Annotated in this window: 44 protein-coding genes and 3 pseudogenes (2 of these 47 running past the window's edge); 17 read left to right on the forward strand and 30 right to left on the reverse strand. The window is 55.0% G+C overall.

Annotated features, from left to right (window positions below; translation table 11 throughout):
- On the forward strand, positions 1–97 hold the 3' end of the coding sequence (locus G6L97_RS15190; RefSeq protein ID WP_013761452.1) for a sn-glycerol-3-phosphate import ATP-binding protein UgpC. 965 nt of this gene lie to the left of the window's left edge; 97 of the gene's 1,062 nt are visible here — the last part of the coding sequence; the start codon falls outside the window, past its left edge; the stop codon is at positions 95–97.
- Positions 98–145: 48 nt separating this feature from the next.
- Here G6L97_RS15190 and G6L97_RS15195 read toward each other — a convergent pair whose 3' ends face one another.
- From G6L97_RS15195 to G6L97_RS15240, 10 genes are all read right to left on the reverse strand, one after another.
- On the reverse strand, positions 146–589 hold the full coding sequence (locus tag G6L97_RS15195) for a glyoxalase superfamily protein (protein ID WP_174003227.1): 444 nt from the start codon (positions 587–589) through the stop codon (positions 146–148).
- A 212-nt stretch (positions 590–801) separates the two neighbouring features.
- Entirely contained in the window at positions 802–1,500 is a 699-nt protein-coding gene (locus G6L97_RS15200; RefSeq protein ID WP_174003229.1) for an OmpW/AlkL family protein, read from the reverse strand.
- Between the two features lie 282 nt (positions 1,501–1,782).
- Positions 1,783–3,078 carry an MFS transporter gene (locus G6L97_RS15205; protein WP_013761455.1) on the reverse strand — a complete coding sequence of 432 codons (1,296 nt, stop codon included), beginning with the start codon at positions 3,076–3,078 and terminating at the stop codon, positions 1,783–1,785.
- A gap of 92 nt (positions 3,079–3,170) precedes the next feature.
- Positions 3,171–3,572, reverse strand: a complete 402-nt coding sequence (locus G6L97_RS15210; RefSeq protein ID WP_003510658.1) for a MarR family winged helix-turn-helix transcriptional regulator — start codon at positions 3,570–3,572, stop codon at positions 3,171–3,173.
- 762 nt (positions 3,573–4,334) lie between these two features.
- Positions 4,335–4,886 (reverse strand): TIR domain-containing protein, encoded by a 552-nt coding sequence (locus G6L97_RS15215; protein ID WP_174003232.1) that lies wholly within the window; start codon positions 4,884–4,886, stop codon positions 4,335–4,337.
- 57 nt (positions 4,887–4,943) lie between these two features.
- Positions 4,944–5,777, reverse strand: coding sequence for a macro domain-containing protein (locus G6L97_RS15220; protein WP_174003235.1), 834 nt, complete (start codon positions 5,775–5,777; stop codon positions 4,944–4,946).
- Between the two features lie 242 nt (positions 5,778–6,019).
- On the reverse strand, positions 6,020–6,682 hold the full coding sequence (locus G6L97_RS15225) for a hypothetical protein (RefSeq protein ID WP_174003237.1): 663 nt from the start codon (positions 6,680–6,682) through the stop codon (positions 6,020–6,022).
- Positions 6,679–7,635, reverse strand: coding sequence for a hypothetical protein (locus tag G6L97_RS15230; protein WP_174003240.1), 957 nt, complete (start codon positions 7,633–7,635; stop codon positions 6,679–6,681). Before G6L97_RS15230 ends, G6L97_RS15225 begins: the two co-directional genes overlap by 4 nt.
- Positions 7,636–7,640: 5 nt before the next feature.
- Positions 7,641–8,015: a hypothetical protein gene (locus G6L97_RS15235; RefSeq protein WP_174003243.1), complete on the reverse strand. Its 375-nt coding sequence runs from the start codon at positions 8,013–8,015 to the stop codon at positions 7,641–7,643.
- A gap of 800 nt (positions 8,016–8,815) precedes the next feature.
- Positions 8,816–9,562, reverse strand: a complete 747-nt coding sequence (locus G6L97_RS15240; RefSeq protein ID WP_174003245.1) for a hypothetical protein — start codon at positions 9,560–9,562, stop codon at positions 8,816–8,818.
- A 303-nt stretch (positions 9,563–9,865) separates the two neighbouring features.
- On the opposite strand from G6L97_RS15240, the pseudogene istA reads away from it, so the two are divergent.
- Positions 9,866–10,480 (forward strand): annotated as a pseudogene (istA, locus tag G6L97_RS15245) (IS21 family transposase); the annotation flags it as partial.
- 227 nt (positions 10,481–10,707) lie between these two features.
- Here the strand turns inward: istA and G6L97_RS15250 are convergent.
- A complete protein-coding gene (locus tag G6L97_RS15250; protein WP_174003248.1) occupies positions 10,708–11,712 on the reverse strand; it encodes an IS110 family RNA-guided transposase in 1,005 nt (334 codons plus the stop codon).
- Between the two features lie 59 nt (positions 11,713–11,771).
- Here G6L97_RS15250 and G6L97_RS15255 point away from each other — a divergent pair.
- Positions 11,772–12,302 (forward strand): annotated as a pseudogene (locus G6L97_RS15255) (Mu transposase domain-containing protein); the annotation flags it as partial.
- A gap of 235 nt (positions 12,303–12,537) precedes the next feature.
- On the opposite strand, the gene G6L97_RS28300 reads toward G6L97_RS15255, so the two are convergent.
- Entirely contained in the window at positions 12,538–12,924 is a 387-nt protein-coding gene (locus G6L97_RS28300; RefSeq protein ID WP_323131701.1) for a hypothetical protein, read from the reverse strand.
- A gap of 65 nt (positions 12,925–12,989) precedes the next feature.
- Entirely contained in the window at positions 12,990–13,103 is a 114-nt protein-coding gene (locus G6L97_RS28240; RefSeq protein WP_407655363.1) for a hypothetical protein, read from the reverse strand.
- Positions 13,104–13,602: 499 nt separating this feature from the next.
- Here G6L97_RS28240 and G6L97_RS15270 point away from each other — a divergent pair, with 499 nt between their 5' ends.
- The 3 genes from G6L97_RS15270 (at position 13,603) to G6L97_RS28305 (ending at position 16,815) form a co-directional block, all read left to right on the forward strand.
- Positions 13,603–14,685 (forward strand): alpha/beta hydrolase family protein, encoded by a 1,083-nt coding sequence (locus G6L97_RS15270; RefSeq protein WP_174003250.1) that lies wholly within the window; start codon positions 13,603–13,605, stop codon positions 14,683–14,685.
- A 517-nt stretch (positions 14,686–15,202) separates the two neighbouring features.
- Positions 15,203–16,263, forward strand: a protein-coding gene (locus G6L97_RS15275) for an IS630 family transposase (RefSeq protein ID WP_174003253.1) whose coding sequence is annotated in 2 segments (ribosomal slippage) — positions 15,203–15,695 and positions 15,695–16,263 — 1,062 coding nt in all. Because the reading frame shifts where the segments join, the coding sequence is not laid out codon by codon here.
- Between the two features lie 288 nt (positions 16,264–16,551).
- A complete protein-coding gene (locus G6L97_RS28305) occupies positions 16,552–16,815 on the forward strand; it encodes a sunset domain-containing protein (protein WP_236773632.1) in 264 nt (87 codons plus the stop codon).
- An 83-nt stretch (positions 16,816–16,898) separates the two neighbouring features.
- Here G6L97_RS28305 and G6L97_RS15285 read toward each other — a convergent pair whose 3' ends face one another.
- Complete coding sequence (locus G6L97_RS15285) at positions 16,899–17,882, reverse strand: DUF805 domain-containing protein (protein ID WP_174003256.1); 984 nt, start codon at positions 17,880–17,882, stop codon at positions 16,899–16,901.
- A gap of 248 nt (positions 17,883–18,130) precedes the next feature.
- On the opposite strand from G6L97_RS15285, the pseudogene G6L97_RS15290 reads away from it, so the two are divergent.
- Positions 18,131–18,396: pseudogene (locus G6L97_RS15290) on the forward strand (transposase domain-containing protein); the annotation flags it as partial.
- A gap of 457 nt (positions 18,397–18,853) precedes the next feature.
- Here the strand turns inward: G6L97_RS15290 and G6L97_RS15295 are convergent.
- On the reverse strand, positions 18,854–20,479 hold the full coding sequence (locus G6L97_RS15295) for a dihydroxyacetone kinase subunit DhaK (protein WP_174003259.1): 1,626 nt from the start codon (positions 20,477–20,479) through the stop codon (positions 18,854–18,856).
- 497 nt (positions 20,480–20,976) lie between these two features.
- Here G6L97_RS15295 and G6L97_RS15300 point away from each other — a divergent pair, with 497 nt between their 5' ends.
- Positions 20,977–21,552 carry a PIN domain-containing protein gene (locus G6L97_RS15300; protein ID WP_174003262.1) on the forward strand — a complete coding sequence of 192 codons (576 nt, stop codon included), beginning with the start codon at positions 20,977–20,979 and terminating at the stop codon, positions 21,550–21,552.
- On the opposite strand, the gene G6L97_RS15305 is transcribed toward G6L97_RS15300, so the two are convergent.
- The 8 genes from G6L97_RS15305 to G6L97_RS15340 all read right to left on the reverse strand — a co-directional run bounded on the left by G6L97_RS15305 (position 21,511) and on the right by G6L97_RS15340 (position 35,939).
- Positions 21,511–23,472, reverse strand: a complete 1,962-nt coding sequence (locus tag G6L97_RS15305) for an AAA family ATPase (RefSeq protein ID WP_174003264.1) — start codon at positions 23,470–23,472, stop codon at positions 21,511–21,513. The genes G6L97_RS15300 and G6L97_RS15305 overlap by 42 nt on opposite strands.
- A gap of 44 nt (positions 23,473–23,516) precedes the next feature.
- A complete protein-coding gene (locus G6L97_RS15310) occupies positions 23,517–23,957 on the reverse strand; it encodes a hypothetical protein (protein WP_236773633.1) in 441 nt (146 codons plus the stop codon).
- A 1,300-nt stretch (positions 23,958–25,257) separates the two neighbouring features.
- The gene (locus G6L97_RS15315) at positions 25,258–25,611 is read right to left on the reverse strand and encodes a hypothetical protein (protein ID WP_174003268.1); all 354 of its coding nucleotides are present in this window, start codon (positions 25,609–25,611) and stop codon (positions 25,258–25,260) included.
- 651 nt (positions 25,612–26,262) lie between these two features.
- Positions 26,263–26,484 carry a hypothetical protein gene (locus G6L97_RS15320; protein WP_174003274.1) on the reverse strand — a complete coding sequence of 74 codons (222 nt, stop codon included), beginning with the start codon at positions 26,482–26,484 and terminating at the stop codon, positions 26,263–26,265.
- Positions 26,485–26,764: 280 nt separating this feature from the next.
- Positions 26,765–27,073: a hypothetical protein gene (locus G6L97_RS15325; RefSeq protein WP_174003277.1), complete on the reverse strand. Its 309-nt coding sequence runs from the start codon at positions 27,071–27,073 to the stop codon at positions 26,765–26,767.
- Complete coding sequence (locus G6L97_RS15330) at positions 27,055–33,384, reverse strand: two-partner secretion domain-containing protein (protein ID WP_174003280.1); 6,330 nt, start codon at positions 33,382–33,384, stop codon at positions 27,055–27,057. Before G6L97_RS15330 ends, G6L97_RS15325 begins: the two co-directional genes overlap by 19 nt.
- A 51-nt stretch (positions 33,385–33,435) precedes the next feature.
- Positions 33,436–35,151 carry a ShlB/FhaC/HecB family hemolysin secretion/activation protein gene (locus G6L97_RS15335; RefSeq protein ID WP_174003283.1) on the reverse strand — a complete coding sequence of 572 codons (1,716 nt, stop codon included), beginning with the start codon at positions 35,149–35,151 and terminating at the stop codon, positions 33,436–33,438.
- Between the two features lie 59 nt (positions 35,152–35,210).
- Positions 35,211–35,939, reverse strand: coding sequence for an invasion associated locus B family protein (locus G6L97_RS15340; RefSeq protein WP_272438491.1), 729 nt, complete (start codon positions 35,937–35,939; stop codon positions 35,211–35,213).
- Between the two features lie 358 nt (positions 35,940–36,297).
- Between G6L97_RS15340 and G6L97_RS28245 the strand changes: the two genes are divergently transcribed.
- Positions 36,298–36,675 carry an AAA family ATPase gene (locus G6L97_RS28245; RefSeq protein ID WP_407655360.1) on the forward strand — a complete coding sequence of 126 codons (378 nt, stop codon included), beginning with the start codon at positions 36,298–36,300 and terminating at the stop codon, positions 36,673–36,675.
- A 76-nt stretch (positions 36,676–36,751) separates the two neighbouring features.
- Here G6L97_RS28245 and G6L97_RS15350 read toward each other — a convergent pair whose 3' ends face one another.
- Both G6L97_RS15350 and G6L97_RS15355 read right to left on the reverse strand, forming a co-directional pair.
- A complete protein-coding gene (locus tag G6L97_RS15350) occupies positions 36,752–37,654 on the reverse strand; it encodes a restriction endonuclease (protein WP_174003288.1) in 903 nt (300 codons plus the stop codon).
- A 362-nt stretch (positions 37,655–38,016) separates the two neighbouring features.
- Positions 38,017–38,598 carry a GNAT family N-acetyltransferase gene (locus G6L97_RS15355; RefSeq protein WP_174003291.1) on the reverse strand — a complete coding sequence of 194 codons (582 nt, stop codon included), beginning with the start codon at positions 38,596–38,598 and terminating at the stop codon, positions 38,017–38,019.
- Positions 38,599–38,792: 194 nt separating this feature from the next.
- Here G6L97_RS15355 and G6L97_RS15360 point away from each other — a divergent pair, with 194 nt between their 5' ends.
- From G6L97_RS15360 to G6L97_RS15370, 3 genes are all read left to right on the forward strand, one after another.
- Positions 38,793–39,026 (forward strand): hypothetical protein, encoded by a 234-nt coding sequence (locus G6L97_RS15360; RefSeq protein WP_174003294.1) that lies wholly within the window; start codon positions 38,793–38,795, stop codon positions 39,024–39,026.
- Between the two features lie 173 nt (positions 39,027–39,199).
- Entirely contained in the window at positions 39,200–40,936 is a 1,737-nt protein-coding gene (locus tag G6L97_RS15365) for a COG3904 family protein (RefSeq protein ID WP_174003296.1), read from the forward strand.
- 485 nt (positions 40,937–41,421) lie between these two features.
- Entirely contained in the window at positions 41,422–41,955 is a 534-nt protein-coding gene (locus G6L97_RS15370) for an SH3 domain-containing protein (RefSeq protein WP_236773638.1), read from the forward strand.
- 67 nt (positions 41,956–42,022) lie between these two features.
- Here the strand turns inward: G6L97_RS15370 and G6L97_RS15375 are convergent, their stop codons facing one another.
- On the reverse strand, positions 42,023–42,253 hold the full coding sequence (locus tag G6L97_RS15375; protein ID WP_174003302.1) for a hypothetical protein: 231 nt from the start codon (positions 42,251–42,253) through the stop codon (positions 42,023–42,025).
- A 69-nt stretch (positions 42,254–42,322) separates the two neighbouring features.
- Complete coding sequence (locus tag G6L97_RS15380; protein WP_174003305.1) at positions 42,323–42,775, reverse strand: hypothetical protein; 453 nt, start codon at positions 42,773–42,775, stop codon at positions 42,323–42,325.
- Between the two features lie 1,313 nt (positions 42,776–44,088).
- On the opposite strand from G6L97_RS15380, the gene G6L97_RS15385 reads away from it, so the two are divergent.
- From G6L97_RS15385 to G6L97_RS15405, 5 genes are all read left to right on the forward strand, one after another.
- Complete coding sequence (locus G6L97_RS15385; RefSeq protein WP_174003308.1) at positions 44,089–44,931, forward strand: hypothetical protein; 843 nt, start codon at positions 44,089–44,091, stop codon at positions 44,929–44,931.
- Positions 44,932–47,208 carry a DDE-type integrase/transposase/recombinase gene (locus G6L97_RS15390; protein ID WP_174003310.1) on the forward strand — a complete coding sequence of 759 codons (2,277 nt, stop codon included), beginning with the start codon at positions 44,932–44,934 and terminating at the stop codon, positions 47,206–47,208. It begins immediately after the preceding gene.
- A 4-nt stretch (positions 47,209–47,212) separates the two neighbouring features.
- Positions 47,213–48,241, forward strand: a complete 1,029-nt coding sequence (locus tag G6L97_RS15395; RefSeq protein ID WP_174003313.1) for a TniB family NTP-binding protein — start codon at positions 47,213–47,215, stop codon at positions 48,239–48,241.
- A gap of 46 nt (positions 48,242–48,287) precedes the next feature.
- On the forward strand, positions 48,288–50,102 hold the full coding sequence (locus G6L97_RS15400; RefSeq protein WP_174003316.1) for a TniQ family protein: 1,815 nt from the start codon (positions 48,288–48,290) through the stop codon (positions 50,100–50,102).
- A 162-nt stretch (positions 50,103–50,264) separates the two neighbouring features.
- Complete coding sequence (locus tag G6L97_RS15405; RefSeq protein ID WP_082185841.1) at positions 50,265–50,990, forward strand: phosphoribosyltransferase; 726 nt, start codon at positions 50,265–50,267, stop codon at positions 50,988–50,990.
- A gap of 363 nt (positions 50,991–51,353) precedes the next feature.
- Here the strand turns inward: G6L97_RS15405 and G6L97_RS15410 are convergent, their stop codons facing one another.
- The 3 genes from G6L97_RS15410 to G6L97_RS15420 all read right to left on the reverse strand — a co-directional run.
- Positions 51,354–51,761, reverse strand: a complete 408-nt coding sequence (locus G6L97_RS15410) for a hypothetical protein (protein WP_082185840.1) — start codon at positions 51,759–51,761, stop codon at positions 51,354–51,356.
- A gap of 79 nt (positions 51,762–51,840) precedes the next feature.
- Positions 51,841–54,702: a type I restriction enzyme HsdR N-terminal domain-containing protein gene (locus G6L97_RS15415; RefSeq protein ID WP_174003319.1), complete on the reverse strand. Its 2,862-nt coding sequence runs from the start codon at positions 54,700–54,702 to the stop codon at positions 51,841–51,843.
- A 122-nt stretch (positions 54,703–54,824) separates the two neighbouring features.
- Positions 54,825–57,671, reverse strand: the 3' portion of a protein-coding gene (locus G6L97_RS15420; protein WP_174003321.1) for a DUF4011 domain-containing protein. 2,619 nt of this gene lie beyond the right edge of the window; the window shows 2,847 of its 5,466 coding nt (coding positions 2,620–5,466); its start codon lies beyond the right edge, outside the window; the stop codon is at positions 54,825–54,827.

Below are 57,671 nucleotides of genomic sequence, written 5' to 3' on the forward strand. Positions count from 1 at the left end.
TCCCGGCCGCTCGCAGCTTGGTATCGGCGAGAACCTGCGGATTGCCGCCCAGACGAAGGACTTCCATCTGTTCGATGCGGCGGGGAAGCGGATTTAGGGTCTTACGAAAGACAAGGAGACACCCGCCTCTCGGCGGGTGCTCGGACTACCAGACCAGCTCGACCTGTGGCCTACCGTTGGAGGTTTTCTCCACGGTACGTCCGGACGTATCGATATTGCAGTGGATACGCTGCCTGAAAGCCGAGAAGCTTTCGAAGGTCACCACATCCACGGGATCGTCGAGATGCAGGGTCAGCCGGTAGCGTTCCGGGTCGCCGCCGAGCGCTTGCACGCCCAGAACGGAGGCTACGAAGGGCTGGCCTAGATAGAGGCCTTCCACCCGCGAACCAAGAAGATAGGGATTGAATGCGGGACGGTTTCCCGCCGTGGCATGCAGGGTGTTCCAGTCGCGGAAGCCATATTGCGCGGCGATGAGTTCCAGCGCCTTTGAATGGGTGATTGCCTGCCCCTCCCCTTCAAGGGCGGCGCGCAGCCGTTTTGCCTGCTCTTTCAGTCCCTCAAGCGCGGGAAGCGGTTTGGACACGTTCATAACGGTTCTCCAACATGCGCATGCCGTATTTTTCCGAAGGGGTCCGCGTTGCCATCGACGACATGCAAAACATGGGGATGACCGTTATTCCAAAAAGAGCTTCACCAAGGGCGTAAACGCCTGCGGACGGCCGGGGCTCTTCTGCCCGTGGCCGTCCATATAGCTCAGAAAGCGCCGCCCGTCAAAGGCAGCGACGGCGCGAGGCCAAGGGGTCAGAAGCGATAGGTGATACCCGCACCGATCAACCAGGGATCGAGTTTCGCTTTGCCGCTGATTGGCGCACCGCCAAGTTCTGCGGTCCAGTCGGTCTTCAGGAAAATCTTCTTCACGTCGAAGTTCACGCCCCAATGTTCGTCCAGCATATAGTCGAAACCCACCTGCACGGCCGCGCCGAACTTGTTCTTGACATCAAGATTGCTGAAGCCGGGTTTTTCGGACTGGTTGTAGAACATCGAATAGTTCACGCCCGCGCCGATATAGGGCTTGAAGGCGCCGAAATCAGTAAAGTGATATTGCAGGGTCAGCGTCGGCGGCAGCAACCATGTCTTGCCCACCGGCGTGCCGGCCAGCACACCCTCGCCGTTGATCTTGGCGTATGTGGTACCGAGGATGAGTTCGGCAGCGATATTCGGGGTGAAGAAATAGCTGATGTCGAGTTCAGGAATAACCGTATCCGAATAGGAGAGACCCGCACCAGGCACACCGTCAACGCTGCCGCTGTCATGGGTGATGACCCCGAGACCACGCACACGCAGCATCCATGGGCTCGCCGCCGCAATCGCCTCTTCAGCGGTGGGGGCTGGTGCCGGCGTGGCCAGATCTGCCGCCATCGCGTTGGCCGACATCAGCATCGCCGCGACGCTCACCGTAAAACTGGCAAGCAAGGCGGTTTTTTTCTTCCTGTTCGTCATTCCATCTCTCCTATCGCGCGCCGCAGCCGGGCAAGCCCGGGAAACCGGCTGATGGCGGCGGGCCTTCGCGAATCCTCGCTTGCCGCAGCCGCTACGGCCACTATCGCCAAGGGAGAGGTGAGCGGATTGAGATGGATCAAACCGAAAGGCGAACGATAAGCCCGGGCAGCTACCCGGTGCTTGGTGTGACAAATACGCAACGGATAGTCATGACAACGGTCAAAATAGCAGGCCCGGCAGGCGGAAGTCGGCCTGCTTTCACAAGCCTTCTCCTTTGCAATCTCAGGCGGCCTGCGGTGCCAAAGTCGCGGAACCCGGCTTTTTGAGAAGCAGTACCGAGACAGCGGCGATCATGCACATCACGCCGGCAATCTGTAGTGCGGGCATGTATGTGTCGAAGTCGCTCTTGAAGAAACCTGCGCCAAAGGCAGCGGTGGCGGCCCCCAACTGATGCCCCGCAAACACCCAGCCGAAAACCAGGCCCGCTTTTTCGCGGCCGAAACTCTCAGCGGCAAGCTTCACCGTTGGCGGCACGGTTGCCACCCAGTCCAGCCCGTAAAACACGGCGAAGACCGAAAGCTCCACGAAGCTGAAGCCCGAGAAGGAGAGATAGATCAGGGACAGCCCGCGCAGACCGTAAAACCAGAAGAGCAGGAAGCGGTTGTCGAAACGGTCAGAAAGCCAGCCGGCGAAGATGGTGCCGAAGAAATCGAAAATGCCGATCACAGCCAGTGTGCCGGCCGCCGTGACCGCCGCCATGCCGAAATCACCGCAGATGGAAATCCAGTGTGTCTGGATAAGGCCGTTGGTGGAAAGTCCACAGACGAAGAACGTGCCGAAAAGCACCCAGAAAACCGGGTTTCCAGACACACTCTTCAACGTCAGTATCGGGGATGCCAGTGTTGCAAGAAACTTGTGGTCCTGCTTCGGCGGTTTTACCACCACCGTCTCGCCATAGGCTGGCAGGCCGACATCGGCGGGATGGTCACGCATCAAGAGCAGCACGAGAATCATGGCGATAGCAATCACCGCAACGGATAGCGTCAGCGCGGTGCGCCAGCCATAAGCCTCCGTCAGCGCCGCGAGCAAAGGCAGAAAAACCAGCTGGCCGGTGGCGTTACTGGCCGTCATCAGGCCGATCACCAGTCCCCGGCGCTTCGAAAACCAGCGCGACGCCACGGTCGCGCCCAGCACCAGTGCCGTCATGCCGGTGCCAACACCGATCACCACGCCCCATAACAGCAACAGCTGCCACACCTCAGTCATGAAGAACGAGGCGACGATGCCGCCCATGATCAGCGCAAGGGCCGTCGACACGACCTGGCGAATACCGAAATGGTTCATGAAGGCAGCGGCAAAAGGCCCGAGCAGGCCGAAGAGCACCAGCCTGACCGCCATGGCAGATGAAATATCGGCAATATCCCAGCCGAACTCCTGATGCAGCGGCTGGATCATCACCCCGGCCGATCCCATCGCGCCGGCGGTTGCCAGCATCGTCAAAAAGGTGGTTGCGGCAACAAGCCAGCCATAATGTATGTTTCTGTCGGCCATCCAGCTGGCAAGGCGTGTGGAGAGCATGTTCAAAATCCCTTTCCAGCGGCCAGCGGCCGAAATTTTACGGGTATATACCCTATATTGCGGGCAGATACCCGTTTTATCATCAAAAAAAATTACAGGGCTGCGAGTAGTTCCTGCAATTGAGCGGTTTTTTCCGGGCCAAGCCGGGCCTCGATTTCGTCCTGTACTCCGTCCCAGAGGGGCGCGCCTGTTTTCAGTATCTCCTGCCCCTGCTCCGTCACGGTCAGCATCGCTTCGCGCTGATCCTCGCCATGGCCGATGGCCACCAGCCCCATGCGGGCTAGCACCTTGGTATTGCGGCCAACGGTCGAGCGGTCCAGTTCCACCCGCGCGGCGAGATCGGTGAGCGACACCGGCGCCATGCGGTTGATGTTCCGCAACAGGCTGAACTGGCCGATATTAACGCCAAGCGGCGCCAGCGCCTCGTCGTAATAGGACGAGACCTTACGGGATGCTTTGCGCAGCAGGATGCAGTGACAACTATCGTTTGGCATTTGTCTCGGGTATATACCCGCAAATTCTACTGCGCAAGAGATGTTCGGAAATTATTGTACGGAGTCACAGAATCTGACCCGGAGTCACCAAAATGACATCAGCAAGTTATAAATTTTAGAAATGTATGTTGATAATCTCTGACCAAAAATCGCATCCTGGCATAAATCACGAACATTTTCTTTATTATTTCGGTGATTAAATCTCGAAATGAAAGATACGAAACTTGATTCCAATTCACAGTCCATTCGAAATTCAATCCATTACACAATACAACTTAAAATTTTCGAGAACTATTTTTCCGTATATTTTTAAATTATTGAAACCTGCCGCTATTTACGTTTTGATGCGATCTATTTTTTACAAACCAAATGCCGCCGAGACGATCTTTTGAGCGGGAATTTGGCACCCTCAGAACATCGACCGCAGAGACTCAACTGCAAGCCCTTACAGCCGGAAAAGGTGCTCGATCCTCAGTGAAAGCGAATTCGTATGGCGTCCTGCTGCCAAATTATTGGACCCAATGTGCATGTGCTCCTCGGATTGTGTCCGAGCTGACAGTAGCGTAGCCAACCAACTCGTCTAACGTCCGCCAAACGTTGCTCGGGTACCCTTAAACGATCGAAGCGGTCATCGTTGCCTCTGAATGGCAACTTTCAGTGCCATTGGTAAGGGCTTTTGTAGGTTTCGCGGTTCCGCTCCTCAGGAAGGAATTTGATGAGCGACCCCAGATTTGCTCAACTAAATTGGGATCGTCTAACTGACTAACGCAAGTAGCCCCAATTCACATGGGCTTGCCTCGTATAATTCACCAGAGGTCCCCAAAGCTTCTCGCCGTTCACCGTAAACCGCCTCATGGCATCGAACATCGCATCCTTTTTGAATGGTACGTGAATGGCTTGAGCCGAGCCGTTATTAATCCGTGCCTCAAGAGACGCTGGCCATAATCCCGACAGAGCGGCAGGGTCGAGAATAGAATTATATCCCGTGTACGCAACAATCAGCGGTAGCTCGTAATAGTCCACAGCCATCTCAATTTCCCAGGAGAGCAAACTCCCAGTCCTTCGCGTGTCGCGCGATATGATAACGACCATGTTCTTCGAGCCGGACAAGCGCTGTCGTATGCTTGCTTGAAGCGTACTCAATTTGCTCGAATCTCGGACGGAGTTTGCTTTGTCGTGGCTGTTCACGAATTTGAAATCGATATGTCCTGCGCTATTCCAGCCTTGTACGGTCGCATAGTATCGGAAATCGGATTTTGTTGGGTCTGCTTGCCCCAAACCATCGAAAGCAAAGTACGTACCTGTCCTATTCAAGATTTACAACCTCCTCATCCGATGGTTAATCAACTTACATCGATCATTTGACACATATTACACGCCATTGTTAAGGAGCTTCATGTCCAGAAGATTGATTTGATCGATCTTATCCTTGTGTATTATTATCGATAAATTCGCTGGATACTTGAATTTCATTTCACTAATGCGAAATGTCCATAGCATTATTTTAAGTAAATCTTCGTCACTAATGTTTTTGTGACCCTTGATACGAGTAATACCTGACCCAAATATCGGGGTGGAGACGCTCTGTTGAGCGTAGACTTTATTCACTTGATCCCAAAACCGGACGAGAAACTCCAAGTATTCCGGCATAGTTAGTACGGCACGATTACTTTCATCAAACTTTGACATTGCTGTCAGTAGATAATCGTCGTAAACATATATTGTACCTAAACGATACTTTATGTTTTTTCCCTGCCGCATTTTTTCTGTTGGCCCCAGGACCTCATCTTCCTCGAACACGAAGCTTGCAATTTTCTGATCCAATTCCTCCACCGGAATTTTCAGGTGGGATTTCACAAAGAGACCGTTCAATGATTTCTCGCTGATGATCCTATTATCCACCTGCGTGTCGAAATACTCGTTGAATGCTATCGCTTTGAGACCGGGCTGCAGAAAGATATCCCCGACCTTAATGGCAACACTTGTGCCATCAATTTTGATCTCGACGTGATTGAGTTGATTAGACCAAATCCAGACACTGACGTAAGCCGCGAGCAGTAAGAACGCGAACGCCGCGAGCGAGAGTGCTTTATATTCGTCAGGTAAATCCACGAAAAGAAGCAATGTCGACAGGGAGGCGCTGACAACAGACGTAATCTGAAGAAAAATCTTAAATAGTCGTTTGTCGAAAAAACCGACTTTCATCAACCTTGCCCCAACGTTTAAACCGAATCGAATAAAAAAGCTTACCGCACAGCACTAACTCAATGGTTGCAATCTTTTTTTTGTCAACCCTTGCGAATTTTCGCCTGCAAGAAGGAGCGAGCAAACAACGGCGATTTCTGAACACTTAGTTTATGGAGATACCTGCCCCAACGATCTGACGCCGGTTGCGTCAAGCAACCCGCCAAGCACTTCTGTATGAGAACGCAGTCATGTTACGGGCATCAGCAAGCCTCCAGAAGCCGCGCCACGCAATTCTTCGAAAATCTCCACAAGGTGAGGACCGGTTGCCACGAAACCACCAGCACGAAGAGGGTCGTGAAGGAAATCAGGACACGAAGCAGAAATTCGTGTGCCTGGCGGACACATGTCGTCTTCCAATTGACCATATGCCGGTTTAGTCTCGTAACGATGAAAAGTTCGGCTATCAACCGCGCACTCTGGCCTTTCCCGGACCAAATTCTCGCGTACTCGACCGCGTCTATCCTGTGATGCACCGAAACACGAAAGGTCCTAAACGCCCACCACGCCGCGCCGATGAGATAGGCGGTTGTGGCAAAGAACAGCAAGAGCGTCACGAACTGAAGTGGGAGAGGGAGTTTGACGAACGTCTCACCGTAGAAGGCCGTGCAGATCGGTAGCGCGATAGGTACAACTGCCGCGACGGCGGCAAGATAGATGGAGGCCTTGCTTTCGGCCCCGGCCCGACGCTCCTTTTCAGCAGCCGCCAAGCCTCTTGCTTCTTCAAGTGCCAGCTCGCTGTCCTGGCTCCAGTCCGCAGCGCGTATGGCCGCGACGTCTTGGTCGTCTTCCTTGTTCCGCGTCTCGATCTGCACCGCGGTGAGCCGCGGTACACGCGGCCATAGGAGATCGGCGAAATCCGTCATTTTTTGGCGATTCGTTCAAGTTCATCGACGATAGCTGCCGATATCGGAAGGCCGGTTCGGTTTTCGATCCAGGCCCATTGGCCGTTCGGGTTGCACTCCAGAAACCAGTATTCGCCGTTGACGTCGCGGATCAGGTCAATAGCACCGAACCGAAGGTTCAGTTCCTCGACCAGCGTGACGCATTTGTCCTTTATCGGCGCGGGTAGTGTGATGGCTTCGTGTAACAGTTCGGGATTGGAGCCACGCCGCCAATCGACGCGCGAGACCTCCGTCGCCTGCGAGTGGATCGCGACCGCGAAGACATGGCTTCCCACAACGGTGACACGTATGTCGGCGTCTTTGATTATCTCGCGTTGATAGATGGCGGGACATAGAGAAATCGCCGGCGCGTCTTCAGGCAGAATTCCCGCCAAAGCGGAAGTGAAGACTATGCTGCCTGGACCTTCCTCGGAAACAATCGACGTCTTCAGGGGTTTGCCGACCACCGGCCCGGATTTCATGAGGCGATCGACCTCTACGAAATCATTGGTAATAACCCCCTCGGGTATCCTGAAGCCAATCCTGACCGCCGCGATAAGCTGACGAGGTTTGTCCTCGGCGAGCATGATGTAGGCTGGATGGGAAAACCACCTCTGTCCGACGAAGACATAGATGGATTTCAAAAGGCCGTTCCACTCTCCCGCCACATATTCCCAGTCATGCGGTGTGACATCCGCACGTGGTTTGGATGGTTCTTCCGGTCGCCGGAAATAAGCCGCGAGGACATTCTCGAGCCGTTGTGTCCGTTCCCCAAGTCGAAGCGTGAAAGAGCCTTCGAGAGGATTTATGGTAACGTGGGCTTCGGCAATACTCTCGGTATTGAGACGCAGATACGGCAGCTCGCGGCGCTTGAGCTCGCGGACGATGTAGTCAGTCGTGAGGTCGCGTCGGTTCGTTACGATGAGAAACGTCATCGAGCTTAGACCAAGAGTTTTTCGGAGGCTCTCGTGTCGTCGCTTTCCATCTGCGCGTGGGTCTTCGTGGCGAGCTCGAGGGTCATCGCCGGAGAGGCTGCGCGATCATCGGATTCCTGCACGCCGTCACTCTTGGTCGCCAGTTCGAGCATGGAGAGTCGCTTTTCGTCGTCAGCTTCTTGTTGGGTCATAGTTTTCGTCAGGACTTCAACTTGCGATCCAGCAAGGTCGATCAGCGGTCTGCTGCCGCTTGGGGTTGCTACTACCCACATGTCGTCACTCTCGGAATAGGAGCCTTCAATCTCCATCTCACCGGTCCGTTCGATCGCGAAACGGTGAAGAAATGGCTTAATACCAACAACGAGCGTATTTCCATCCATGGCGTGTCATCCTCGGGAGTTCACATTGACATTCGTAAGAAAATAGCGGCGCAAACAACTTTTTGTTGCTTGAATATTTGGCGGTGATCAGAAGTAAAATCAACTGTTTCCTATCTACCCGAGGGCGTTTGCGGCCGTTAATCAACACGGTTTTCACGTGTTTCGATTAGACTCAAAGAGGCGAGCCTTGCCCGGCCGAAATTGAGATTCCCGGATGCCACGTATTCCCCCATTGAACTGACTAGCGGCAACATGTTGGTAACGATTGAGCGGTAACAGGACCCTGTAATTCTTTCGCTACAAAAATATGGCTCAGGCTTCGCCTATGAAAGAAATGAGTGACGTTCCACGTCGCGCGGCCCACGAAGGCGGACACGGTCTCGTCGCCTGCATGTTCGGCCTCCCAGTGACGCGCATTAGCGTGCAAATGGGTCATAATATCTCCGCGGCCATGAGCTGCGACTTAGCGGGTGCGAGCCGAGCCGAGAAGCTATGGGTTTACCTAGCGGGATGGGCGGGAAACGCTTACAGGGTTTCTCAACCAACGCGGTCCGAGTCTTTCGATGTTGAAAACTACGTCAAACACCTACGGCGATCAAAACGCGGGGCCGGATCAGCATTCGGTGTCCTCGTATTCAGCCAGAGTGACATGGCACTTGCGATGTGGGCCAATCCCATCAAAGCACTGTTTCCACGTTCAACTCTGATTGAGATCGGTAGGTTCATCCACGAACACCGCGTCGAATTTTTCCTTATAATGGACGCGCTTGAAACGCAGTACAGCATCGACGGGACATCCGTCAGGAGAATGTGCCATGGTGAGCCAATGACTGACACTGATCGGACGCGCAGTCGCAACGCTGATCTCGATTACTGGTCATACTAAACGAGACAAGGAGGCGAGCCAGTCCAGGGATACTGTCGGTGGGCGGGCCCGGAAAGATCATCACTCGAACCAGATGGTGTGTGGTCGACCAGAGTGTTACCAAGGTCTCGGTGTCGAACCTTGAGACGTCAATGCTTCCGATTTCAGGGAACGATATGAACTCGCACTGGGGTTTATACTGTGCAAAACCATTAAGGGCCACGTACAGACCTCGCGTACCGACAAACCATACGCTTCGGCCGTGGTTCCTAAAAACATGCGGTGAGATCGACGCAAACCCGCGGCGCGCGCTTATTCTGAGTTCCCGGTAAGACTTAAAAAAAAGACTCAGCATCCAGCAGGACGCGATCCCGGAAGCTGCAAAGGCGGCATATCCTGCAATGCGCTCGCGGAACAACAGGACAGACAAAAAAGCGATGCAGGCCGGGATGACGGTTAGTAATAAAGAACCAACCAGACGAGCCAGGGCGGACCGAATCTCAGATATCCAAATCGCTTTCTGCGTGGCACAAAGGTGTTTCAGCTCGGCTTGCCCAGGAGATATCTCGAATTCAATGGTGTCGAGCTGTGCCATCACAAGGCTTTGAAGTTCACTCCGCGTGGAACTTAGGGCTTGCGCAAACTCCTTTATCAGGAGTTGTTCAGCAAAAATGAAACGCATATCGTCTTCCGCTACTCATCGATAATTGATGATGGCGGCTGCCGGACGGGCCGGTCAAGCGCGCAAACGTTGCACTGAACACTCCCCCCGTATACCTCCTTGAGGGCATCCCGGTTCAGCCCGTACCTTTCTCAATGGTATCCGCCCAAAGTGGACGAAGAGGTTATCGGACGCGGGGAACTGCCGGATTTTGTTGGTTTCCGCGCAGAAGTGAGCCGGTTAGGCGCATAATTTCCATTGAGAATTGAGCCATGTGAACCTTCCCCCAACGCGGTGAGCGACGGGGGCAACGGAGTGATCCACATGGGACTTTTAAACATCATCCGCCGGATGGCACTGCGTGAGAAGCAGTCGATCCGGGAGATCAGCCGGCGCACCGGGCTGTCACGCAACACGATCGCGAAGTATTTGAGCGCTGGTACGATCGAGCCGACGTTCACGGTACCGGAACGGCCGAGCAAGCTTGATCCTTTTGCCGATAAACTCGCCGGCTGGCTGAAGACCGAGGCCGGACGATCGCGCAAACAGCGCCGAACGCTGAAGCAGCTTCATGCCGATCTGGTGGTTCTCGGCTTTACCGGCTCCTATGGTCGGGTTGCCGCCTTCGCCCGTGATTGGCGGGCTGATCGGCAACGTGAGCAGCAGACGACAGGCCGCGGCATATTCGTTCCGCTGTCTTTCCGCCCAGGCGAAGCATTCCAGTTCGATTGGAGTGAGGACCATGCCGTGATCGGCGGCGAGCGCACGAAGTTGCAGGTCGCACATATCAAGCTATCGCACAGTCGGGCTTTTCTGGTCAGGGCATACATGCTGCAAACGCACGAGATGCTCTTCGACGCCCACTGGCATGGCTTCCGTGTGTTCGGCGGCGTGCCCGCTCGCGGCATCTACGATAATCTATGGACGCCTCCCGGGCGAGATGAACATTTGGCGGCACTCGGCATTGGATGCGTGAATCTATCCGGCCTATCGCTGGAGCGATCACGCTCCTGGCCTTGATTGGAGTCCGCTACCTCTGTCCTCATAACATGATCGACCTTTGTGGCCTTGTCGTAGATCAGGATCGGAAGCTGCGGTCCGTGCCGTTCTGCCATCAGTTCATACTCGCATTCATCATTGCCTTATAGGCAACGATTGGCAAATGACTATTGTGCGGCATAGCGCTCCTGTCGCGTGAGCAAGGCCCATGCTACCCGCGCGGTCTTGTTGGCGAGCGCCACGATCGCTTTATTAAATCCCCGTCGAGCGACGAGTTCTTTCAGCCATTGAGATCGGCGATCGTCGTGACTAGCAAGTCGGCTGATAACTGCCCGGGCACCATGGATCATCTGGCGACGTAGATAGTGGTTCGCTCGGCGACCAATTCCGCCAAGCCGTGGTTTGCCGCCAGTCGAGTATTGTCGCGGGACCAGCCCGATCCAAGCCGCCAGCTCTCGCCCGGATTTGAAGTAACGTCCGTCCTCAACGCTAGCAACGAGTGCCGTTGCGATGATCGGACCGACGCCAGGCAGTTCGGACAGACGGCGGCAATCTTGTCGCTCGCGGCAAATCTCGCTAATCTTCCTGTCGAGCTTGGCAACTCGGTCATTCACATCGGTGAGTTGGTCGAGGAGTTCTAGGAAGAGCTCGCGCCCGAGATCAGAGAGAGCCGCATCCTTGACAGCCGAGGGTGCCTGGGATGCAAAGCGCCATGGTCCTTGCGGCAAAACGATTCCGTATTCTGCCAGAAGGCCGCGTGCATGATTGATCAGCGATGTGCGCTGAACGATCAGACGCTCTCTAATTCTATGCAGCGACTGGAGGTCCTGCTGTGCGGTCGACTTGACGGGTACGAAACGCATGGTTGGACGTGTCGCCGCTTCATAAATCGCCGCTGCGTCGACCGCATCATTCTTGGAGCCGCGTACAAATGGCTTCACAAAGCGTGGATTGATGAGGAGGACTTCTCGTCCTGCTTCCCTGAACTGCCTTCCCCAGTGATGAGCGCTGGCGCAGACTTCCATTGCTATTGCCTTCGGAGAAATCGATTTTACAGCCTCGGCCAACTTCGACCGGCTGACCTTTCGCGAAAGAATGGCCCCATCTGCAGCGATGCTGTGCAGATGAAATGACAACTTTCCGAGATCGATTGCGAGCAATTCATATGTCATGACTTCCTCCTTTGGTTGGCCCTTTATTCTGACAGTTCGGAGGGAGGCGTCCATCCCATAACATGAAGACAGCGGTCGATCGCGTTGGCCGCGGCAAGGAGCGACAGGTCAACATCCGGTTCCTTTCAATGACGAACCACTACGTCTTTGCACCTGAGTTCTGCAATCCTGCTGCAGGCTGGGAGAAAGGGCAGGTCGAGAAGAACGTTCAGGATGCTCGTCCTCGCCTATGGCAGCAGATGCCGGACTTCCCGGATTTGCAGTCTTTGAACGTCTGGCTGGAACAACATTGCCAAGACCTATGGCGGGACACAGCGCACGGGAGCCTGCCCGGCACGATCGCGGATGTTTGGGCTGATGAGCGGGCAGCATTGATGGCGTTGCCGACTGCATTTGACGGTTTCGTCGAGCAGAGCAAGCGAGTCTCGCCGACATGCCTGATCACCTTCGAGCGTAATCGTTACAGTGTGCCAGCATCGTTCGCGAACCGGCCCGTCAGCCTGCGGATTTATCCTGAGCGGCTGGTCGTTGCAGCCGAGGGCAATATCCTCTGCGAACATCCGCGGATCATAGAACGCAGTCACGACAAGTCGAGCAGACTCTCCTTCTCGAGTATATGTTCGTGGCCGCCAGCGACGTGCTTGATATTATCGATCGCTTCGATTTTCCGAACCGGACGTCGATCGCGATGTTGGAGATGCAAGATGCGGAAGGCGACATTACTTCCGCACTTGGGCTAGAGGAGCCCACGGAGTCTCAAGGAGACCTGCAGGATGACGGCGGACAGCGGTGACCCTTCTGCCCACTATCTGAAATCGTCGGTCGCTACGCCGCCGAGCCAGTAACTTCATCCTGCCCTCTGTGTCTTGCACGCATCAGCATGCCATAGAGGTCCTGCGGAACATCGGGATCGACCAGCAGATCAAGCATTTCAAATCGCTGGGTACCTTTGATAGCTTTCGTAGCCAGCGCAATGCTGAGAAATCCTCGGTAGCGACGCCTACGCCGTCGAAGAGCGTAATCCGCCTCGCGGACGTCCTGCCTTTTTTCACCCCGGATAGGACAGGGCAAAGTGAAAGACGACCCGCTCTTCGTGAAGCTTGGAAAGCTGCGAAACCATAAGGGTTCGATGCTCCAAGCCGCGGACATGGTTATCGGTACAAACGTCACGTTTTGTGAGGCTTGCTCCGGACGTTCTGCCGGGTCCAGCAAGGCCGCCTCAAGCCTTGATAGACGATTTCCGTTTGGCCTCAATCAGCCAACGCTCGCTCCCGTCTTCAACGTCGTGCGACGCGGATATCGAGCCAACCACGGTCGTCTACCGTGGCGACATCGCCCTGATGGATGACGACCGTGGTGGTCTCGGACTCTAAGACTGCAGACCCGGCGATTTCCTAGCCGCAGCCAAGATCGTCGGACGCGTAGACGTTCGCCTCACACCATGTTCCATTGCTGACGATCCGCGTTTTTCTGCGAGGCGCTCCCATCAGGTCGAAGCTGCCCATTGTGAAATCCTATCAAAATCGGTCACGTCCGCAATGGGCCAAAAACGGAAGATCAGCCGCTTCCGGAAATGCGCCAGCACGGGTCATCGCAAGGTCGACTGCGGCGACCCCGTCTGCGGCCATCACGTTAGTTGAGCACGTTGGGCCCACGCGTCGAAGCAGGCCTCGCCGTTGTGCAGAAAGCAGGCTTTGGTGATAATTCCTAAATCGACAAGATTGGGTAGGCGAATGTCTCGGATATCCGGCGACGCAGTCCTGTCCTACGGCCACCAGGTGTCACTGTGATTGGTGTGCGCCCGTCAAAAGCTCGATCTGGCCCTGTGCGAACTTTTGGCGAGGCAAGCAGAACCATTGCGAACAGCTGGCCAACGCGATAGCCGTAAGAATGGCGGTTATTTCCAAATCGAGCGTTATCCGTATCAAAGCCCTCGGCCTACATTGGCGAGGCTCCCGGCTCCTGGCATTTGAGGTCTACGATAATGAAGGCCATCTCAAAGGAGTGCGGCCGCTTAGCGGAAGCATGGAGTTTGACCAAACCGCAAAAGACGCAGTGGTAAGAGAGTTCAACAGTGGCAGTGGCAAGCACTGGCGCTTCACCCTACTCGCCGAGTTGCGGTATGTTCTCGTCGATTCCGTGCAAGAATACCGAGAGATAAACGTGATGACGTCAGAGAAAACTGTTTCATTCAAATCTGGCGGGCAGACGATTATGGGAACCATACGTCAGGCTAAAACCCCTGAAAACTCGACGTTTTTGCTGCTCCATGGCTTTGCAGGCACGCGGAATGAACTTGTGATTCCATCACTCGGGATTGGGATTTTTGAGTACGTTGCCGCCGCGCTGGGTGATCTGGGCCACTCTTCCCTGCGAATTGATTTTCGCGGCTCGGGTGACAGTGATGGTTCCACCGAAGAGACGAGCTACTCTACACAGATTGACGACTGCTTGGCCGCCATGGATTTCATCGCCGCTCAACCGAGTCTGGGAAATGGCAAGATTGTCTTGCTTGGTTGGAGCCAAGGCGGACTGGTCGCGGCGGCGGCTGCGGGCCGAACCAATCGCCCATCAGGGGTGGCACTGTGGGCCGCTGTGGGAGAACCCCATATTTCTTTCCCCGGCTTGATCGGCCAAGATGCGTATCTGCGAGGTCTGGACAGCAAGGGGGCAACGAAATTGACGTTGCCTTGGGGAGCGTCCATCACCCTGGGACCGCAATTCTTCTTGGAGGTTGCAAGTTTTGCTCCTGTGGCTGAACTATCACGGTACGTAGGCCCCGCTTTTATTGCAGAGGGCACCCTTGATGACGCAATACCTCGCGGAACCGCGAAAAAGTTCGCCGCAGCTCATGCTGGAGAGAACATTGTCTGGGAGGCTGCCATGGACCATGTGTTCAACACGGCCTCCAGCGTAGAAACCTTGAATAGCTTAATCGGCGCTACAGTCCGGTATTTAAGAAATCATGGATAATCTCATCGCAAGCTCCAGCAACAACTAGATCGCTTAGCCAACGAACAAAGCGTTCGTACTCCCCAAGGCTTTCGAAGCCATTCGAATAGTTCAACACTCGGATATTTCTGATCCATCTCTTGACCTCAACTTCAGTTGAGGTTGTACGAATTCAAGGCGGTCATCGCCTATCGATGGCGATGCCCTTCAAGGGAGGACGTCTTGGTCACGTATTTTCGCTATTCGAAACCCAAATGTTCCTACGGAACACGCCTCGTTGCAGCCATCGGGTTACAGCTAGTCGGCACCGGACTATTGGCATCCACCTTTTGCCTACTGGATAACTTTACGGCAAAACCAACGGTGACCCTCGGTCAATTTGCGCCATGTTTGCTTGGATGTGTCGCTGGCTTTTTCTTTGTGGCCTGCCGTCGTCCGGCAACGAACCAGCAGCTTATACCAACCCTCAATGAATCTGACTCTCGGGATTCCCAAAAGCTGACGAATCTGAATCGATGACGCAAACGGGAGGTTTGCGATGGGTTCAGCGATTTCTTTGCGTTCGGACTTTGATGGTGACAGGCTGCGTCTTCTGGCCAGACAAACGAAGGATGCCAGCCAGGCGCGGCGTCTCCTGACGCTTGCGTCGATCTATGATGGTAGCTCTCGTGCAGATGCTGCCCGGCTCGGCAGCGTCACGGTGCAGATTGTGCGTGACTGGGTGGTGCGTTTCAACGCGCGCGGCCCCAATGGGTTGATCAACGGCAAGGCTCCGGGCAAGCCGTCGCTGTTGAACGACGATCAGCGCACGGCCTTGGCGCAGGTCATCGAGCAAGGCCCCACGCCCTATCTCGACGGCGTCGTGCGCTGGCGTCTGTGTGATCTGGCCCAGTGGCTTTGGGAGGAATTCCGTGTGTCGGTGAGCGAGCAGACTTTGGGCCGGGAAGTGCGCTCGCTGGGCTACCGTAAACTCTCGGCTCGCCCGAGACATCATGCGCAGGATGCGGAGGCGGCCGAAGCGTTTAAAAAAACTTCCCCGCCGCAGTGGCAGAGATCGCTGTCGGTCCCGCCAAGGGCAAAGTGATCGAAATCTGGTTCCAGGACGAGGCGCGCATAGGCCAGAAGAACAAGATCACCCGCCGCTGGGCCAAGCGTGGATCAAGGCCATCCGCACCGCACGACCAGCGCACCCGCTCGGCCTATATCTTCGGCGCGATCTGCCCCAAACACGGCAAGGCCGCAGCTCTGGTCATGCCATGGTGCGATACACATGCCATGAACCAGCACCTGATCGAGATTTCCCGAAACGTCGCCGACGATGCGCACGCCATCCTCATCATGGACCAGGCAGGATGGCACATGTCCAACAACTTGGCTGTCCCCGAAAACATCACGCTCCTGCCTCTGCCGCCGAAATCACCCGAACTCAATCCCGTCGAAAACATCTGGCAGTTCATGCGTCAAAACTGGCTCTCAAATCGCGTCTTCAAATCCTATGAAGACATCATCGATCACTGCTGTCACGCCTGGCAAACTCTGCAGGAACGGCCCTGGAAGATCATGTCCATCGGCCGGCGGCAATGGGCGCATGGGTTCTGATTAATGAGGGTTGGTATTAGCCTACTCGCGTCATCGTTCTTGGCATTTGGAGGCTTTTATTGGCTGGCGTCCTATTCATTGCCTGATCTTTTGCTGGCAAGATTGATATCAGGATTTGGGCTGGGTGTTGTTGTGGCAAGAGCCTTCCGACGTCGCTTTCTTGAAAATCCAGTATTTCCCCGTATCCACTAGAATGCGCATGCATCTCGAACAGCTCAGAGGCTGGTTCTGTCGAAATTTAACGACGTTGAGAACATGAAGTAAATCTCTACGAGTTACTCTTGTACTATGAGCAAGTTTCCGCTTTTTGTTATAGCGTCTTCGGCAGCGGTCTTCCTCGCGGCGGGCGGACATTCACTCGTGCCACGCGGTTGGTACGACCCCCTATGTAATGTCAAAGGTAACATCTCCATCAACACCGGTCAGCGGATTTTCCACGTTCCCGGACAAGAGGACTACGACGTTACAACCGTCCGCACGGAATATGGCGAGCGGTGGTTCTGCTCTGAGGCGGAGGCCCGTGAGGCTGGTTGGCGAAAAGCGTCCAGATGATGCGCGGCATTAGCCACTCTACCGTACGCGGCGTCGTCCTTCCAGAGTGGTGGCGTTCCTTCCATGGCACACGGATAATGAGTTCACTGAAAGCCCAAGGTTAAACGTTCGCCTTCTTCCGAGAACGGGCTACTTGCTCCAATTGCCTTAAAGTGTGCCATGCGGCTCTCCTCCAAAATTCGCTGGGAGTTATTGATCGCGGCAAAGGTGGTGATCCATTGGCCATTTTGCCAACATACCACCGCAACCGTATTTGTTTCAGCAACAGCGGTAAACGATCGACAATGTTGGCCACGCTTGTTTCGAACCGTCGCGCTTGGACGGACAATAATGTTCCCAACCCGCCCTTCTTTGCCGGAGGGTATCGTTTGCATCATTACTGCCATGTGGCTGGGAAGTGGTTCGCCGATCACGATTTTTTCTTCTTCATCTTGGCTGACGAGAATACCTACAAACCCAGCGGCAACTGCCATTGATGATCCTAGCAAGCCGTAGTGAATATAGCGTGGCGTCTGGCCCGACGGCAGTGATCGCGCACCGTCTTCCAAAGGACTTTCAACACCCGCAAATAACCCCAGAGGAATAAGAATATAGAGCGTGAACAGATTGATGAGGAGAGTAAAATATTGAATTTCGGGGCTAACCGTTGGAACGATTAGGCCCGGGGTGTTTGCAGCCTCTTTCATGGCGAAACCAATCCCGCCATAGTTCAGGAGCCATTGCATGCCCACGGCATGACCAAGAACTACAATGAAATTCAGAAGAAAGCAGAGTTTCAAATCCCAGCCATTATGATTGCGGTCTCTTCGACGTTTTATCGAAATGGCATACAGAGGATAGGCAGCCAAAAGAAACGCGAATAGTGTCAGCCAACTCGAAAATTTGTAGAAGACAATGACGTTCCGACCGTTCAATTCGGCGAGAGCATAGATGGCGGTGTAAGTTGACAGCGCTGTTAGAATAAGGATGGCAACCACGATGAAAGCCAAACCGAGCCACCAAGTCTTCCTTGGTACACGACCGCTTGTTCGTAAAAACAGTTCGCCCAAAGGACTGAAAGCGGTCAAGGTCTTACTCCGTAAAAAATCGGACGACATCTACCTTTAACAAGTGTTTTTAGGTTTAACTCGGCATTTAAAAGTTGAGCCTTCGTTACACGAATAAGATTTCATTTGTAGTGAATCTGCTTCCCGTGAGATTTCATTCGCGTCGGCGCATCAATAGCTGGAGCAAGTGCCACAAAGTCGACGTTGCTTGCTGAAAACATGGTGGTCTGGGTTGATCGCGGCGAAGCCTTGGCATACTTGCCGGATACTGGGATGGTCTCCAACTATTCCTGTCCGGCGATCGCATCGAGATCAACAACAACACCGTCGAGCGAACCATTCGGCCGATTGCGTTGAACCGGAAGAACGCTTTCTTCGCGGAGCACGATGCCGGAGAGAATTGGGCCACCATCGCATCACTCATCGAACCTGCAAACTCAATTCCGTCGATCCGCTGGCCTACATGACCGCCACGCTCACCGCCATCGTCAATGGTCACAAGCAGAGCCAGATTGATAGGTTGCTGCCATGGGATACAGGGACCAGTTATGTGCTCCGAAGACTGCATTCGGCGCTCAGCCGTCATTGGGTCACAATGTGCGGCTCCTATGGTGCGATCATAGCGGGCGGAGCCGGGGCGATGGCAACATACTTAAAGGCGTATATTCTCGTTTTTCTGGTAATCGGGTGTGTTGCCCAGTCAACGACTACAGCTTCCGCTCAAATCGCTGCATCCGATGAGCGTTCAGGCCCAGGATCAAAACTGCGCAAATTTTTCTGATCGTCGAATAAGCTTACTGATCGCTGCAATTGACGCATTGTTGCCATCCACCTAGCAGCGGAAGTCGGTCGAAACGGCAAAACGCGGGTGGTCAAGGTGCCCGGCAAACAGCGCTTACAAATGATCTCCATGCAGAGCTAAAGAATGAGACCTTGGTCGTAAGCTGGCTCTTCAGCAGCCGCTAAAATCGCATGCAAAGCCGCGCAAAGGATCAAGATGCCAAACGCTCGAACAGCCGCGCCGCCGCTTCCGCTCCAGGGTCCACATTTCCGACCAGATCGCCTCCAACGAGGTAGGATGATCGTCCCGCCGTAGCGTGCGTCATCTCTCTGGTCGAGTCCGCCCCCGCTCGCGCGGCTCTTGTGGCGTCGTCGAGATTTCCACCCGCCACAAGGATGTCCAACGCAGGCGAAAGGGCGTCGATCATTGTGCGATCACCCTTGCGTGCCCCCCCAAAGCGTTGCATTTCAAGCAGGCCGTCCCGCAGTGCCAAAGCCGGATCGTTGCCATCGGCCGAACTTTTCGATGCGGCACTGAGAAGAATGGCCAACAGGATACCACTGGAACCGCCCATCGTTCTCGAAAGGACCTGACTGAGGGCCGCGAACAACTCTCCTATGTCTCCAAATGGAAGACTGTCGAAGCGGCCAAGTATTCCACGTGCAGCGGTCGCAAAGGTTGAGCCCGTATCGCCGTCACCGACCCTCGCATCGAGAGCGTTCAGGTAATCTTCGTTCTCAATGAAAAGCTCACATGCCTGCCTCACCAAATCCTCTATGACGGGATTTGACGAGTGGCTCCAGCTCGATCCAGGAAGCTTGGGCATCGGTGTCAGTAACGGATTTCCGGTCTGAGACGGCGCAGGCCAAGCACCCTCACACGAGGCCAGAAACGCTGGCAGAACCTGGTCGTCCAATGGCAGAAGGGAGAGCGAGAAGCCTTTCATATCGAGCGCGGTCATCAACGACGCCGGGCCGACGACATAGTCGATTTTTCGGAACAGGGGTGTTTTTGTGATCGCATCCATCACGATAGACATTTCAAGCGGCGTGACCCCGCCAAGGTTGTTCACGAGCAAGGCATATCGGTCGGAACCTGTCGACAGCTTTTCGCTTAACTGAGCAACCACGGTATCAACCAATGCCTCCACCGAAGCAAACTTCACTCGCTCGACACCGGGCTCTCCGTGAATACCAAGACCCAGTTCCGCCTCATCGGCTGCGAGGCGCTCTTCTTTTCCCCGGCCGGGAACCGAGCAAGTCTCAATCGCCATGCCGATGGTCATGATGGAGTCCGCTACCTCCCGTGCTACCTTGGAAACGGTCGCCAGCGTCTCGCCCTGGCTTGCCAGATACCCGGCGATCTTGTGCACGAATAGGGTTCCGGCCACACCGCGAGGCTGCTTGGTTGCTGACGTGGCGACGTCGTCGCCAACGACGACGACCTCTACTTCATAGCCGAGTGCTCTGGCCTGGGTGGCGGCAAGTCCGAAGTTGAGGCGATCCCCGGTGTAGTTCTTGACGATCAATAGGCAACCCGACGGACCGGTGGTCGCAATAATCGCAGAGAGCACGGCGTCGACGCTCGGGGAAGCAAAGATATCCCCGCAGACAGCCGCGGTGAGCATACCTTCGCCAACAAAACCGGCATGTGCCGGTTCGTGTCCAGAACCGCCACCCGAGATTACCGAGACCTTCGACTTGTCCCAGCCAGTGCGCAGTACCACCTTGATTTCCGGGTACCCGTCGAGACGGGTAAGCCGGCCATGGGACGATGCAAGGATGCCCGAAATCGCCTGTTGGACAATCCGGTCCTTATCTCCGATGAAATGCTTCAACTGCTCCCCCCTCAATTGCAAGTTGGTGGCTGCACATCCGTGTTGCGTCCCGCCCCCGATTTTTCAGTACATGGTCGCCAAGGTTGGCTAGTCTCGCTCGCTTCCCAATTACTGAGAAGCCATTGTTTGTTTCTAGTGCTCGCGCTCAAGCCATAACCGCAGAGATGGCAATATAGTGGGGGATTATTACAGGTCCTCAATGTCCCCCGGCTTCAGCGATCCTTCTGTATCCAAGATATCTTCTAATGGTTTGCGTCCAACCCGCTTAAACGACACCTCGAACCTGCCGTCGGGGACAACGATATATTGCGACGATTTCCGTGCCGCTTCCAACAGGCTCGGCAGGTCAGCAGAAGCCCCATCGACAGTCCAGTTTCGTGACATCGTCCCTTTTCTCCAATTATCCATTATGAGATTTCTTAACCCTACGTTTACCAAATTAAGGTAAAGTTTTATTAAGATTCCGCGTGGCTTCATATACGCTGCGGGGATAAGAAATGGCAGACCCCATTTTTTTGCTAGACACCAACATACTCAGTAATGCCGGCTTGCAACGTCCCCCGCCTGGGCTGCGTTGGTGGATGAAAGCCATTGGGGCAAAGTCTCTTGCGATCTCGTTTCCCGTCATAGCAGAGTTAAGGCGGGGTGCCCATCTGGCTTCCCAACATGATCCACAAAAAGCTAAACGCCTCCACGACTGGATCGAAGACATCCTTTCAGTTGATTTTCAATTCGCGGAGTTCAGCCCCGAAGCCGCCGGACTTTACGCGGAAATGACAACCGTTGGCCCACTACGGCATCTCTACGTACCCGACCCAAAGCAAAAAAAGGACAAGCTGGGGCATGACCTCTTCTTCGCTGCCCTGTCGATCGTCCACAAGATGCCTATCGCATCTTTCAATGTGAAAGATTTCATATTGATCGACAGATACTTTCCATTGCCTGGCGTTTTTCATCCAGTCGAAGACAAATGGCATGTCCGATACTATGGGGATTTGCCCGCCACTCTTTACAGACTGCCGCCACCCTCGCTACCCGAATTCGTGTCCAGCGGTTTTAGCTTCATGAGGTAAGCTTTCGCTCCCCTCCACGGCCACTTTAATCACCGCAGCGGACAGAGTTCCTTCTCGTAAAAGATGGGAGTGAAGATCAAGAAGTACGCTCCTGTGTTCTTCGAGCAGCGATTTCGCGCGCCCAAATTCGGCCTGCAATGTCGCCTCGACAGACTTAGCAAGGCCCTTACGCCGACGGCGATATGCCGACAATTCTCGCGGGCTATTGCCAGGCTCAACAGATAGCGTACGCCCCTGCCCCCACGTGATTTCCAGCATAGTCGCGATGTCGGTTGCACGATTTAGATCGGCAGAAATATCTCCCCCACCACCACTCTCGAACTCGTTGAAGAGCACTTGCTCGGCAGCGATACCGCCAAGCAGCGTCGCAATCTTGTCTCGGTAAAAGCTTGCAGTTTTCCGAGCAAAGAGCCGTTCCTCAAAGACCGTATTCCCCATGGTCTGCAGCGTTCTGCCGACATGAATATTTCTCTCGATCGATACCGAAACCAATGGGTCCGTTTCCAGCAGTACACCGAGGATGGCATGACCGAGTTCGTGCGCGGCGACGCAACGTTGTACAGCCATCGGGACCGATACGATGGGCGGAACTGCGGCGAGGAGATCGGCGATTACCATCGGACGCTTCGCCCGTCTCGCATGACGACGGGCGTCACGCACACATCGCTCGATATCTGCACCTGACCAACCTTCACTAGCCGAGACGACGCCATCTAGCTTTTCGTCTGTAAGATCGTCTCTCAGGTAAAAACGAAAGATATCTCTGCGTCCCGCCCCGTCAGGAAGGGGAATCGCAAAGTGGCGTTCGAGCCGTCCCGCGCGAAGCAACGCTGGATCAATGATGTCCGGATAGTTTGTTGCACCGATGACGACAACGCCTTCATGTGACTGTGCTCCGTCCAACAATTCGAGAAGCGCGTTGATCACCTGACGATGGTAGTTGTCGCTGCTGCCGGTTCTGTGATCACGGCTGGTGAAACTGTCGAATTCATCAATCAGGAGGATCGACGGTGCCTGCCGCGCAGCCTCGGCAAACGCCTTGCGCATTGCCTTCAGCATATCGCCGAGGTGACCCGTCGCCTGCCATCTTGCCGCCGACCCGAGGATTAAGGGAACGTTACAGGTTCTTGCCAGAGCCGCCGCGTAGGACGTCTTGCCCGATCCCGGAGGACCCGAAAGCAGGACGCCGCGATCGATATCGTGCCAGGCAAGTCTTCCAGCCTTCCATGCTGACAAGTCCTCGGTGAGTTCGATACCCCATGTTTTAGCCTCGCCGTATCCAGATAGGTCGTGCAGGCTCGGCCCCGTCGACAAGGAGTCGGAGGGACGCTTCCCCTTCTCGACATGAGGATACCGACGAAGACGCCCGATGCTCGCAACCACGGATCGTCCGCGCCGCCAACCGAGTTCGACCCGTTTGGGGGGTTGGTGCGCAAAAAAATCGGCATCGGCATCAGTGATAGTCCCGAGCCTCATCCGCCGCGCCGCAATCCGATAATCGTTCGGAGCCGGCAGGGCCAAAGAGACAACGATATCAGCGACGATGCGGACCTCATCATACAGAAGCTCCTCGTCCTGGAGAAGAATGATCGCCCGCTTGAGTTCTCGAAGTTTCCTGAACGCCTCGAAATCGTCGACAAGTTCAGTCTCTTCGCCGATGACGAGAACGTAGTTGTTGCCATGCTCGCCACCGACCGGAACGGTCCCCTCAAGCAACCATTTGGCGGCCATCTTGTGGGCATGGATGTCTGCCTTCGGCGGCATGACGAAAGCCGCGACGAACGAAGATCGCCTTTTCAGGAACTGGCGGATCGATCTCGACATTGCGATGATGGCTAGATGGGTCGGCAGGGTAAGCTCGTACTTCGAGCTATGGAACGGATCGCGATTGGCGATCAGGTTATCGCTATAAGACTGCATGTATGCCTCGGAACACTGGGAATGATGATGACGCTTACGGGCGGTCAGGTCCGTATCCGCCGCACCATTGTCTCGGGGCCGAGTAATTCCGTATCGAGATCGACTTCGACGAAACCGCGCAAGATCATCTGGGCCAGTCCGGCGATTGGCTTGGTTTCGGTAAAAATCGTCAGGCACTCGGCAACTGTTAGATTCCCGTGATCGTTTAGGGTCGCGAGCACCCGCAGGCGGTCTCCCAGCGCCAGACCGTGACCGCCGTAAGACAGCAGGTCCTTGGCATTCTGAAGACGTGGACCCTCGTAGACTTCATCGGCAAACAGACGGTGATAACGCCAGCCCGTTTTCAAGGCGGCAGCTACGATTCCGTCGACATCGAGCGCCAACACCCGGTCTGGACTGTCGATAAGCATCCTGCCACCGTCATTGTTCACGATGCCGAAATCGGGGACGTGGGCTACGTCGCCACATTCCAGGGAAACAGGCATGCAGTGCCACGAAATGACGGCAGGATTGACATCCAGCAGACAGGCGGTGTCACGCGCGGCCTGGGACCGAAAAATGGACGGACTGTCACATTTAATAGTGGCGGCCGGAGAAAATGTACGGATGGACGCCGAATGACGGCTAGCGCGAACCGATCTCGCGCGCTGTGCGATACCCATTGAAAACCTCGACAAAAGATAGCTGATCGTCGCCGCGAAGGTCACGGCGGGCGGGGATCAACCTATTCGTATGAGGCGCGTAGGATTTTGCATGCCTGAACAAATAGAGAACAAATTTCACAATGTCAACTGCGAGGTCTATCCAATTGTTAAGTGCTGCCTTCGCTGAAACGGCAGCGGTGCTAATATCTTATCACTGTCTAAAATTTGAAATAAAATGAGGCATTGCCGTCAACGCTTCCTCAGCACCTCTCCTACTATGTCCACGCCAGCATAGTTGAGCAAAATCAAGGTGGGGAAGTGGCGGCTAGAATAACAATAGCGAGGGTGGCCGGCGAACTTGTTTCAGCCCAAGACTAAGAAGGCGGTTCAGCCAGTTGCGAATTTTGCGACGTCCAATTGGTCCGTGTCCGGGGAATTCCTCGTGATAATGGGCCAACGCAACCCTTTTACCGTCTTGCGCCCGGACGGGTTCACGGCATCTGTAAATACAACGAACCACGGCGCATCAATCGGCTCATCGAATTCTCAATAGGATTCACGGGTGTCGAACCTATAGTTCGCGACCAAAGAGGACGCGCAGTATTCCGTCTCGGCATCGTTGGAGAGGTTTTACGACAATTGAAGTACGGCGAAGTTCCTGATCCCATCCGAGACGGAGCCGGGAACATCGCCATCACAGCAACAAGAGTACAGCGACAGTTGCTCCGAACAGCGAAGTCTGTGCTTGGGCTTGCCGCTCGCGTAGACAATTTACCTGACTTAGGAAACCTCGTCAGGATCACGAATGACGGAAACGAGATTAGATGGCGGGATTTTTTCTACAAGCCTGACGACATGCAACGGCTATTCTCTTTCGCGCAAACCCCAATGGCATTCCCTGTCGCATTTGCAATACGTGTACGTGCAGTCTATCCGCCTACGCCGAGCCAGGAGTCGTACATGATTTCCTGCCAAGGAACCCGCGTTTCGGACGACAGAAGCGAAAGCTATTTCTCACCTACTCTTTGGATCAAGGATGCAGCTATTGCCGCGGCACTTGTTGAACAAGGCACATATTTGATCCTTGCCCAGCCTGACAGCCTCAAGCAAAACAAAGGTTATCATAATTTGCATGTGACAATCAGTTCCAGGCATCAGATATGTCGTTACTGACCCTCCGATTTCGTGTCACGACCGGACGTACATCCTCAACGAACTCGTATCCGTTTCCCAGAAGCCAATCCAGGCTGCCGGGAAGGTCGAAATCCCAATCGGCTTTTCCAGCCTGATTCACCTTGTAGAAAATTGCGTTGGCATTATCGACCATGATGCTATCCCCGCCTTTAACTCCAACGACCGCCCTCCCGTCTAAATGTTGGAGGGAAGTGACAAGGGTAGCAATTTCTTGTGCGCGAACTTCATCTGAGAACGCGCCAATATCGAAAACGCAATGCAGGTCGCCACACTTCCAGTATGTCACTACTCTGTAGATCATGAAGTCCGTTCCTTGGCCGTATCGATGCTTGAGAGTTGCGGGGTCGCCTGCAAGAAACCACCGAGCTATTGCCGAGGAACAGATGTGCGAGTGTCTCGTAATCTGCGCTCATTAATTTCAATATTCTCGCCAAAAGGGTAAATCTACCCTGCGATTTTACCGCCCTGTTTAACATAACCGAACCATGATGGTGTATCATTCTCGGCGAAGTCCATTCCATCTCGGCCGTCGTTCGTGAGGTTCGTCTCGATGACATTGATCTGTCTATCGTGCAGCTACTGCGTGAGGGATTGTTCGCACGCGAAATCGGCCACATGCTCAAACTCTCACCGCGAACGGTGGAACACCGCATTGAGAAGATGAAGGCACGTGCCGGCGTAAAATCGATAGTTCCACTGTTGATCGCCAAAAACCTAGACTCGGCTTCGTAGGCTTCGGCCTTTGAGAACCATACGAGGCTCGTCCTGTCGTGGATGTGACAACGTCGCATATATACGTTGAATTTCGAATCATCCGGATGTTTGAGCGCAACCTTAGAGGCCGTCTCCCAATCATGGGAAACTCCAAATGGTGACGTGAAGAGAGCGTAGCAGCTTTGGTACTGTTTCGGCATCGTGCATCGGCTGCTTCACTCTAAGAATCACGGGCCGACTACATTTTTCGGCAGGCAAGTGCGGTCGAGCCATACTGCACGGACAATGTGACCGACTTGCCGTTGATGTGAAGCCGATATGCCGCATTTGGGTCTGAAGCAAACAGGCCAACCGGAAGTTCCACCTGATAACAGGGAAAGGTAGTGTAGCCGGCGCGCTTCGGCTCGTTGGCGAGAAGTTGAAGGCGGTCTCTCGGGTCAGCCAGTAGAAGCTGTTTCACTATCGTCGCCCGCTCGCCGACAAGAGGTTCGACGCGTGACGCAGATGGTGATGCTTGTATGCCAACTGGTTGCTCAGACGTAGTGCAGCCGGTCAGAGACAACAGACATATCGCGGCGTGAAACGGTAGACGGAACGAAACATTCATAGCCATCCCTCAGATTTACTTTGTTCCTGCGTGAGTAATCGCCAGACTACACTGCAATTTCTATAGGTTGATCAATGTAGTTTTCGAGGCGCAGCTTCAAAAAAGAAAACACTTATTTTTTGCGGCAGTTTCTTCAGGGTTTGTACTCCACGATGTAGCGGTCACCCAGTTCCATTTGCAGTCGCTTAACCAATTCGCTTCCTTTTTCAATATGAGCCGTTTCAAGTTGGGGTGATTTGAATGCGGAATCTGGGGGATAATCGGTATCAAACGTCGCCTGATATTCGTCATTCCACTCCTGAATCTTTTCTTTTAAGTCATGTGATATCGGCAAGTCATTGACATCGACATGCCCCATATACTGCGAGTCAGGGCAAAATATGGGATCGGCCAAATACTCTCGCCCTACTATCAATTTCATTGTCATGGCAATGGCTTCCATGTGCTAACCGGATTTGCACGAACAACAAATCCATTTGAACCGACACCAATTGCAATGTGCTGTTCGACGCCGTTCTCGACAATTCGATACACCGGCGCACTCCCGTTTGTGCCGACGATCTGTCCGCGTTCGAGGGCATTCATTACAACAACTGGAATCTGATCACGTGAAATTCCTTTATCTGCGAAGTTCGATTCATGTCGTTTGTAGATATGTTGTAGACCAGCAGCGTCATTACCACTCTCCAACCATACAGTTCTTCCGTCCGGTAGCCTCCGAATATCAACCACGTTGGCGGGCGTTATTTTTGTACCATTGTTCGCCAACTCAGCGATGAGTTGCGAGCTGTTGGGAACGTCTGGCAGCTTACTTGCTGTTTTTAGTTCTTTTAGGAGCTTGACGGACCCGGCAGGTAGGACGACGGAGAGAACCTTTCCTGCCCCCTTGAGCTGATCGCGCGTGCGCGGATCAATGTCGTTCCAACGCTTGGAAACTTGCTGACCAGTTTTCTCATCCACGTAAGTCAGAGTCGCGTCCATGGCATTGTTGGCGGCTTCCAGCACGCCAAGGACGGCCATCGTTTCCTCGGGATAGTTACGTGCCGACCATTCTACGCCCGCTTCGGTCGCAGCCGACATTGCCTTGCTGAGCGGGTCGTCGCCCCGTCCAATCCGGGCAAGGCCCTCCATCGGATTGCCGTCGCCGACGCCAGTCGTGTAGGCGGCGCTGATGATGACAATGATGATCGGTATGAAGAACGCATTGTTTTCGGCTGCATTTGCGCCTGCGTTTGCACCGGTATCTACATCGCCCCCTGCGAGGGCGGCTGCGAGACCCGCGGCAACACGGGCAACCTCGATCCCGTTGGCCCGCCATTCAGTCACCATGACGAGGGCTTCGGCTTGCGTGAGATTGCCTTTAGAAAGAGCATTCTTGATGCTCTTGTCGACTATGTCGGCGGCTATCTCGCCGACAACCCCACCGATAGCACCACCCTTGCAGTCACCAGACGCCATGGCACCAACGGCGCAGCCAAGAGCGGCGTGGGCAACCAGTTGAGAGACCTTGTCTATGTCCTTATTGTGAGCGGCCTTTCCGATTTCCTCAGCCACATACTTGCCAAGCGTTGCACTCGCTTCCAGCCTGAGTGCATCAAACAGGCTTTTGTCGAATCTGTCGCCCTCAATGGCGCTGGAAACGCTGGCCTTAACGGCGGCGCGAATGAGGCCCTGCTGGATGTCTCGGGTGATGCGATCAGCCAGCGGTGCACTTGCGGGCAACTCAGACCCGATACCAGTCATGTCGGAAATCTGAACGGTCAGCCCAGCCGCGACCATGGAAGTCAGCAACGCGCGGATATTGGCTGACGAGCCGAGCTCCTTGAGGGCAGCACCGATATCGCCCTGATTATTAACGAGCGCTACCGCACTCTTGTTGATGAGTGATTGAAGCCCTGCTTGAATTGCTGCTTCCGCAACGGCATTTCCTGCCAGTCCAAGCGAACCGGCGACAGAACTGGTAAGACTCGACGTGAAGCCCGTCATCGGTCCGGTGAGAGCAGCCGTAACCAGCGTCACCAGTGCGGCTCCAGCCTCGGTCAGGCCTTGCGATTTGTAATCCCATTGCTGGAACTGAGCATCGACAGCCTTCCAGTCTACCCTTCCGGTGAGAGCGGGGTCGTTGCGGATTTCCCCCACCCAGGAAAGGCCGGGTGATCGCGAGAGCTGGTCGATTGAGGCTTCGAGGTTGCCGGTCTTGTGATACTCGACGACAACACCGTTTCCGGCATCAATCTTCAGACCGCCGCCCGCCTCGATCTCGACATGGCGGATCGTTTCTTCCGCCTTGCCCTGATCCCGCTCGTTCCACCAGAACAGGTCTTCCTCACGCTTGAAGTCCTGTTTAAAATTCTGGTCGGTATTGGTGAGAAGGGCGACCTTGCCGTCTTCGGCCTCGATCTTCGTTTCACCGCCGCTTTTGATCTGCGGCGCTTGCAGTGTCACATCGCCGCTTTCAGAGATGACGGACACATCCTTGCCAGCGATAATGGTTGTGGCCTCTGTCTCGACGGAGGCAGACTGACGGCGGATATTGGTTTCGGTTCCGAGGAAGCCGCCGGTCTTGATGTCGAGCTTCAGGTCGCGGCTATCATGATTCTGAACCGAGGTAGTGCCGACATCGCCATCAGCATGCAAGGTGACGTTTTCACCCGCCGCGACCCTGACGCCCCGGAGAGCCAGATCACCGCCAGCATCGATAAGGAGATTGCCACCTGCCTGCAATTCGGCAAGCGTGTTGGTGAGGCTGTAGGCACGGTCATAACCGCCCTTGATCTTGTCGTCGCGGGAACGCTCAAGTTCAAGCGCAGAGATATCGATCGAACTCCCTGCATCTAGCATCATGTCGCCGCCCGCGGCAAACTGCCCACCTTCGGAAACGATGGAACCGGACGCCTTCAGCAGAAGGTCGTCCCGCGCCTCGATCCGGGCAACCTGCTGGATGCGGTCGGCAAAACCGTTTGCGTAGACATCACGGGTCTTGGCCGTGTCATTGATGATCGTATCGGCTTCAATCGCAACGTTCTGCCCGGACACCGTACCGGAGCGGTTGGAGAAGATGCTGCCTGCGTCGATAACGAGGTCGGCACCTGCAAACAGGCTGCCACCATTGTTGAAGAGCGTCGCCGAAGTATCGATGGTTAGATTGCCGGTTGTGGAGATAGCCCCGGAATTGGTCAGCGCTGCCGTTTCGATGCTGGCCTGCCCTGCCCTGATCTGGGCACTGGCGAGGCTTGTGTTCGCGGTGGTTGAACTGGAGAGATAAACGCGGGGGACCAGCACCTCCTGTCCGTCAACGATCTGCTTTTCCAGCCAGACGATGTCCTTCGTCAGCGCGGCTCGCTGGGATGGCGTAAGAGAGACGCCGAAGGTCAGCCCCAGTTCCTGCTGTGCGTCGGCGGCATTGTCATAGAGCGCCTGCACCAGCCGGTACGGATCGAGGCCGGAGCCGACCGAGCGGCTTCCGGTCAGATTGAATATCTGGTCACGGATGAGGCGATATTCGACATAGGCATCGCCGAGCCGTTTCAGCGGCACGTCAGGATTGTAGCTGCCAATCGTTTGGAGGAAGTAGTCCGAACCGAGGAATTTGGAAGGATCGATGAACTCGGAACGGGTCTCGATGAGATACGGCATGTTGGGTGCCGCGACCTGCTGGAAGGTCGCCTGACGCCCTATAAGCGCGTTGATGCTGACATCGATGGCGGAGAGGCTGGCAAGATTGCGGGCCTGCGATGCGGACGCTACGTCCGCTGCCGAAAGCGCCCGGTCGCCGGAGGAAAGCCCGATTTGGCCAGCCTGGCTTCTAACAGCATTGTTATTCAGATAGCCGGTGACATTGGCGCTGAGAGCACCACCTGCCTCTATGGTGCCGAAGACGGCATCATACGTCCGCGACGAGGTACTGGAGTCCGTGGTTGTCCAGCGGCGAGTATCGTGGTCGACACAAATACCAAGGATGCGCTTCGCGCAATAGCGCTCAGAATGCTGGGTGACAGCCGTCGTCTCGACTGTTTCAACGAGGTCACGGCCTTCATTCAGGATCGAAGCGGCCGTAATCGCGATGTCGCCATTGGCCGCAATCTGGCTGTAGCTGTTGGTCAGCGCACCGGTGTCGATGGTGATGTCGCCGCCAGCCAGAAGCTGGGAGGCTGGACCATTGGCGGTTGCCATCTCGCGTTTGGTCACGACGGTCGTGGTCGTGTCGCCAGACTGCGTGATTTCGGTCGTGGTGTCGACGGTCGAGGTCAGGCCATCGCGACGGTTGGTCAGCGAGGCGACGTTGAGCACCATATCGCCGGCCACGGCTTCAATCGTACCGGACCTGTTGTCGAGCGCACCAGCGCGACCACTGCTCAGTCCCTTGATCGCCAGGTCTGTTTCAGCGAGCACGTCGGCATTGACGTTGGTGAAGCTGCCGTCAAGCAGGTAGCTTGAGGACGTACCGGAATAGAGAAGCCCTGTATTGGAGAGGTTGCCGGCAAGTTCGGCGAGCAGGGAGCCCCTGGCAGAGCCCACGCTGCCTGCATTGTCGAGCGAAGCGACGCGCAGGGAAAGCGCAGTGCCGCCATTGACGACACCGCCCGCCAGAACCGACACACTTCCGGCTCTGCCGTTGTCGCGACCGGTAAGACTCAGTGTGTCATTGGATTTCAGCGTACCCGAAAGCGTGACGTTGCCATCGACCGCAAGGCCAATGGCGTTACGGGCCGAGATTTCTCCGGCGTTTTGCAGGTTGCCGGACAGGGAAACGGCCACGGACTGATCATGTGCCGTGAGAAGTCCCTGATTGACGAGGGATGCAGCTTCGAGACCGATCGCTCCGGCATTGATGGTGCCGCTGTTGGCGATGCTGTTTGCTGCTCGAAGTGAAAGCGCATCCTCGACAAGCAGATCACCGGAGTTACCAATCTTGCCACCGGCGGTAACGCTGGCACCCTTCATGCTCAACAGCTTGCCAGAGTTAGAAAGATCGTTCTGCGCGGTAACGTCGAGCGTTCCGCCCTGCGCGGCAATCGAGCCGTCGTTGGCAATCGAGCCTGCCGAGGCGGTGACGCCTCCGTCAGCGGCGACAAGGCCAGCGGAATTGTTGCGCAAGGTGCCTGCAGCGGTCAGGGTCACCTTGTCCGTCGAAACGACCCGGCCCGAATTTGTAATATCCTGTGAGGATGACAGGACTGTACCGCCGTTGCCTGCGATTTCCCCGGAATGGTTCAGATTTCCGTTCAGCGTCTCCAGCTTTGCTACTGATCCTGCCGCAAGGCTGGCGCTGGAGGTGAGCTGCGCCGCCTGTGCTAGCAGCATGCCGCCAGCGACATAACGCCCATCCGTCATAGTGAGACTATTGGCGGATTTTACGGTCAGGCCCCCGCCAGCCGTAATACGCCCTTTCCGCGCGTCGATGCTGGCTGCCTCGATCATGATGTCCGAACGGGACCGGAGCGTGTCGCGCCCTGTATCTGCCGCTTGCGCCAGATCGATGGTGTTCGCCTTGATCGACAGCAGCCCACCAGCAGCAAGCTGTCCCTGACCGGCGGAGAGCGCTGATGCCTCTATGCTGAGCGTACCCGTGGCCACCTGCTGTCCGCTGCTGTCGGTTCCAGACGCGGCAAGCGCGTCTACCCCGAGGGCGACGGTCTCACCCCTGAGCGAGACGTCGCCCTTGGCAACGACAAGGGCGCTATCCGCAAGCTCGACGCCGCTCAATCCTTCTAGCGTGATTGCCTCATCAGAGAACAGCGTGCTCTCAACCCGCACCGCCTGTTTTTGCGAGCGAGCGGTGATCGCCTGTTTTGCCTGTGCCTTGCCGAGCGTCAGCTTGCCGTCGGAACTGAGCGTCATCGCTCCGGCATTGGCGGCCATCTGGCCGGACATTTTGACGCCCGCGCCCTTGTCGGTGGAGATGATCTTGATGCTGCCGGCATACATGCCGCCGAGCAGAGAGGAATCGATAGCGATTGCCGGTTCGTCGCCGTCCGAAGCAAGCGGTGTGACGAGACCCGACTGATAGGCGTAGGAATTGCGTCCGGCGACCAGAGTGAGGTCGCCACCCGCTTTGACTGGCCCGTCAATGGCGATCTTGCGCGAAACGATATCGAAGATGTTGACCGAGCCGAGGTCGGCCCCGTTCGCCCCGATGCGCACATCACCGCCTTCGACCCGGAGTCCTGAAAGCGAGCCGTCGGCCCCAATTTCCGGCACGCCGGTAGAAAGCGTCACGCGTGGTGTATTGATAAAACCGCAGCCGTTGCACGTCAGTCCGTGCGGATTGGCAATCACGACATTGGCCGATTTGCCATGGACTTCGACCGCACCTTCAAGGACGGAACGGCTTGAGCCGGTCACTTCATTGAGGATGACGTTGGCCGGACCAGAATTGCGAAGATTGCCATTGCCCTGAACCAAGCCGCCAAGCTGTGATCTTAACAGGTCCTGGTTTGAATTGTTCAGGATCGCCCCGTTTGGGCCGACATTGAAGTCACTGTATTTGTTGTGGGAGAGGCCAGCGCCATTTGGCGTGACGATGTTTATGAGCGGCACGCCATTGCCGCTTGCGCCGACGCCCGGTTGATTGGCCGCATTGGCTGCCTGATCGGCTCGGATTTCCTGCGCCTGCACCATGAGAGGCTGCGTTGCGACAAGGATGCTGAGGGTTAAGGCGAGAGATTTTCGCGCAAACAGGACAAGACGGGAGCCTTGCCGGGACGACTGCAGATCGCCATTCTGCCTTATGCGTTTTCTGTCTCTTGCCATGTCATCACCTGTGCACTGTAGACCACGACCGGCGGGTGTTCCCCCGCATTCTTAAAATGAAACCGACACCCGCGCCTGAACGAGACCCGAGGACGGTTTGGCGTCGCCGGGTAAGTCAGGCATGGAGAGAATATCGGTATAGGACAGATCAAAATTGATCCGCCCGCCTCTGTTGCGAATGCCTACGGCAGCGCCGACAATATTGCCACCGAGGCTGTTTCCGCGACTGTCCGAAACGCTGTGTCCGAGATCGAGCGCGACGTAGGGTTCCAGCCTTCCAATCGCCTCGACCGATCCGGCGTCGTTTATCGGTGGCAGCAGGAACGACAATTCGTTACGCATGAGGACGGCCTTGTCGGCGTAAAGAACCGCCTCGCGCACGCCGCGAACGGTTGAATAGCCACCGAGCGACATTTGCTCGGAACCGAACAGAGGGTCAGGGGACCATTGCCCGGAAACATTCGTGCTGAGGATCATCGTGGACGCGCCAACGTCCTGGGTCCGGAAATAGCCGAGCGAGGCCGTCACCTTGTCGAACTGGCCCCGAGGCGAGCCATCGGGTGCGGTCGCGTCGTCAAAAGCCCCGAGAATGTCCAGGCCACGATGATAGCCGACGCTGGCGCTCGCCTGTCCGCCGAACAACTGACGGGAATGGCCAAGTTCGAAGCTCGCGACCGACAACACACGGCTGGAAACGTCAATACGGCTGCCGAGCAGGAAGTTATCTGTTTCCTTCCATGTCAGCCGACCCGTAGCCCATGTCTTTGAGGTTTGATCCCGATAAAGGATACGCGAGATATAAGGCGAAAGCGATTTCGACCCACCAGACGTGTCGATGGCGGAAAGCGGGCCTGCCAATGACGAGTGGTAATCGCTCCAGGAGCCGTTTATACCAACAGTCCAGTAGCCGTAGGGAATGGACAGTGAGCCGGTCAGCGTGTTGCTGTTGGGGCGCTCGTTGCTAAAGAACAGCGGATGATGATCCATCGAGCGCTGGTAGCCGAATTGCCATTCGTCATTGATGCCGAATAGATTGTCGAGACCAAAATCGGCCCGCGACTGATAGATACCAGTAGCGACACCGCCGAGGTTGTCCGAGGAAAGGCTTGCATGCCACGGGCGACCCTGCTCAACTTTGACGTCCAGTACTGAACCACCCTGTTCCTTGCCGGACTGGAGCGCTATCGTCGCCTTGCTGGAGCGCAGGCGGTTGATCTGGTCAAGGCCCTGCTCGATGTCGCGCAGGTTGGCCGGCTTGCTCCGCATGCCCGGGAATGCCGTTGCTATCCGATTATCGGTCGGGATTTTGCCGTTTAACGTGATGTCTTCGAGACTTCCTTCGATCACGGAAACATCGAGCGAGCCATCAGACAAATCCTGTTCCGGCAGATAGGCGCGTGACGCAATGTAGCCGCGTTCGACATAGAGATATGTCAGCGCTTCGAGGACGCTATTGAGTGCGGCAAGGCCGAGGCATTGCCCTTCGAAGCGTGCCGCTGTGCGCCGGAGTTCATCCCCTGGAATGAGTGTCGCGCCACCCACCGAGATGCTGTTGACTGAAATACAGGTCTCGCCGGGGCCAGAAGTCATTACTTCCGGCGGTGCGACCGCTTTACCGCTCGGTGCGCGCGTCGTCTTGCGCAAGGTTTGCGCTTCGCGAAGGCGCTCCTGTTCGGCTTGTAACCGGTCGATCTGATTTGCCTGACGTGCGGCATCGTCGCGGATGTTCTGCGCGAGAGCGGTGTCCCCCAACGTAGCAGTGAGCACAACACCCGCTAAAAGAGCGCGGTGGAGGCTGTTCGTTCCATATCGTAAAGCGGGTACCTTCAATTATTGGCACCCTCTTTGCCAGCGTCCATCGGTGTCTCTCCGGTCGTTTTTCCGGTGGCAGGCACAATTCCAGCTGACAGTGCGTCGAATGCCCTGGTGAACCCTTTGAGCGAAAACGAGACCTTCACGGCTTGGCCGTTCAGAAGCCGAAAGAACGTGGCACCGTCCGATGCCTGTTTCATCTGGCTGATGCGATTGTTGTCCAGTGGAATTATGACGAAGCAACCGGCATGGTTGCAGTTACGATAACGCACCAGTGACGGCTTTGCGCTGCCCGCGCCAAAACCGAAATCGGATGCAAGATGAACATCGAGCGGCGTAAGCGCAACCAGCGCCCAGTTCGCCTTGCCTGCCTTGTCGTTGGCCCGGGAAATGGCGAGGTTCAGCACCTCGACAGGCTTGCCGCCCTGATCAACCATCAATGGCTGGGCGATTTCGCAGGAGGCTTTTTCTGGCACGTTGTGGTCCACTCCGGCTGCAATGACACAGCGCAACGTCCAGTCATCGAAGCGTTCAGTACGAACTTCCGTGGACGGCTGTTTTGCAGCATCGGATTGCGCAGCAGATTCCTGCGCATGGACAGTCGAGGTCATCAGTGAGAGTAAAACGGCAGTGGCCGAAGCCGCCAGAGCTTGCCTTTTCGACACTAATGAGCAGAACCGCAACGGGCTCTTGCTGAACACTGGCCCTGCGCGGAAAAACTGTACAGGCATTGCAAATGTCATTCGGACCGCTTCTTCAATGCTCTAGGAAACCTGCTTTTGCCGTAGCAAAAGACGAACGTTCTTCCAAGGTATGAATCAAAAATTAACGCCCGTAAGTTGAAAAATATCACCAGAACTCACTTTGCGATGTTTTCCCTCTAGTGATGATAGTGCTCATTCCGTCTCTGTCCCGACGGGGAACGGACATGCTATCTGGCTGATTATCCAGTTATCGGGAAGGCAGCTATGTCCGCATTTGGCGCGCGCAGCGGTGAGACGCCCCTCGGCCCAAATCGGTTATCGCATGCTCGGTGGCATGGACGTGTCTACGAAACTCGGGGCTATTCAGGTGGTATATGCTCAACGAACGGAGGGGTGAATGCTGATTATTTTTGGTGGACTGCCAGGATCGGGCAAGAGCGCCGTCGCACAGGCTTTGGCTCTTAGAACCGGTGCGTGTTATCTGCGCGTTGATACCATTGAACAAGCTATCAGCTCGTCAACACCACTCGCAGACCGACACGATGTCGGACCTGCGGGATATGTTACGCTTTATCGGGTGACCGAGGACAACTTGCGTCTGGGCAACCAAGGCAGGGCTCATCAAGCTCAAGTTGATTTAATGCGGTCACTTTGGATGTCGGGTTGTCAGCAATGCGCCAAAAGCGGACACTTAATGCAATCGCATTTCTTGTTGCACCACTACCGGCACCTGAGTAGCAAGGGAGCAGTGAGGAACCCAGCGACCGCCATCTGATTGGCACTCGTGCAATTCCAAGCGATATCGAGCCTACTGAGGAAGACCAAAAACTGAAGCCGCATGCCCCGAAATGTTAACGGGCAATTACTTTACGGACACGCTTCATGCCCTCATCGGCATTTGCGTAAACGCTCTCCCGAATTAATATCTCGCCGCTGGAGGTCATTACCACCCACAGACAGTTTTCTAGTGGATCATCTTCTGGAACGAGCGCGTTTAACACGGGGTCATTGCTCGGTCCAACCACTGCCACGAAGTGCTGGTCAACAAGCCGTTTCGTGGTTTGGTACTCCATGAAGTATCCAAGGGAATAATCAAGCTTGCTGTGCGTAGGGTGGTCTGGATCATAAATAACAATAAAAACCATCGTGTTCCGCTCTGCGGCTTCGGCCTGAGCGGATTGCAAATCATCGTGTGGCGTTCGCAGGAAGAATTTGTTGGTACTCAGTTGAGGATCAGCTGATGCTGATGTTATCGCTGCCGCGCGTGATGCTTGGACCCAGCGGTTGAAAGATTTTGGCATATAGCGAGCTGCCAGCACTCTCCCTCTTGGGCTGGCCAGCAACTTTCGTTCAACCACTTCGCTATCGAGCTGCAGATACTCGAAGTCTGGCTGAAGAGCACGGAGGGTCTGACCTAAGCCGCTGCTCGGAAGGGTGGAGTAGAACGAGACGAAGCCCTGGCAACGATGAGTGAATAGGCGGTCACGAATATTGATTTCGTCACCCGGGGTGACGGATGCGCCCGAGTGCGCTTTGTGTTTACAGCTCACCAACCAACGAACAACATTCACACCACCCGGACCTGAGCGATCCTCTTCGACGATAAGATCGCGACCACCATCTGCGCCCCGGTCTGGTTGTTCAATAATTCTAAAACCTTCAGAGTGAAAAAATTCCCTTGCGAAAAGTTCGAAGCGATCTCTGTCGGGACCACTCTGTGCCGACGCAATCTCGGTGAAATCCAAAGCTGCCATGTGTATCAATACCGCCTGTGTGAGCAGAAGTCAGTTATTGGAACGCCGTTGGGCGATAGTGGAGATGACCGTGAACGTCTGGATGGAAAGCTCACGTCGCGCAACCGCTTTCATTCCACCAGAGTTGTTGGCTTTGCTCATCTGTCCGATTCGGGCCGGACGTGCACTGGTATAATTCGCAAGTCGTAAGTCCTATTCAAACAAATTTCTCGGCGACCTCGCGCTTTCCTCGCGGATCAACATGCGTGATGGTGTCGGTCAAGCGCTTCGACCGTTCGCCAATAGAGGCCGTTCCGGCATCGGAGAGCCCAACTTATGGCTGGGTGCCGTTGGAGTTGAGGGGCGCGCAACTTCGGCAAATGCTACACTTCTGCTGTCCACCATGTCGAAGCTAATGAAAGGTTGGCGTGGCTCAATAACGCAGTTTTGGCGGCATCTCGTTGAGCGCCAACTACCACAACTTGTGCGAACCCTCGCCGATTTAGCTCCGATTTTGCGCGCTGTAACAATGCTGCACCCGCATCCTGCCAACGATCTTTAGCAGCAACGCAGAAGTCATCGATCAAAGCGGTAGCCCCACCAGGATCGTACACTGGCGGAGTTGGAAACTCTCGCGCGATGAGAAAACCGACGATCAATGTGTTCTCAACGGCGACAAGAGTCACGGTGCGCTCATCAGAGAACAGTTTTTCAAACCATGAAAGAGTCGAAGCGGCTGAGTTGGCGGCTTTCTTCCAAAAGCGTGGCTCGTAGTTCTCGTATTCTTTGCGTCTTGCTTCGACAAGCTCCACGCACTGGGGCGCATCCTCTTTCGAGGCATTCCTAATTTGCATCTGGCTAACCTTATGGCTGCGGTCATCTCCGATTGCAGCCAGTAGAGTGAGGTGAAACACCTCTGTCAACGTCTGCAATGGGCCAAAAACAGCCGAATTCAGTTGCGCCATTTCCCGCTGATTGACGGTATCCCTTGCTTATGGCAGGACAGCTACGCCGAACCGTCGACCAGAAATTCCTACGTAGGGGGATAGCATGAGGCAGACACTTTTGCTGAGGCAAACCGAACTCTAAGCGCATAAGCGCAAGTTCATCCTTTCGCTTGTGCGCCACGCCCGAATTTTCATCGAGCATTGGAGCACTTATGCGAGCTATCGCGACCACGCCGGCTCTCGGCGGAGAGGTCTTTGACGTGAATTCCGAGATCGGCGGGACATTTACGGTCTCCATCATAGAAGATATTGGTGACGGAACCGTTATAGTCCGTATTCTGTATGGTGAGATCAAGGAAGCCGGTTGGAAATCTTTCGGTCTTTTTGACGGAAATATATTCAAAAACCGGAGAGAGCGCCTTACCAATCGGCGCATTTTACGTTGACGTCCTGTGGCCATCTCCGCAACAGCGAGGGATGGCCAACTCCAGACCACGTACCATCATCGACTCTCTTCATTTACTCAAAGCAGTTATCAAACCCGGTATGGCGGCTTTCCATATTGCGCGTGGGATTTGACGCGATAGCATGCATTTGAAAGCGAACGGGGGCAGAGGTCGTGTTTCAGCGTAGTCTATTGGTAGCGATTGCGGCATCCATCGCTTGTGCCGGGGTCTCACATGCGGACATCACCCTTGAGCGTGTTCCAATTGATGGCTCTTCACCTGTTCTCCTGCTGAAAGGTGAGTTCACGACATCGGACAATCCTGACCAACTTGCGCGTGAAGTCGCCGCAAGCGATGCCAAGCTGATCACCTTCAACAGCAACGGCGGCAACGTCGCTACGGCGATGGCGTATGGGAGGATGATCAGATCGCTCGGTCTATCGACGCTGCAGCTCCGGTCTGCCGAATGCGCTTCGGCCTGTGCACTCGCTTTCGTCGGAGGCGTGAACCGGCAGGCAGAGCCCGGCGCGATCGGTGTGCACCAATCCTCTTTCTCCCCGGAAACGATCGTCGAGGGGCACACTGCAGTCGCTGCGGTTCAGGCGCTGACCGCCCAGATAATGACGTACCTTGTCGAGATGGATGTCGACCCGAAACTGCTCCAACTCAGCCTGTCCGTTCCCAGCAACGACATGCGGTATCTCACCGCCAGCGAGATGCAGAGCTATAGAGTGACGTGGGGAAGTCTGGCCGACTTGACGGAATCCGCCGCTGCATCCAAGGTCGCACCGACGGTGGTGCCTGCAACTCCACAAACCACTGAAGCTCATTTGCCGACAACAGAGGAAAAAGCATTAGCCTTCGTAGCGTCGTACCATGACGCTTGGTCTCGCGGAAACGTAGAGGCGCTAACGTTTTTGGAAAAAGCATATGGCGACACTGTCGACTTCTACGGCAAACCCACACCCAAATCCGTGGTGATTGGCGAGAAGCGGAAATTTGCGACCAGATGGCCAGTCCGCGCCTACAGCGTGCAGGCAGGCTCGGCGAAGGTGACTTGCGCGGAAACCTGCAAGGTTGACGGCATCGTTGACTGGTACACGAAACGCGACGTCGGGAACCGTATTTCATCCGGCTCGGCCGAGTTTTCTCTGGTTTGGGACCAGAGGGCGGGCGTGATCCTCTCCGAAACGAGCAAAATTATTCAGACCGACAAGGGCGTCTCTCAACCCGTACGTCTGATATCCCAATGGACTGAACAGAATGGTGCCTGTCGCGGCGGCAGCGGCGACCTGCCGGAAACAAGTGCGGCCTGTGAACGACGAGAAGCTATTGGCGACAAGCTGAAGGCTGCAGGATGGTGTTATGGTCGTGAGGGGGAATACGGCTATCAAATGCGCTGGCATGCCTGTGAGACCACATCTTATAGCCAAGAAAGTGCGGTAGGGATTGCTCCCAGCGCGACGTTCAAGAAGCCAGACCTTTCCAGCTACCCTGCTCGAGATCGTCTTTCCGGAAAGACCGTCATGCCCGACTTCAAGGGGCGCGACCGCGAATTCAACAGTTTCAGAACTCGAATTCGAGACGGTATGCGTCAAGGGCCAAACTTCGCTGGCCAATATACCCTTATCCAGATCGGGTGCGGCACCGGGTGCTCATTCGTTATCGTCGCCAACAATCAAACGGGTCGCCCGGCGTCCTTCCCACGTGGTGGGGAAGAGCACATGTATCTGAGTTTGGACTTTCGCCGCGACAGCCGGCTGGTTGGTGCTCAATGGCTGGACTACGACACCAACACATGTGTGGTCGAGTTCTTCGATTTCGACCGAGATAGTTGGAAATCGATTACCAAAACTGAAGTCGGTAAAGACGACGCGTGCTATCGGACGATCGCCGAGAATCTCCGCTGAGTTTGAAGCGTCCTTCCAGTTATAGCTTTCTCCGCGCTGGCGCTGATTCAGCCTGCTGAGGCTTTTGGCAATCGCACCAGATTCCTGATGGTAAACCTGACAAGACCGTCCTTCCCTGTCCCGCCTGTCGAGTTCGCGCTGATGACGAGATATCGACGAACTCCCTCGGGGCGTAAAACGCAGGCCACCCCTGCCCTGCTTACGCACGTATCCTCAAAGGCCCCAGAAGGAGAACACCTAGCGGCATAGGCGCACCCAAATTAACCATTAAGTTGAGAGGATTCTCCGTCACTACTTGCGGAGCATTTTAGCCCTCGGCAATATACCGCGGGGGCTCTTTTATGAAAAAACGCTACTGGCTACTTTGCGGACTTATCCTGTTCGGCATTTCGAAATTTGGGGGAACACCGTCGGAGGACGGGAGAACGGCACCATCACCGAGTTTTTCAGAGGAGGCACGCGCACCGAAAGCTCCGCCATCAACAATGAGCGACCAACGACCAACCTCTCCTCCTGCAAGCACCGCTTCCAGGCCGAGCGAGACGGCCGGCTCGCGGACTGTCGCGGAAATAACTACCAAGTTCGTCAGTGGGAACGGTGTCGCACTGCGTGGTGCACCAAATCCAAAGTCTCAAATCATTGATAGACTGGATAGAGGACGGAAAGTCGACCTCCTTCAGTCGGAAGCACAGTGGTCCCGGATCAAAGATATCCTGACTCAAAAAGAAGGATGGGTTGCAACCAGGTTCTTGCGGGATGACAACCCCAAGCGAGAGCAAATCTCAAAACCGTCGGAACCAAAGAGTGAGCCTCCGCCGACACTATCACCCGCAATCATTATCCAGCGGATCATTGCCGAATCCGTAGCCAGCTATCCCGGCACATGCGCCTGCCCTTACAGCACAGATCGCAGAGGCCGAAGATGCGGCAACCGAAGTGCATATTCAAAGCCTGGTGGCTATGCGCCAATCTGTTTCGCGCAGGACGTTACGAAATCGATGATTGAAGCTTATCGCTGACCTTATCCCTACGGAGCACATAAAGAGACAAAATCAATCACGCGACCGGTGCTGGGATGACGCCGCCCTATCGCGACATCTTCCCCAACCGCTCGAGCAGGCCGTCGAGGTCCGCCCTGGCTCGAGCTACATCGCCAATGTCACCGTTGCGCTCGGCAAAGGCTAACTGGCGACGAAACAAATCCTCAGCGCCAATAAGATCACCCGCCGAAAAGCTGACGATTGCCAGATCGCGAAGCGTTGTCCCGACAACGTCGAGAATTTCATGCCTTTCCGCGATTTCCAGCCGTCGACGCATAAGTTTTACCGACCTGTCGAGATGACCGAGCGCAAACTCGTTCTAGGCGAGGTTGCCGACTATAGCGTTCTAAACTTTTCCGTCCACGTAAGCTCGAATTGCCAGATGCAGTGCAACGCTGGGGCCGCCAATCTCTTCGTCTCGGTACATACTCAAGGTCTTTCCATCGTCTTCTGCTTCCGCAAACCGAACCGAAAGCAGCTTAATGGCCAACTCGACGTCGCCATCTTTAACCTTCAACGCTTCCAGCAGGTGACGGACCTGAGACCCACGCGGCATCGGGATATTTGCGGTGTTCGTTTCCGCTGCGGTGCTATTGTTCACTAGGGAAACGGTCTTCGCACCGACCACCAGCAGCAGACCGTCAAGCGACCGGTCCTGGTTGTCGGCCTGTAGCGTCACCATCAATTCAGCTACCACCGATGTCGCCCCCAAAATTCGAAGGACGTACTCAGCCTCGTAATCGATCGCGTCGATGCCTCTATCTGAATCGCGGGAGGTATTGCGAGATTTCACAGACATTATAGCTCCTTTTGGCCAGTATCGGTACTTTAGGGGGTGTCCCTAAAGATCGAACCTCAGTGGAGCCGTGGTGAAAGCGGTCGGTGTCGAGTTCAGTAACGCCAGAGAAAAGCTCGAGGCAGATGCTCTTGGTCATTTGCAGGCCCTCCTCTTTCTGAAATCGAGCGTTCGCAACAGTCATGTTGATAGAAAGCTAGAGCACGCTTAGACGCTTTTCAATGGCTTCCAAACGAGAGTTCGAGGACTGCGATACAATTATCGCTGTCCGATCTTCCGCCACGCGCCGGTCCGGTGCATGGCGAGAGATCGGGTGCGCCCTGTTAACCTCCGGAAACATAAGCCAATTTTCACCAACAGCTAAAATTTTATAATTTCTAGGCAATAACAATGACTTAGATTTATCTTTTCTTTTCGATCGAATCCGGTTGACGAGCTCCAAAAGATCGTTAAATGCACAGTTGCAAATCCGATGCGGCGACCTAACAGTTGCATGGTCCGCCGGATAACACGGGATTTGCCAGAGAGAGCGCGCGGCCCAGGACGACAACGGTCCCCGCATCGGAGTACGGTGTCACCCCGTACAAGCATGCTCCCCGGGATGGGTTAATCCGGGAGAGAGTTTTGTTCCCCGAGTCGCTCACGGAGATGCTCCATGCCCGGTAACATCAAATAATTCCTTTCCAGCACGCGCGCGCTTTACGCCCGTTCACCGATCACCACTACCCCGCTGTTGCCGCCGCCGGCATCAGTGCGTGGAAAGGAAGTGCCATGCCTACAACACACCTCGATATCCCATCTATGTCCGAACACCTCTTTGTGGTGGTTGACCTCGGCTACCGCCTTGCCCTCATCAGGGGATCATCGGTTCCGCGTTAACTAGCCAGCAACCTTCGCGTGGGAACATACCTCCTAGCTCAGACGCCCGCCGCAGATTGCCGGCGAGCCCAAACTTGGAGACCACCCCATGCGAATATTGAACAAGGTATGTTTCGCGTCTCCCTGAGCTAGGCAGCCCAACAGGATGCCTTGGCCAGCGAGATGATCGCAATCAGGTCAAAAGGTACCCGGGATGTCCAATAAAACTGCCCCGACAAATCCTGTCACCACCACCGTGATCTCACATTCCGATCACCTGAACGATTGGTCTCGTTGCCCTGTCGCGCGCGCGATCATCTGTTCTCCCTCCTCCCTCTCCATACGTCTGTAGCCGCATCTGCAGCGTCAGACCTGTCGTCAGTCCGCTCTGCGGTCCGACGGCGTGTTCAATTCTGCAGCCGAAAGGCTGACGGAGCGTTCCCGCATGGGAGAAGGACATGAGTATGGAAGTCGAGATTCCGCTCGCTATTCAGATTCTTCACGAGCGCCGTAAGGGCCGCGACTTCCTCGCTGTCCCCTACAAACGCACCACCAGTTTCGCGAAGCCCAGCCGCAACGGGGGCGATTGGCGTCAGGCGCGCTCGTACCCTTTCATCATCGAAGGTGATCGCGACATCTCGCTAAAAAACAAACCAGAAACCGTGCCTGTCGAAGAACGGATGAGCATCGTGAGTAACCGTATCACGATGCCATTCGGTGGCAGCGGGACCAGCCATCGTCTCGAGAGCCAGCTTGAAGCTGGCCTGCTGACGTTGCTCGCTTGCAACCCGCGGGTTGTCAATGTCCGCACGCAGTTCGGACCTTTGCCTTTCGTGCATCAGGGAAAATTGCGGCACCACTATGCAGACATCTGCGCAGACTTCGATAACAATTGTCGGTCGCTCTATCTCGTCCGTGCGGAGGATAATCTGCGTGATCTGCCGATCACCCATGAATTATTGACGAAGCAATGTGTCGGCAAATTCGCGCATCGCATCCATCTCTACACCGACCGACATATCAATAAGCCTGCGGTTCTGCGTGCCGACGAGCGCCTTAGGGCACGCAAGCTTCAGAACGAAGCCACAAACCAACAGCTACTCCAAAAGCTTCGTATGATGGGAGGCTCGGCAATGCTTTTCGACCTGTTCTCCGAGCTCTATCCGGCGGTCACTTTCGCCGAAGGCTGGACCGCCGTATGGGCGCTTATCGACGCCGGAAACCTCCATCACGACCATCCGCACGCTGACGAAATGATGATGACGCGCCTCTCCCGCGTATCTCTCGTAAAGGGCATCTGAATGAACACGAAAAAGGCCGATCCTAAAAAGGTTACCTATACCGATATCGGGTCCGATGATCGTATCGAATTCTTTGGCCGCCAGTATCGTTTCGACGAGCGCCTGGACGACGGCGTTGTCATCAAGTCCGACGATGATCGCCCACACAACATTCTCGTCCTCTCGTGGCGGGACATCTACGACCATATCTGGGCGAAGAACCTGGTCGTCGAGAAGGATTACTTCTCCAAAGAGAGCGCCATCAAGCGTGCCTCTAAACGATCGCTCGACAAGTTGCGAGAGGACGTCGCTCTCAAAACAGTCGCCGTGCGGCAATTCCTAGAAGAACTCGATGAGGGAACGCTAACCAAGTCGGACGACGACATCAAAAAGTTCCTCCGCAAGTTTCGAATTGAAAACGCGGCACTCCTTGAAAAGGCTGATGACGCCCGTAAAAAGCGCGGCAACAAAAAGCGCGGGATCGTGTCCCCCCGCCAATTCCGTCGCTGGGTAAAAGACTTTCAGACGGGCAATCGCCTGGATCACAGCCTTGAGTGGAAACACAAAGGTCGCGCGTCTTTCGGCAGTAGCTTTACCCCGGAAGAGCTGAAGTACTTCGGCACATACATCAACGCCTTCCTGGACGAAAACGAACCTAACATGTTGGCTGCCTATTCGAAGCTCGAACGCGATTATAATGATCGTGTTCGGCGAGGCGAGAACCCTGGCGCACTGTGCTCGTATGGTACTTTCCGTCGGATGGTACATGCGATGGACGAGTTCGTCGTGAAATTGGCGCGAGACAAGGATCATCATCGAACAACGCGTGAGCACGCGATCAGCCGCAAGGGCCTGCAGCCGCGCTATCCCCTGCAAATCGTTGAAATGGACGAACAGTTCATTGATCTGATGGTCATTTGTCAGCTCTTCGGTTTCTGGGAATTGCTCGACCCCGATATCCAAGAGCGTGTGGCAGAAATCAAGCGCGTATGGATTTGCATCGCTCTCGATGCCTATTCACGCTCAGTCCTTGGTATGCGGGTTCTTGCCGGCGCTCCATGCGCCGCCGAGGCGATCGCCACCCTCGCCATGGCCGTTCGCCACAAGACGTACACCACTGCCCTTTCGCAGGAAGTGATTGAATGGCCTCAATGCGGTACCCCCGACAGAGTCCACACAGACGGTGGTGCCGGCTTTGCCAACGATGAGTTCCCGATCGTAGTGCAGGCCCTCACGGGTAAGCATGCTATCCCTCCGAGCAAACATCCCCATCTGCGCGGCCGCATCGAACGGTTCTTCAACTCGTTGTCGACCCGGTACATGCACTTCTTCTCTGGCCAGACCTTCGGGAATATCCTGCTGAAGGGGCAGTACAAGCCGGAAAAGCACGCTCACATTACCCGCGAGATGCTCTGCGAACTGCTCGTGCAGTTGATCGTGGTTTGCTACCACAATACACCGCACCGCTCCCTCAGCGGTGAAACCCCGCTCGACCGTTGGTATCGAGGCTCGCAGCAAGAACGCGGTGTTTCACCGCCACCTACCGACGAGCAGTACCGCGACATCTTCGGCGTCCGTCTTGTCAGGACAATTGGCCGACGAGGCATCACGATCCTTGGAAACATCTACGCATCGACAGAACTCGACGACCTCGCGATGCACAAACTCAACTGTGAGGTGGAGGTTCACATGAACGATCAGGACATGTCGGTGATTTCGTTCAAGGACCCTCGTGATGGCAATTGGTACGACGCGTACGCCACCTTCGAAGGCTTCAATAACGTGTCTGTACCAGAATGGATGGAAACCGTTCTCTACCTGCGCAGAAAATTCGGCACGCGCGCGCCTGGCAAGGAACGTGCACGTCAAATCGTTTCCGACGCGCTTGCGGCCGTTGAAAAGGTGGCTGAACAAACGCGCCTGGCTCACGCAATCGGTGGCCCGCTTGTTACCGACAAGACAATCAAGAAGTTCGAGCGCGAGAACATGATGAACTGGCAGTGGTCCAAGCACCTCTACGTTGACTTTGCCGATCTGAACCAGCGCCCCGTTTCGAACGGCACAGTCGAATTCGTCGTCAACGTCTCAGGCGATGATCCCCTGAACCCGACAGGAACCTTCGACCGTGACGCGTTGGAGGAGCCAAACGAAGAGCGCAAGGCCTTGGAAGTGCCCCGCAAGACCAAAACTAGGACGGTAGCCCGATCTGCCAAAGCCGCCGAAGACGATGATGACGATGATGACGATGACGAATTGGCTGTTGATTTCGTCAGTCTGCGTATCGAAACGAAGGAGTAATCTCATGAATTCCCAAGCCCCTAACTCGATGCTTGAGTTCCTTCGTTCAACGATGGACCCGGTGCAGCTCAAGCGCTCAGAGCTTCTGGCCAGGCTCGAGAATTTCTACGTTGCGACCAAGATGGACGACAAATTCAGTCTCGAGTTCAGCATCATGATCTCCGAGATCGCGGCGGGCAATATGCCAGAGGGATATGCGATTGCCGTGCCGGGCAAATCCGGCAGCGGGAAGAGCACAATGATCCGCCATCGGCTCAAAACCCACCCCGGCCTCCAACCTTACGTCGACCAGTACGGCAACAAAAAGGAGGCTTGCCTGTGGGTAAAAACGCCGGCCGGATGTTCGATGAAGTCGCTTGGGGAACATGCCCTCAAGGCAGCTGGCTATCCAGGCGGTGCCCTCAAAAACGAAACGGCAATTTGGGACAAGCTGCGGGACGCTTTGATGGTCAAAGAGTACAAGATCGTCTTCTTCGATGAATTTCAGCACGTTCTCCACGCCACGACGAGCAAGTCCAAGGAGCACCCTGCGAACCAGGTCAAAGCCATTATGCAATCCGATACTTGGCCAGTTTGGCTGATCTTGAGCGGCGTCGACGATATGATGGGTGTCATCGAGGCCGACCCACATCAGCAGACATCCCGCAGAACACGTGTCGTCGAGATGGAGTTGCTGACGGAAAATGAAATCACCTTCGTAGCCTCGGTTTTGAATGAACTGTGCTCCACAGTCGGTTTCAGCGTGTCGTTCAAGCCTACGAGGAAATTCATCATGCGCCTCATGCATGGAGGATTGCAGCGGTTCGGGATGATCGTGCAATTGATGAAGCTCTCAATTCAAAGCGCCATCTTCGACGACAAGACCTTCCAGCACAAAGTCATCAACCATGATCACTTCGCGGAGGGATATCGACGGCTGAGCAATTGCGATGACAGTACCAATGTCTTCACTTCGGAAGACTGGTTCAACATCGTTCGAGAGGTCGATGAAAATGGAAGGCTGACGACGGCCCAAGTGAATGGACCGAATTGAAAGCGGCGGACCTGACACAGAGTTAAATCAGGAGATGACGTAAACGATGTTACAAGTTCCACTTTTCGAAGATGAGGTCCTACCGGGTTTTGTTTCCCGTTTGGCGAAAGCCAATCGCATGGGCCCTCTAGGGTACTTCTGCAAAGCGTATGGGATGTCCTTCCATGGTCTGAACCACGGCAAGCCCGACGCCATCGAAATGCTGTCTTCCTTTGTCGGACTACCAAGCGAGCAGCTCTCACACCACGCGACCGGGGTTACGACCTATCGGTCCACGACGCTATTCGGGCAGACATTTGAACAGGCTTTGCTGATCAGGAATACGCTTCGTTTCTGCCCGAAATGCTTTGAGGCCGACGAGCTGTGCGACGATCGTATTCCTGGAACGCGTCGCTATCGGCGGGCACTTTGGCTCTTGAAGCCGTATCGCATCTGTCATGTCCACCACTGTGAACTTGTCGAACTTCCCGGACGTAAAACCAGTCCTTCGTTCGACTTCTGCGTGGAACTCGATGTCGAACAGGAGGAAATTCAGAGGCTGTCTTCTGGACTTTCCGATCGGCCGGCCGGCCCTGTCGATTTGTTTATCGGTGACCGATTTTATAGCAACGTTTCTCATGGGCCGCTAATCGACCAGCTTGAGACCGCGGTAGTTCTCAACATCAGCCGCGTCCTGGGAGTGGCATTAGTTCACGGCAGAGACCAGACCCTTGAACTGCTGACGCAAGACGCTGTCGGCGATGCCACCGACGTTGGGTATGAAGTCCTGGCTGGAGGCGTGGACCAATTTCACAAAGCTCTCGACCGCATTTCAGAAGGTGCGGCAGCGGGCACGTTTCTTCGTTACGGTCGCTTCTATACCCATATCCGGCAAAGCCAACACAAAGAGAGCTATCAACAAATCTGCGAACTGTTCCAGGCTCATGTGGCAGAAAGATATCCCCTTACGGCCTCAGTGAAAAAGTTTGCGCGTACACAGGAGGAAAAATGGACGACGGTCGCGCATATTGCTGCTGTGACCGGGTTGTCCCCACCCGTCGTTCGGCGTCGGCTGACCGATGCCAACATCAACACGAAGGCAATCCCCGTCAGCGCCCTGGCATTATTTGACCGGATGTCCGGTGGCACGATCCAATTTCGCGAGGCGGCAACTATTCTCAGATGCAAGCCCATGTTGGTGAGCCAACTCACTGCCGCCGGCGTATTGCGTCGTTTGGACTTCGATCAAATCGGTCATCGAGGGAGACGCAATACCCGCTTGATCTCGGAGGTCGAAGTGAAAGAACTTCACGAAACCATCCAGAAGGTAGCCACCACTGCGCTTGAGCCCGAGATGCAGTCGATCAAAGAAGTGTCCGAGCGAATGGGAATTAATCGGATCGATCTAATCGTAAAAATCGTCAGAGGTGAACTGAAACGTGTCGCACTTAGTGGACGACCATCGCTCCTCGATGACGTTATGGTCCATCCGTCCGAACTGAAGAACGCCAGATTTTCCGGCAGCCACGTCGATAACGCGGTAGCTTTGGGGATTCTGGAAATTTCCCAAAGAAGTCTTTTGGCTCTTCAGAACAATCGATTGATTGGCTTTGACGAGGTGCGCTCAGACAATGGAGCTGTCGTCTATCGAGTGACGTCGCGAGCAGAGTTGGCTGAATTCCGAGAACGCTATGTCACCGTGAACCAGCTCATCAAAGCGACTGGGCTAAGCCAACGGCAGGTCCGCAGTCTGCTTAGAGGCAATGCGGTGCCGCCGGCCATCTCAACTGCGGAGGGTGGTTGTGCTTTCTACGATCGCGCGCAGATTGGACCTTTTCTCGAGAAAGACTTGTGGCGGGTAAAGGAAGTAGCGCCCGTATGAGATTTTGGATGATGGTCGCACAGTTGTTCACGCTAAAATTGAGCTTTCTCAATTATAAATAGGTAAGACAGCTGCGATATGAAGTGTCCATAGAACGTTACCCGATGGTAATTTAGCCGCCCTCCCTCTCGGTTGCGACAGACCTAAGCTGAAAATGATGACATGGGAATTGAAGTAAGCAAAACGAACCAGGTGAGCATCAATCACCGACACGAAAACGGCGTTGATACTTCACTAGATGGAAATCCTAGCAGAGGTCATTTAAAAGGTATTCCCCTCGTTCACGTATTCCGTCGGAACCACAACGGTAGTCGGCGAGACGATGGCAATCCGTTGATTTTTGCCTTAAAGGGCATGCGCGGCTTTTCAATCACCCCATTTTGGGAGAAGCAGTTGATGAAAAGAGCAGTACAAATCATCTCCTCTGCATCGGAAGACTTCGCGGAAATCGACTACTGCATGCCGGTCCCTTCGTCCTCGCCCCTATGCGGAAAGTTCGCAGCATTAGTTGCGCATACACTTGAGAAACCGATTATTGATCCAACGTTCCTGAGGAAAATGAAAGTTGGTGAGGTTCTTGCGGAGGTAAAAGCAAATCCGCCTCGTGTCAGGTCTGGTCTGAAGGTGACATTCACGTCGCAACTCAGCACGTTGGAGAGGACAGACCAAAATCGAGAATGGCAGGCAAAAGAGGTAGATATTTCCATTCGCCATCTCTTCCATTCCTTTATACTTGAGGGCGAAGCGCCCCCGCTTGCGGACAGGCATGTACTACTGGTAGACGATCTTTTCGCAACAGGGTCTTCGATCCTGTCTCTGAGGCAAGTAGTCCAGAACCAACTAGGCGCATCAGTTTCAGCGATGTGTCTTCTCAGCGGAGCTCGGTAGCACTTGACCCCTTCTACTGACTTGAGTATGATCAGTGGCAATCGGAGCAATCCGCGACCCTGTATCAACCTCAGGGTCGTTAAATATGAAGCAGGGCCTAAAACCCTGCAGGGCCGCGCGAGCACCGTTAACCGAGGTCAAACCCGTAAGGGGAGAATATCGGGACGCTATGAAGCGGGTAGCGAGAATTTGGAGAGGGAGGTCTGATGGCCTCCCTTCTTCATTTGGGGGTCGAACCTGCTTCGATAGTCCATTTAGATGAGGATTCGCACCACGCCTCAAATCGCTTATGCATTAGCTTCCGATTTTACCGTGATTGGACCTTCGCATCGGCAAAAAAATCCTTTTACGTTTTTGGCAGCATCATTTGGGCGAATTCAAGATGGCTATATATGCGCTACCAAGCACTGCTTTTGCCTGTTCCCCGAAAACATCTATGCGCGCGATATGCTGGCCGGTCCCAGCGAAACAATCGTGCCACGGTGATCGGTCCGAGACGACGACTGGATCGTCGAAATCCTCGAATTGATCCGCGGTAATATCAACGATCACCGATCCGGACTGGAGCCAGGCGTGGGATTTTCCGCCGCGCCATCCAAGATAGTATCGAAACTCACCATACCCTTGCTCAGCAAGATATTGACCTAAAAGAAGGGTCGCATCTCCGCATGAACCATTCGGAAAATCCTGTAACGAGATTGGGAGGCTGTTCTTCGGTGTCCCCACGATAAGTTCGCGAAATCGCGACGCTGCTTTTTTGAGTTCGTCCACGTGTCCTCTCCAAATAAGTAAAACCCCGGCTAGCTCGTCGGACTCGATGATTTTTTTACTGCCACTGCAAGCTCTCGCCCTAATTCGTAGAATCTAATGACCCTGGGACTTCTTCAAAAAGCTGACGTACATCTTTTGCCAGCCAGTTTACAACATCTCGAACGACACCCGTCTCATCAGGGAGCCCGTCTCCGTCCCAACGACCCACTACTAGGTTGCGGAGAATCGCGGCCCCCGTTTTGGTCGCAAAGTGAGATCGGTCGCCTGAGAACTGGGCGATTCGTCCGAGGTTTCTTAGATGCAGCTCTTCAATAAATTCCCAAGAACGCCAGTCGTCCGATGGAGTGAGCGGAAAGGACACCACTGCACCGGCTTCTGAAAAAAGCTCCATTGGCTCGTCCCAATAATTGAGAGAGATTTCAGGGTGGGTCGCATCCTTGATGACTTCGACCTCAATGTTTCTTCGAACAGGAAGTTCTCGGAAATTCCCCAGTAGCGGTGCTAAGGCAGGAAACGAGTTTTCAACAATCTCCGCATACGCAATTTGCCGTCTGCTATGAAGCGCGTCGAGTGATTTCGCGAGCTTCCGCTGATCATTAGGTTGTTTCAAATCGAGCCTCAGGGGATCGCACCACCACTGCTGCAAATTCGTGACGCCGGAATTTAGTAGAAAGTCCACATGTGCGATTAGGTCGCACATTCTAAAAGTTTGGCCGCGGCGGTTGGAAGGCGGTAAGATGACGCGGTCTTCAAATGCGCTAAGCGCTTTTCTGATTGGCTTTAGCGCGTATCCGTCGGGCATGACGATCTTGTATTCGCGCTCCAAGTGGTTGATCCGACTCATAACGAGCTCCTCGGTCCATACCATACCGCCCCGAATGCGCCGCGCCTTGATCGCGTTTGAGAGCGCCGAACCAACCGCCTTAATTCCAATTATGCGGCCTGCGTCATAACCCAGACCGAACGCTTTGAGATTTATGCCGAACCTGCGGTGCGCGTCTGTCCGAGACTTGACCTCGATCCTTGGCATCCCCGGCTTCAGGGCGCGAAAGGCATAGAAGGCGTGGTCTTGGCTGAGATCACCGATTATTCCCATCTCATCGACATCCGTACCGATCAAAGCGAACCTTATCGAGGTCGTCATCGGTTCCAGGTGCGCCTCGACCACGGTATCGAGAGCGTTTAAAACCACTTTGAGGAACTCATACGCTTCGGATTTTGGTCCACGCGAGTCCTGACCGGTGGCCACGCCGGTTCCAGGCGTGAGATGGAGGCAGTCAATCGCCGTCTGGAGATTAGCCCGTGCTATCGCATCCCATATGGTTTGGCTCTGCTCCAATGTCTCGGCCGCAGCCAGAAGAAGACGTGGGAACTGCGAAGTCTCCTCTAGGTCCAGTTCCTCGACGCGAGACTTGATGTCACTACCCGCGTCATGAATGAACGCCAACGCCCTGAGATAATCAGCAAGCGCCTCGTGGGTCAGTTCGATTCTACTCTCCGTGATGCTTATGGCATTGGCGTCCGTCAATCGCTCTAACGTAACCGTGGCATTGCCATCGCCAGAGACGACAGCCGCAGCCTCTTCGAAGGTCAGTGGCGCGACGCGCGTAGCCTTTGCGAGCGCCGTGAGCGAGGCTCGGTACTTCAATTTCTCGATCTCACCGAAGTCAATCAGCAATCTGCTTACCCAGTCTTCGTAAAGTGGGCGTACATGTGTTGGATAGCGATTGTGCTCTCTAATGTAAGACACGACGAGGTCTGCTATCAGCGGCTCCTTACATAGCCCTTCAAGGTGACCCGACATTGCCGGTGATCGGCCCAAGAGACTGGGCCTACTTACGTTTCGCAGCTTCATCAACCTCTGTAGGTCGCTCTCGCTGTAGCCATCGAGACGTAGTATTGGCAGGCCAAGAGTGGCGAGCTCCCGACCAGTCGCGCGGGACATCACGAAAACCTGAGCGCGCGGATAATCACGGCAAAAACTTCGCAGGCTGGAAATCCACTTCTCGCGCAACCGAGGCTCTAAGCGTTCGAAACCGTCCGCAACAACCGTGATACCATCTCTTTTGATCCGATCTCGGAGAACGAGTTCCGTTATCTGCGGAACTTGGCGGGAAATCCGCTCGTGCAGGAATTTTTCAATCCCCGTTTCGTCTACAGCGACGTCCGGGATAAAGACTTCGAGTACAAGATGCTGTCGTGTCCCGCGTCGTCGCAGCTCAATCGCCTGCACACACAACGAAGCCGCGAGCATGGATTTTCCATAGCCGGACGGCCCTAATATGATAGCACCCCTCTTATACCCCTCAACGAGGCTTTGTGAACTGACGGGTTGATCGGCCTGAGGGTCATGCAAGGTGCGTTGCATCCACGGACCCAGCGCCGACAGCCTATCCAACTCCCGTTCTTCGAAAGCTGAAAAATCCTCAGTAATCGTAGCAACACGCTTATGCGCAAGGTTGGCACAAATAATGCGAACGGCCTCGACGCCTGCGATCGCCTCCAGATCGGATCGCCTTGACGCCAGGTCACAGACATCTGCATGGAACACCAAGTCATTGTCCAACGTGGGCTGGAGCTGCCAAATTTGCATGACCACTCCGTTCGTCACCAGAATAAGAGGTGCGCGCAGATGCTGGGCATAGGATTCCGCCTGGGCGACACCGTCATGCAGTGGGATTCTAGGACGCTTTGCCTCGACGACGATAGCCGCCGTGTTACGGTTATGCGGCTTTCCAGTGTACACGACGAAATCAGCCTCGGGCGTCCTGCCCTTTTGCTTCTTGCTGCCAACACGGATTTCAACGGGAGGCTTCGGCCGGATGTCGGAATTTTGGTAGCCGAGGGCGTTGAGTAATGGCAATACCAAACGCGTTTCTACCTCTGCCTCGTTAGAGAAATGGAGAGTGGACAAACTGTCCCAAAACGCATTCTCCGCCAATTTTCTCTCCTCTCATCAATTTAACTCCGCATGCACATGGACATCTCTCTGTGTCCTAAGTGCTTGGAGGCCCGCCTAAAAATCGATAAGTGGTCATATTAGCGTTAGCGTAAAGTCGAGACCTATCGGGAAATCTTTTCAACGACCGCCCTCCGTATCAAGCTGCCGAGAAGGATTTCGATCTCCTCCCCTTCTTCCGTATCGATGACGCTCTTCGCCAACGGGGCTGACTGATTCACAATTCCGCGTTCGGGTTGGCTCGGTTCTTTGACGATCTTGAACTGATAGGTTTCCTGATTTTTGTCCAGATAGCGCAAACGAACGGTGTCCCCCAATCTGGCCGTTATTGTTTTGGCCGCAGCACTACTCGTCCCTGGCGCGGGCGTAGGGTGCGCCCGCAGTGCAAGGGTGGTCTGCCCATCATCTTCACCAATCGGGCGCGTCTTGGGCGACGGAACCTTCGGTTCGGACTTTTCAATCACGATTGGCTTTTGAGGCAGCGGCCGGGTGGCCCGATCCTTCAACTCCGACAAACGGGCGGAGATCGCCGTTCGAAGTCGTTCGGCCTCCCTACGCGGATTGTCGAACCAGTCCGTGCTCCAAACCCGGTGAATTTTCCAACCCAGGTTTTCCAGAACTTCCTGTCGATGACGGTCACGGTCACGCGCCGACTTTGAGGAATGGTATGTTGCCCCATCGCACTCGACCCCCATGATGAAGCCGTTTGGCCATTCCGTATGTCTGATACCCAGATCAATCGAATAGCCAACGACGCCTACTTGGGGAACGACAGTGCATCCCATGGTTTCGATCTGCTGCGCGATGTACTGCTCAAGCGGTGAATCGAATGCACCGTGAGTGCCGGACGAAGCTTCAAGGAGACCTCCAGCACTGTATTGGAGCCAACGCTTGAGCATGAGCGCCCCTTCATTGCCTCCCTCTTCCGCAAGAAGGTCGTCGCTTGTCATGGACGTAAACGTCCGAATTTGCTCTTTAGCGCGGCTGAAGAGAACATTCAGACGCCGTTTACCAGTTGCGCCGTTGAGCGGACCGAACGCTTGGCGGACGCGTTCACCAGGTGCAGGTGGGCCGTAGACCGTCGATATGAAAATCACATCGCGCTCGTCGCCCTGGACGTTTTCGAGGTTCTTTACGAAGAACTCCTCGAGCCCACCTCTCTCCGCACTCCAGCGCTCGACGTACTCGGTCGCCCTTTTGTCTCTAGCGATTGCATATTGAAGACGCTCGTTAATGAAGTCCGATTGCGACTTATTCATCGCTACGACACCGAGCGATCGATGCGGATCGGTTTTCATGAAATCCAGTGCCGCTTCTACCACCGCCTCGCCTTCGATAGGATTCAGGCCAGCCTTGTAGATGCCCGACGTGAATGTAGAGAAGACGCCCATAGACGGATCATCTTCGTTTGACGACGGGAAAACGACCAAGTCGTCGTCGTACATCATCCTATTTGAAAATCTGATCAACGCAGAATGGCGAGAGCGGTAGTGCCAACGAAGCATCCGCCGTGGTCGGAATGCACCGTTCGCCATTTCCAGCACAGATTCCTGGGTAACAGCGTCGGGCTTCTCGTCGTCCTCGTCGTCGCCCGCGTAAATCTTTTGGAAAAAATTCGTAGGCGGCAACTGCTTTGTGTCACCCACGATCATCGCCTGGTGGGCGCGGTACAACGCACCGACGGCATCTTCGGGAGGCATCTGGGATGCCTCGTCGATCACGCAGATGTCGAAGTCGATTGATCCCTTGGGAATGAACTGGGCAACCGCAAGTGGGGACATGATCCAGCAAGGCTTGAGTTCCAGCAGTGCGCGGCCAGCACGGCGGGTGATGTCCCGCAGAGGAACACGAATTCGCCTTTGGTTTGCCAAGTGTTCGAGAAGCCCCATTTCGGAATAGTCAGCAACACGACCGCGTGAATTTCCGCTTGCTGGCCTTGCCCCTGCGATGAGTTCCGACCGGAGGGCTTTACGTGAGAGTTTCCTGACATTGTCGTCGGCATGCTTGAATTCGGCTCGGATGTCCTCGAGCTGCTTGCCGGAGTAACCAGCCAACTCTGATCCGTATTTGTCATACACGCGTTCGGCCGCCGCCCGACGAACCAGCGCTTCCACCATTCGAGGCAGCTTGTCCCAGCCGGCGACTTGCGTTTGAAGCAAATCAACAGTCTCCATCATTCCGAAGCGAGCCACGTCCGTCATAGCCTTCGAAATCAGGATCGCTGTCTCTAGTCCCTCTGCATCGGTAGCAGCCGCCGAAAGGAATGTGCCCATTGCAGATGCGTCCAGATCGTTGGCGTTGGCTCGCAGATCGCAGACTGCCTCCCGCGATGCATCGGTGAGCGCGGCATTGGCCTCCACGCCAGTAGCAACCGTTGCACTGGTTTCCGCAACCAGTAGAGGGTAGTCCTTGTCCTGAAGACTCCGGCGAAGGATTTCGCCGGACTTGGCTGCCTCTTCGAACAGGGAAGCGAGTTCAATAAGCGGTCTCGTTGCCTGAAAATCGGTTCTCCAGCCCGCGAAGCGTCCTCCGAGTTGGGCAGCTTGGGGAAATGAATCCAATCGGAGAAGAGCTGTCTGCAAACGGTCTATATCAGCGGCTAGCGACCTTATCGCGGATGGCCCGAATTCCCTACCAGATGGCAGAAGTTGAATTTCCAGTCTCGAAAGCTCCTCGTGAACCTCACGTAGTTGAGCCAGAACCGTCGACGACTCCTTGCCGAAATCCTCGACCGCTCCAAACTTCATTTCGGGAGGCAAATCCCCAACGGCAGGCATGCTCTCAACCAGATCGGCCTCTGCCGTCTTTAGGAAAGACCTGATCTCGCGATGTTCGAAACCAGGAAGTGTTTTATCAATCTCGGCATAGAGGCGGGCCAACTCTTCGAAGGTCTGGAAATCTGTTTCTCGACCTTCGAAGCTGGGGCCAAAAACTCCGCTTCGGATAGCCCT

It is taken from the genome of Agrobacterium tumefaciens, from assembly GCF_013318015.2.
Lineage (GTDB): Bacteria > Pseudomonadota > Alphaproteobacteria > Rhizobiales > Rhizobiaceae > Agrobacterium > Agrobacterium tumefaciens.

Coding starts and splice junctions, on each gene's coding strand:
- G6L97_RS15195 (WP_174003227.1), bottom strand. CDS start 589: ATGAACGTGTCCAAACCGCTTCCCGCGCTTGAGGGACTGAAAGAGCAG.
- G6L97_RS15200 (WP_174003229.1), bottom strand. CDS start 1,500: ATGACGAACAGGAAGAAAAAAACCGCCTTGCTTGCCAGTTTTACGGTG.
- G6L97_RS15205 (WP_013761455.1), bottom strand. CDS start 3,078: ATGCTCTCCACACGCCTTGCCAGCTGGATGGCCGACAGAAACATACAT.
- G6L97_RS15210 (WP_003510658.1), bottom strand. CDS start 3,572: ATGCCAAACGATAGTTGTCACTGCATCCTGCTGCGCAAAGCATCCCGT.
- G6L97_RS15220 (WP_174003235.1), bottom strand. CDS start 5,777: ATGAAAGTCGGTTTTTTCGACAAACGACTATTTAAGATTTTTCTTCAG.
- G6L97_RS15225 (WP_174003237.1), bottom strand. CDS start 6,682: ATGACGGATTTCGCCGATCTCCTATGGCCGCGTGTACCGCGGCTCACC.
- G6L97_RS15230 (WP_174003240.1), bottom strand. CDS start 7,635: ATGACGTTTCTCATCGTAACGAACCGACGCGACCTCACGACTGACTAC.
- G6L97_RS15235 (WP_174003243.1), bottom strand. CDS start 8,015: ATGGATGGAAATACGCTCGTTGTTGGTATTAAGCCATTTCTTCACCGT.
- G6L97_RS15240 (WP_174003245.1), bottom strand. CDS start 9,562: ATGCGTTTCATTTTTGCTGAACAACTCCTGATAAAGGAGTTTGCGCAA.
- G6L97_RS15250 (WP_174003248.1), bottom strand. CDS start 11,712: ATGACATATGAATTGCTCGCAATCGATCTCGGAAAGTTGTCATTTCAT.
- G6L97_RS15270 (WP_174003250.1), top strand. CDS start 13,603: ATGGCGGTTATTTCCAAATCGAGCGTTATCCGTATCAAAGCCCTCGGC.
- G6L97_RS28305 (WP_236773632.1), top strand. CDS start 16,552: ATGAGCAAGTTTCCGCTTTTTGTTATAGCGTCTTCGGCAGCGGTCTTC.
- G6L97_RS15300 (WP_174003262.1), top strand. CDS start 20,977: ATGGCAGACCCCATTTTTTTGCTAGACACCAACATACTCAGTAATGCC.
- G6L97_RS15305 (WP_174003264.1), bottom strand. CDS start 23,472: ATGCAGTCTTATAGCGATAACCTGATCGCCAATCGCGATCCGTTCCAT.
- G6L97_RS15310 (WP_236773633.1), bottom strand. CDS start 23,957: ATGCCTGTTTCCCTGGAATGTGGCGACGTAGCCCACGTCCCCGATTTC.
- G6L97_RS15315 (WP_174003268.1), bottom strand. CDS start 25,611: ATGATCTACAGAGTAGTGACATACTGGAAGTGTGGCGACCTGCATTGC.
- G6L97_RS15325 (WP_174003277.1), bottom strand. CDS start 27,073: ATGGAAGCCATTGCCATGACAATGAAATTGATAGTAGGGCGAGAGTAT.
- G6L97_RS15330 (WP_174003280.1), bottom strand. CDS start 33,384: ATGGCAAGAGACAGAAAACGCATAAGGCAGAATGGCGATCTGCAGTCG.
- G6L97_RS15340 (WP_272438491.1), bottom strand. CDS start 35,939: ATGACATTTGCAATGCCTGTACAGTTTTTCCGCGCAGGGCCAGTGTTC.
- G6L97_RS28245 (WP_407655360.1), top strand. CDS start 36,298: ATGCTGATTATTTTTGGTGGACTGCCAGGATCGGGCAAGAGCGCCGTC.
- G6L97_RS15350 (WP_174003288.1), bottom strand. CDS start 37,654: ATGGCAGCTTTGGATTTCACCGAGATTGCGTCGGCACAGAGTGGTCCC.
- G6L97_RS15355 (WP_174003291.1), bottom strand. CDS start 38,598: ATGGCGCAACTGAATTCGGCTGTTTTTGGCCCATTGCAGACGTTGACA.
- G6L97_RS15360 (WP_174003294.1), top strand. CDS start 38,793: ATGCGAGCTATCGCGACCACGCCGGCTCTCGGCGGAGAGGTCTTTGAC.
- G6L97_RS15370 (WP_236773638.1), top strand. CDS start 41,422: ATGAGCGACCAACGACCAACCTCTCCTCCTGCAAGCACCGCTTCCAGG.
- G6L97_RS15375 (WP_174003302.1), bottom strand. CDS start 42,253: ATGCGTCGACGGCTGGAAATCGCGGAAAGGCATGAAATTCTCGACGTT.
- G6L97_RS15380 (WP_174003305.1), bottom strand. CDS start 42,775: ATGTCTGTGAAATCTCGCAATACCTCCCGCGATTCAGATAGAGGCATC.
- G6L97_RS15385 (WP_174003308.1), top strand. CDS start 44,089: ATGAGTATGGAAGTCGAGATTCCGCTCGCTATTCAGATTCTTCACGAG.
- G6L97_RS15390 (WP_174003310.1), top strand. CDS start 44,932: ATGAACACGAAAAAGGCCGATCCTAAAAAGGTTACCTATACCGATATC.
- G6L97_RS15395 (WP_174003313.1), top strand. CDS start 47,213: ATGAATTCCCAAGCCCCTAACTCGATGCTTGAGTTCCTTCGTTCAACG.
- G6L97_RS15400 (WP_174003316.1), top strand. CDS start 48,288: ATGTTACAAGTTCCACTTTTCGAAGATGAGGTCCTACCGGGTTTTGTT.
- G6L97_RS15405 (WP_082185841.1), top strand. CDS start 50,265: ATGGGAATTGAAGTAAGCAAAACGAACCAGGTGAGCATCAATCACCGA.